General features: G+C 38.8%; 31 protein-coding genes, 2 tRNA genes and 2 pseudogenes. 13 read left to right on the forward strand and 22 right to left on the reverse strand.

All coding sequences use genetic code 11. The features are described from left to right. Positions 1-115 precede the first annotated feature (115 nt). From DB41_RS09965 to DB41_RS10045, 17 genes are all read right to left on the reverse strand, one after another. The gene (locus DB41_RS09965; protein ID WP_162180954.1) at positions 116-673 is read right to left on the reverse strand and encodes a transposase; all 558 of its coding nucleotides are present in this window, start codon (positions 671-673) and stop codon (positions 116-118) included. A 388-nt stretch (positions 674-1,061) separates the two neighbouring features. After that, positions 1,062-1,478: a hypothetical protein gene (locus DB41_RS09970; RefSeq protein WP_039386874.1), complete on the reverse strand. Its 417-nt coding sequence runs from the start codon at positions 1,476-1,478 to the stop codon at positions 1,062-1,064. A gap of 1,169 nt (positions 1,479-2,647) precedes the next feature. Continuing rightward, complete coding sequence (locus DB41_RS09975; RefSeq protein WP_039386877.1) at positions 2,648-5,125, reverse strand: hypothetical protein; 2,478 nt, start codon at positions 5,123-5,125, stop codon at positions 2,648-2,650. 293 nt (positions 5,126-5,418) lie between these two features. Next, entirely contained in the window at positions 5,419-6,693 is a 1,275-nt protein-coding gene (locus DB41_RS09980) for a hypothetical protein (RefSeq protein ID WP_039386880.1), read from the reverse strand. 45 nt (positions 6,694-6,738) lie between these two features. Beyond that, entirely contained in the window at positions 6,739-7,701 is a 963-nt protein-coding gene (locus tag DB41_RS09985) for a hypothetical protein (RefSeq protein WP_039386883.1), read from the reverse strand. Next, positions 7,698-8,384, reverse strand: a complete 687-nt coding sequence (locus DB41_RS09990; protein WP_039386886.1) for a hypothetical protein — start codon at positions 8,382-8,384, stop codon at positions 7,698-7,700. Before DB41_RS09990 ends, DB41_RS09985 begins: the two co-directional genes overlap by 4 nt. Positions 8,385-8,387: 3 nt before the next feature. Beyond that, positions 8,388-9,014 carry a tetratricopeptide repeat protein gene (locus tag DB41_RS09995; RefSeq protein WP_039386888.1) on the reverse strand — a complete coding sequence of 209 codons (627 nt, stop codon included), beginning with the start codon at positions 9,012-9,014 and terminating at the stop codon, positions 8,388-8,390. A 158-nt stretch (positions 9,015-9,172) separates the two neighbouring features. Then, complete coding sequence (locus DB41_RS10000; protein ID WP_039386890.1) at positions 9,173-9,727, reverse strand: SycD/LcrH family type III secretion system chaperone; 555 nt, start codon at positions 9,725-9,727, stop codon at positions 9,173-9,175. Positions 9,728-9,758: 31 nt separating this feature from the next. After that, positions 9,759-11,087, reverse strand: a complete 1,329-nt coding sequence (locus DB41_RS10005) for a hypothetical protein (protein ID WP_039386893.1) — start codon at positions 11,085-11,087, stop codon at positions 9,759-9,761. A 142-nt stretch (positions 11,088-11,229) separates the two neighbouring features. Beyond that, on the reverse strand, positions 11,230-12,564 hold the full coding sequence (locus DB41_RS10010) for a hypothetical protein (RefSeq protein ID WP_039386895.1): 1,335 nt from the start codon (positions 12,562-12,564) through the stop codon (positions 11,230-11,232). 178 nt (positions 12,565-12,742) lie between these two features. After that, positions 12,743-15,490, reverse strand: a complete 2,748-nt coding sequence (locus DB41_RS10015; protein WP_039386898.1) for a hypothetical protein — start codon at positions 15,488-15,490, stop codon at positions 12,743-12,745. 666 nt (positions 15,491-16,156) lie between these two features. Continuing rightward, positions 16,157-17,077 carry a hypothetical protein gene (locus DB41_RS10020; protein ID WP_039386900.1) on the reverse strand — a complete coding sequence of 307 codons (921 nt, stop codon included), beginning with the start codon at positions 17,075-17,077 and terminating at the stop codon, positions 16,157-16,159. A 123-nt stretch (positions 17,078-17,200) separates the two neighbouring features. Beyond that, positions 17,201-18,457, reverse strand: a complete 1,257-nt coding sequence (gene clpX / locus DB41_RS10025; RefSeq protein WP_039386903.1) for an ATP-dependent Clp protease ATP-binding subunit ClpX — start codon at positions 18,455-18,457, stop codon at positions 17,201-17,203. A gap of 17 nt (positions 18,458-18,474) precedes the next feature. Then, the gene (locus tag DB41_RS10030; RefSeq protein ID WP_039386906.1) at positions 18,475-19,080 is read right to left on the reverse strand and encodes an ATP-dependent Clp protease proteolytic subunit; all 606 of its coding nucleotides are present in this window, start codon (positions 19,078-19,080) and stop codon (positions 18,475-18,477) included. A 63-nt stretch (positions 19,081-19,143) separates the two neighbouring features. Further along, positions 19,144-20,478 (reverse strand): trigger factor, encoded by a 1,335-nt coding sequence (gene tig, locus DB41_RS10035; RefSeq protein ID WP_039386909.1) that lies wholly within the window; start codon positions 20,476-20,478, stop codon positions 19,144-19,146. Between the two features lie 110 nt (positions 20,479-20,588). After that, positions 20,589-20,660, reverse strand: a tRNA-Gly gene (locus DB41_RS10040). A 33-nt stretch (positions 20,661-20,693) separates the two neighbouring features. Further along, positions 20,694-20,765, reverse strand: a tRNA-Gly gene (locus DB41_RS10045). A gap of 783 nt (positions 20,766-21,548) precedes the next feature. On the opposite strand from DB41_RS10045, the gene DB41_RS10050 reads away from it, so the two are divergent. From DB41_RS10050 to DB41_RS10070, 5 genes are all read left to right on the forward strand, one after another. Then, a complete protein-coding gene (locus tag DB41_RS10050; RefSeq protein WP_039386911.1) occupies positions 21,549-25,034 on the forward strand; it encodes a DEAD/DEAH box helicase in 3,486 nt (1,161 codons plus the stop codon). 64 nt (positions 25,035-25,098) lie between these two features. Further along, complete coding sequence (locus DB41_RS10055) at positions 25,099-26,145, forward strand: rod shape-determining protein (RefSeq protein ID WP_174232801.1); 1,047 nt, start codon at positions 25,099-25,101, stop codon at positions 26,143-26,145. 297 nt (positions 26,146-26,442) lie between these two features. Continuing rightward, positions 26,443-28,230 (forward strand): phosphoenolpyruvate carboxykinase (GTP), encoded by a 1,788-nt coding sequence (locus DB41_RS10060; RefSeq protein ID WP_039386916.1) that lies wholly within the window; start codon positions 26,443-26,445, stop codon positions 28,228-28,230. After that, positions 28,227-29,573, forward strand: coding sequence for a LysM peptidoglycan-binding domain-containing protein (locus tag DB41_RS10065; protein WP_039386918.1), 1,347 nt, complete (start codon positions 28,227-28,229; stop codon positions 29,571-29,573). Before DB41_RS10060 ends, DB41_RS10065 begins: the two co-directional genes overlap by 4 nt. Positions 29,574-30,030: 457 nt before the next feature. Beyond that, the gene (locus DB41_RS10070; RefSeq protein WP_039386920.1) at positions 30,031-33,921 is read left to right on the forward strand and encodes a tetratricopeptide repeat protein; all 3,891 of its coding nucleotides are present in this window, start codon (positions 30,031-30,033) and stop codon (positions 33,919-33,921) included. A 378-nt stretch (positions 33,922-34,299) separates the two neighbouring features. Here DB41_RS10070 and DB41_RS10075 read toward each other — a convergent pair whose 3' ends face one another. Beyond that, positions 34,300-35,628 carry a sodium:alanine symporter family protein gene (locus DB41_RS10075; protein WP_238578498.1) on the reverse strand — a complete coding sequence of 443 codons (1,329 nt, stop codon included), beginning with the start codon at positions 35,626-35,628 and terminating at the stop codon, positions 34,300-34,302. A 263-nt stretch (positions 35,629-35,891) separates the two neighbouring features. On the opposite strand from DB41_RS10075, the gene mnmE reads away from it, so the two are divergent. The 3 genes from mnmE to DB41_RS10090 all read left to right on the forward strand — a co-directional run bounded on the left by mnmE (position 35,892) and on the right by DB41_RS10090 (position 40,183). Next, a complete protein-coding gene (mnmE, locus tag DB41_RS10080; RefSeq protein ID WP_039386948.1) occupies positions 35,892-37,271 on the forward strand; it encodes a tRNA uridine-5-carboxymethylaminomethyl(34) synthesis GTPase MnmE in 1,380 nt (459 codons plus the stop codon). Positions 37,272-37,275: 4 nt separating this feature from the next. Continuing rightward, entirely contained in the window at positions 37,276-37,899 is a 624-nt protein-coding gene (gene nth, locus DB41_RS10085) for an endonuclease III (RefSeq protein ID WP_039386923.1), read from the forward strand. 166 nt (positions 37,900-38,065) lie between these two features. Continuing rightward, positions 38,066-40,183 carry a hypothetical protein gene (locus DB41_RS10090; RefSeq protein ID WP_039386924.1) on the forward strand — a complete coding sequence of 706 codons (2,118 nt, stop codon included), beginning with the start codon at positions 38,066-38,068 and terminating at the stop codon, positions 40,181-40,183. Here DB41_RS10090 and DB41_RS10095 read toward each other — a convergent pair. The 3 genes and pseudogenes from DB41_RS10095 to rfbA all read right to left on the reverse strand — a co-directional run bounded on the left by DB41_RS10095 (position 40,146) and on the right by rfbA (position 42,526). Continuing rightward, entirely contained in the window at positions 40,146-40,415 is a 270-nt protein-coding gene (locus DB41_RS10095; protein ID WP_039386926.1) for a hypothetical protein, read from the reverse strand. The two genes, DB41_RS10090 and DB41_RS10095, sit on opposite strands and share 38 nt — an antisense overlap. A 148-nt stretch (positions 40,416-40,563) precedes the next feature. Then, positions 40,564-41,636, reverse strand: a pseudogene (gene rfbB, locus DB41_RS12640) (dTDP-glucose 4,6-dehydratase). After that, positions 41,633-42,526, reverse strand: a complete 894-nt coding sequence (gene rfbA, locus DB41_RS10105) for a glucose-1-phosphate thymidylyltransferase RfbA (protein WP_039386931.1) — start codon at positions 42,524-42,526, stop codon at positions 41,633-41,635. Before rfbA ends, rfbB begins: the two are co-directional and overlap by 4 nt. 297 nt (positions 42,527-42,823) lie before the next feature. Here rfbA and DB41_RS10110 point away from each other — a divergent pair, with 297 nt between their 5' ends. The 5 genes and pseudogenes from DB41_RS10110 (at position 42,824) to uvrB (ending at position 51,144) form a co-directional block, all read left to right on the forward strand. Beyond that, on the forward strand, positions 42,824-44,470 hold the full coding sequence (locus tag DB41_RS10110) for an FAD-dependent thymidylate synthase (RefSeq protein WP_039386934.1): 1,647 nt from the start codon (positions 42,824-42,826) through the stop codon (positions 44,468-44,470). A 474-nt stretch (positions 44,471-44,944) separates the two neighbouring features. Beyond that, entirely contained in the window at positions 44,945-46,162 is a 1,218-nt protein-coding gene (locus DB41_RS10115; protein WP_039386935.1) for an amino acid permease, read from the forward strand. Positions 46,163-46,177: 15 nt separating this feature from the next. Continuing rightward, positions 46,178-47,404, forward strand: coding sequence for an amino acid permease (locus tag DB41_RS10120; RefSeq protein WP_039386937.1), 1,227 nt, complete (start codon positions 46,178-46,180; stop codon positions 47,402-47,404). A 12-nt stretch (positions 47,405-47,416) separates the two neighbouring features. Next, a complete protein-coding gene (trpS, locus tag DB41_RS10125) occupies positions 47,417-48,499 on the forward strand; it encodes a tryptophan--tRNA ligase (protein ID WP_039386940.1) in 1,083 nt (360 codons plus the stop codon). Between the two features lie 652 nt (positions 48,500-49,151). Beyond that, positions 49,152-51,144 (forward strand): annotated as a pseudogene (uvrB, locus tag DB41_RS10130) (excinuclease ABC subunit UvrB). 36 nt (positions 51,145-51,180) lie between these two features. Here uvrB and DB41_RS11790 read toward each other — a convergent pair. Next, positions 51,181-51,327, reverse strand: a complete 147-nt coding sequence (locus tag DB41_RS11790) for a hypothetical protein (RefSeq protein ID WP_039386943.1) — start codon at positions 51,325-51,327, stop codon at positions 51,181-51,183. Positions 51,328-51,567 lie beyond the last annotated feature (240 nt).

A 51,567-nucleotide genomic window follows, 5' to 3' on the forward strand; every position in this document is an offset into this window, starting at 1 on the left:
AACATATAACCTTGCTCCTCCGGCTTGCACTCCATTTATTTTATCACCGCGTATGAAAATTTCCTGATTCCAGCCTTTGTAGGCTTCAAAGAATTCTTGGCATGAGAGAGACTTTTTACCCCGCATGACTTTTTGATTCTTTCTTAAGTTGAGTAATGATTTGCACTCCAGGCCAAATAGCTTCTACTCCATCTAAAAACAAGCTATTGCCGTAAAGAGCATCAGCCAGTACACAAGTGACCTTAAAAGCAGGAAATTCACAAGCAAAATTTTTAAGCAATTGCAAAGCCAGTGTATACTTTTTTGGATATTCTAATGACCTTTTAGGCTCTTTGGGACGGTCTTCTTTAGAAATTCCTAACTTTTTTAGTGTTCTTACTTCCTGTTGCCATTTTGTGAGTACAGGATCAGGAGAATAAAAGGCAAAGGAGACGGGAATGCAAAATTTTTTAGTCACTAGCTGAAGAAATACTATATTTTGGCCACAAAAATAACCACTCGTTTTCTTATCACGGATTTTATGTAAATGAGGCAACTTCTCAGCATTTTTTGATCGACTGTGATCTTTATCATCGATAATAAGAACCCCTTCTGTGATGCCATGTTTACGTAGGACCGCGCGAACACTACAGATTAGCAGCCTGTTCCAAGCAATCTTAGCACGTCTAAACATGGCCGATAAAGCCATCTTTTTATAGCTTTTAAGCCCAGCCCTTTCAAATTTTGCCCAACAGATTGAATTTGTAATTAATATTCCCATCAAGCAAAAAGTCAGCCAACACCATTGAATTTTGAATAAGCTATTGTGGGAATTTCCTTGTTTGAGAGCCACTTTAAGTTGATTTAGATATTCTTTAATAAAAGGAAGGGGGACTGGGAAAATATAGACAAAAAATTATTTTTAATGAGTTGATAAGCTACAACATTATTTTATTAAAAATTAGTCAACAAGAAAAAAGTACATGATCGAGTATAAAGGCTTACAAAGTTTAAATTTAAAGGTGGAGGATAAGCAATTTAGAGGTAAGAGTATAAATTATTGGGAGGCTTATAACTTTAAGTTAATCACTTGAATCCATTTCAGTCGCATAAGTCTTTTTAAACTCTTCTTTAATAAGCTTTAATTCTCGGTCTAGCTTTTCATGGATAGCTTCTAAGATCCACTGTTTTTTTGAATAGCTGGAATAAACTTTTTTGAAAATTTGAATACGTTTTTCAATCTCATTAGAGATGTTGTCATCCAAAAAAACTTGAATTCTTCTTTGTTTGGATAAATCACCGACATTTTCCAATTTAAGCTTTTCAGCAATAGCCTCATAAACCCATTTTCCCTTGGAGCATTTTTTATTGATCGCTTTCAGCGAAAAAAGATGCTTCTCAAGTTTATCATGCAAATTGGAACCTATCGTAAAAGTGTAACTTTTTTCTTTAATAGATAGCAATTTATTTAGTTGCTCGTCGATATCAGCATTACTCATAGTATCCTTGTTTACGAATTTAACAATATCGCTTCATTAGTATTAGGAAAAGTTTTGTTAAATGGGCCTTTACTACTTAAAAAGCAACAAGCCTTAAAGGCTGTTTTGTACTTCCTTCGCTTTAAGGGAGCAGCCAAAAAACTACTTCTATTCCTTCTTAATAGGCTTTTCATTCTTAGCTTTAAGATAATCTCTTAGGATTTATCATATTACGTTTAAGGATAAGGATATAGCAAATTTAAAGGAAGAGTATTTTTAAAAATTTCTTATACATTTTCGGTGCGAAGAGAGTTATTTAGTTTATATAAATTGAAAAATCTTATTGAGTAAGAAATATGCATTATAATATAAAACTTGCTGAACGGTTTAGGTTTTATCGCTAAGATTTTATTCAATGGAAGAGGAGCTCTTTTTTTTGTCCTCCTTTAGAAGCAATAAAGTAGTCATAAAAGAGGAGTTAAGAATCTTAATAGCTGACAAAATGTTCTCAAAAAAGATCCCTATGTCTTAAGTTTAAACTAGCTTTTTCCTTTTCTTTGCTAAATAAGAATTTAGCTAAAAAATTTGAAGGTCCCTTGCTCATTTAAGCTTTCATCTTCTCAGATAAAAAAGACTTCATAATTCTAGCGAAAGAACCTCCTCAGAGCTATTAAGAGAAAGAGAGAAGGGAAACCACTTAAGCGGGAAGAGTTGCTATTCTTTAAGAAGCATTTAAAATATTTTTAATTATCTAAGAGTTGGCTGTTTTATAGGATAGAGTATGCACCCAGTGTCCATAGAATATATGACTAAAAGCAAAGCTAAGAAAAGGAGTAAAATTTAACTGCTAGGCTTGACTAGCAATCATTCATCAAAGAGTAAAAATTTATGACATTAAGTTAGCCCTGATAATCTTTATAGGATAAGCACATCCTTAAAAGAAGTTTTTAAGAATACTTGGAAGCAATAAAAGCAAGACGAGCGGAGTAATTTTTGTTAGATAAAGCTTGTAGCCGAGGATATGGATGGCTGGGCATAAAAAGGTGTTACTAATTGAATTAAAAAGCTCCCTAAAAAACGTTTAGGCATAAAGCCTCTTTAAGCACCTTAAGCCCTTTAGGAGGGCTTAAGGTCCTTTAAAAATACTTTCTTGTAAGAGACGGACTATATTGTTTACCTAATTTTCGCTCTTAGTTTATCTGGATAGAGGTTGTTTTTTGCAAGGTATCCTGTAGGCCTTTAAGGAGGTTGTCATGCAATCCTTTGACACTAAGTAAATCTTCCCCTAAACCGCTAAGGCTGTCTAAAAGGTCATCTAAAACCTTTTGCAGCTGTTTAATCATGGCTTGTAGCTCTTCAATAATAGCATCATATTTACCTCTCACTGAAGCAATAATTGCTTGAGAGACATTCATTCCTCCTTGAATCCCACTTTTAACTGCCGTTAGTGTGGATTGAGTGATACTTACTCCTGCCAGAATACGATTAAAAGTATTGGGATTTTTTAAAGCTTTGGTCAGGAGCTTTTCAATTAGCTCTAAAGCTTTGGCACCTTTGGCGGACTTAAGAACTTTGCTTAATACATTTCCCAACACGCGGAAAGTTGTATCGGCAATTCGTTTGGCAACGCTTCCTATTACATTTACAACCTCAGATAATTCTTGTAAGGCTTTTTTTACTATCTTTCCAGTAACACTAATAGCTTTAGATAAAATCTTTACACTGTTCACTAAATCCACAGCCTTTTGTATGACGTCCATTACCTGCTTTAGAATCTTCGCAGTCGAAGCGGCGGCTCTTGCTGTGGCTTGAGTAACCGCAGGGACAGCAGCAGCTGGATTGATACAGCTTAAGATTCCAATTGTTATGGTAATAGCCATTCCCACCGCCATCGCAATATATTGAGCATGTTCTCTACTAATTCCGCACATCTGGCAAAAATCAGGAATGATATCAGACTCTGTTAGCATGGTGGTAAACATAGTAGTCACTAGCTGTGGACCTAGCATACCCACCGCCATTATAGCCATAGTGGCCATCACAAATAATTGAGTAATAGCTCTTAAGCCCGCCTTTAACCCATCTAAAAATCCATTGCCACTGGGGATAATTTTATCTATTAATTTAGAGACTATGTCTACGATAGCTTCAATGAGTTTACCCGTTAAGTTGAGTGTGGTATCTAATAAAGCAAAGACAAGGCCTAATAGACCTCCTGTCGCTACAGCCATCAATACGGTTATAACCTTTATTACCGGTTCGATGATTTTCATAAGAACGCCTAGAAAGCCTGATTTTCCTTGCTGCTTTTGCATCTCTTTTTCTTTTTCTTGCTGCTCGCGAACTTGCTGCAATTGCATGCCTAGCTTAGCAGTGGCTTGTTGTTTAGCCTGTTGGGAACGAGAGGTTTGTATTTCATAAATTGTATTTTGAGCTTCCACAATCGCTTTGCTAATCGTCATAAGTAAATCGATGGTTTTTTGCTTACCCGGACCATTGGGCATCAGTAATTGTAACTGCGCCATCGAAGTATTTAGCATCTCGCGTGCTTGCACAAGAGAGGTCGTTGCTAGGTTGGAGGAGATATCTTTAAAAGCATTTTTCATTTGCTCTGCAGATGGCTGCCAATTTACCGGTAATTGATTTTGAACTTTAGTTTCACTGATTGTTTTATTTATGATCTGCTGAGCAATAGCTTTAAGAGCGTTAGGAATACTAGGATCTTTGATGTTTTCTATAGCTTTTTTAAGAGCCGCAAGCTCAGTAGCGTTCAAGTTGTTCTGACCTGCATATTCATCGAGATTAAGTTTAAGGTTAACTTGAAAGCTCCCCTTTAGAGCTCCATTATACATTGCATTATTCAAAGGAGGTTTCCACCCTGCTGGAGTACTAAATTTTTGGCTAGTTTGTTTAAGAGCTGCATTTTGTAATTGTTTAAGTTTATTCTGGTCCACTCCTTTGAGTGCAGGGGAAGGGTTATAATGCTGATAGATAAGAGCCGCTTTATCTTCGGGAGAAAGCGAAGTATCACTATTTACCGCTTTTTCAAAAGCAGCATTATAAGTGTCTGAGAGGGAAAGGTTGTAAGAGGAGTTGTCTACAGCAGGATTTAACTTAGATACATCAACTCCTGCTTTCAACGTTTCTTGCTGGGCTTGCCCTGTGAGCGTTTGTAAAATTTGATTAAGGTCGGCGCCAGAATTTAGCTTAGTACCCTCGGTGGTAGCTGTAGAATTATAAAAAGCGAAGGTAAGCTTTGCTACATCGCTGGAGGATAGATTGTTAGCTTTTGCATAAGATGTTAATGCTGCATTAAAGTTATTGGCATATAAGGTGCGTTGCCCCTCGTCAGTTAAGGGTTTCGTATTGCTATTTTGATTATTAGCATTCGTTTGGGCTTGAGTTTGTAGATGGGAGAGGAGGGCTTGAGGTTGAAAGAGTCCGTTAGTTAATAGAGTGGGATCTTTTTGTGCGGCTTCAGAGGGAGCAGGAAGTTGAGGACTTCCAGGAGCAGTAAAAGAGCTAGGCTTGGCAGTTTGCGTGGATTTGTTAGCCGTATCAGTTGAGCGTGGATCTTCCCCTAAAGTGGGGGGAATAGTATTGACTTCGCCAGGTTCCCCCACTTGAAAATTATTGTAATTAGTATTGAAATTGGTATTAAGTGACATGTAGTCCTCCTCAAAAACTTGGTAGAATAAAAATAGGAAAATGGAAGTTTCTTATATTATTGCAAATTTTTTTTAATTATTGATGATAGATTTAATGTAAAAATTTTTTAAAAGCTTTATAATCGCTTTTTTTTGTTTCTTTGGTTGCCTCTTATGGGCTAGTGTGCCTGCGATGAGTTTGGTTGATTTTGACCCCGAGCATTTTTTTTTGCTTCCCTGATTTAAGCGATCAGCGTCACTGACGAGCAAAAAGACCCGTAAAGGGCCTCTTCGCTCCTTTATGCTTATCTGGCTTAGCCTGTAGACTGAACTCCAACAGAGCTTCCCAGCTTCCTTTCATCCTCAGAAAATTTACGTAGTTGCTGCATAAGATCGGCGATCAATTTTGAATTTTCGCTTTTAGCGTTATTCATTAAGTCCACAGTTTTAAAAGAGTTTTGGATGTAAGCATCCATCATGGCTTTTAAAGCCTCTGCTTGAGCTTTCTCTACCACCAATTCTGATTTCCATAAGTTCATCATTCCCTCGGTAGACTTGTTTAGCATGGTAGAAGTCATGTTGAAGATCATCATTTTGTTAGTCACGCTATTGGCATGAGTCATGGCATAGCTAGTATTAAATTTTTCCAGTTCATAATTTGCTGTCTCAGATTCATGATTGGCCCTATTTAAATCTCTTTTAGCAGACAAAGACTCCTCAGAGCTTCTTAAACTCCTAGCTTCTGCTTCTTTTAATCTTCCTTTTCTTGTATCTTTATCTAATTCCTCACCATAAGCTATGTCTCTTTGATCTTTAGCATCTTTCAACTTTTGCTCAGAGGCTGTAATTCCTTCTCTAGAGCCACCTTGCTTAGCACTTTCTAGGTTTTTTTTGGCCTCGGCTACATTTTTATCCGCATTTCTCATTTGTTGGACTTTCATTTCGTTGGCTGTGTGTTGGCCTGACACTTCATCGTAGTGCTGTTTAGCATTTGCTTTATGGCCTTTAAGGCGTGTAGATTCGTCTTTATAAGTTCCTTTCTGTTTTTCCATATCTTTATCAACATTGCGGTTGACTCTAAATTGCATGGCGGCTTGTCCTAATGAAACTCCTGCTTCCATAAAGCAGGCGATTGCACTGGCCATATACATCTTAGACTCTTTTTCAGCTGCTTGTAGAATTTGCTGGGCTTGGCCTTTGGCCAGCTCATTAATCATACTCATTTGAGATAAAGTAATTTCTTCTTGAGCCATGGTCATTTGACGTAAGACATTAGAAATTTCTGTAAAATTCATAAAAAAGGCCACCAAGGGATTGGGTCGTAAAAAGGGATTGCCTGTGCCTGAAGATTCTGATACCCCGGCAGCCTGGGCATTAGGAGGAGGAATATGTGCGAGTAGATTGCGTGTATGTTTAGCAGATACAGCCTCTTTTCCAGTGGAGGTGCTATCTGTATAATAGGCCTGGTTGGGCTGAGCTACTGCTTTGGCAGCTGAATTCGCTCCTGCAGCGGGAACGGCTCCAGAATCAGAAGAGGGTAGATAAACTCCGCCTCCCTGGCTTTGTCCTGTGATATTTCCAGATGTCATAATTTCCTCCTTCTCTATTTTTGAAGAGAATTGTTGTTAAATTTTTTATATTAACTGCGAGACGGTCGTATGGTTAAATTCTATAGAACCGTTCCTAAATGCCGTGTAAATAGTTTCAGCAAAATAAATAATTTCTTCGATCTCTTCATTGAGCTGGCTAGGGGTGGCATCAATGCTTTCAAGAACCCCTGTATAAGCCTGATATAAATGATCAAAATCCTCTTCTTTCAAGCTAGCCGTAGCCTGCTGGATATATAAAGCTATGTTGGATACAAGCTCGCCAGCCAAAGAGGGTAAAAAAGTTTGGAGATTTTCTAACCCCTCCACTAATTCAGCCTTTAAATGTAGAAAAAGCTCTTCTAAAAATTTCTTCTTCCCCCTAGCCACTGTTAATAAAGACAAAATTAATAGAAGAGGAAGTATTAATGCTGTCAGGGTTTGCTGTTGCTTGGTAGTGGCTCCACATGCACTTACAAAGCTTTCCACAATTTTTTGCCAAATGCCTGTTTTCAAGGTAAGGATTAGAGCTAACTCAATTCCAAAAGATTGCTTTCTTTGTTGTTCCTTTTCATCTTTTTCTTTAAGAGGTGAGGAGTAGGTAAATCTAAAGTCACTCAAAGCCCAGCTTAAAGCGATGGTGGTGAGGACAAGGCCACGAGAAATCATTAGCAATAATTGCTTATTTCCTTGATCTTCTTGGAGTAGATGGATTCTTACAATAAAATCTACTAACCTTTGAGTGGATGAGGTTAAAGCTTTTCCCATAATTCCCGCCGAGCTTTCCTCTTTTTCGATCCCTTGCAAAGCAATTTTAAAGCTTAATAAAAGTGCGGGGGCAGCTTCCTTAATCGTTTGAGCCATAGTCACCGTACTTAAAGAGCTAATCAGCGGGCCCAAAATGGTTAGAAATTCTCCATGGTTTTTTCTATTATAACTCTCTTTAACCGCCTCCAAAGCATGGGCTAGATTTTTTCTAGCTTTTTGTATTTCGCTATTGTTTTCTTTCATAGGTGGTCTTCAGCAGCCTTTTTATTATGAATGTGGGCAAGGGTGGAGTAAGCCATGCCTAATTGGTTGGCTGCTCCCATTAGCTCATCAAAAAATGGATCATTAGGCCCTAAGCTTGCTAAGCTATTTTTTATCGCTTCAAAAGTTGGAAAGCTGTCTTTAAGGATGCCTTGTAAGGCTTTTTCGGCTAACTCTAAATTCATCTGCCTGCGAATATCTAATGGCGAGCCAGCGGCTGCGATAGGATTTTGAGAATCTAGAGCATTTGCAGAATTTTTAATTCCATTGAGTACTTTTGCTGCTCCTTCTAATAGCTTTCCTAGCGCTATTAAGGAGGGGTTGCGTTCTTCTATAGGGGCCTGTAAGCTTTGTTCGTAAGCTGCTCGTACATTGCTGGGCAGCCTCTCCGTGATTTCTGCTAGCACTTGTTTCCACGTGTCATCAGCTCGCGGGGGCGTTACTTCTACGCGCATATGTTCTAAAGGATGTAAAGTGGGCTTGCTTGGGGAGGTGTCATATTTCCATAAGGCTTGCTTGTCAATCTCAGTAAATGAAATAGAATCTAAATTATTTGCAATGCCCATCGATAGGCGTAGAGCATGGATAGCGGCATTTTGATCATTGAGAAGAGAAAATTCTGGAATGCCGCCGGGGGCACCTGTCCCACTTCCTGAGATGCTCATCGTCTACCTCTCGGAGTTTTTTACATGAGTAATAGATTCATTTTCTGCTTTAACTTTTTCTATAATGGCAGGATCAATCTCTAATTGGGAAAGAAGATAGTCGTAAGTCATCAACCATTTTTCTTTATCTAGCATGTATTCTTGCTTATCTGCAGCTCTTTTTATGGCTTGCTCTATAGCCATAAGAGCACTGGCATAATCTTTAGCCTCAATCAAGCAATCACACATCTTTTCAAAAGGCAATGGATCTTCAGGATTTAGCACGCCTAATTCCATAAGCATGGCAACGGCGGCAAGCCAATTTTTTTGCTGAATATAGCAATGGGCCAAGGCGATGGTATATTTTTGATCAATAGGTACCATAACTTTTAGCCAACGATAAAGCTGGCTGGCTTCTTCAATTTCATTTTTTTGGTAAAGGGTATAAGCAAATTTATAAACGTAATCCATAAAATTTACGTCAAAGCCTAAAGCTTGGGCAGGTAACATGCCATTTTCAAAAATATCGATCAGCGCTTGTTCTTGGAGTTTTACCTCCTCTTCGCTTAATTTTCCTCGATGGGCATCCACTGTCTTTTTAATGGCTTTTCTGAATTCTTCTGGGTTAAAGTCTTGTGTTTCTTCTGCCATGGATAAGTTCTCCTTCATTAGGTTTTATGGCGTGAGATGTTTGTTTGAAGTCTTTCTTGCAGTTCTAGGGGTTCAAATGATCATGGGGCTCCTTTAAGATAAGGTAAATTGTCCTGTTGATTCATCTTGTGTAAATGCTAGATGAGTAAAAGAAACCCTTACTTTTCTGCTTTAATAGTATCTTTAATTTCCTCTTGTAAATGCTTTATAGTCAGCAAAGCACGATCTTTTAGCATTTGAAATTCAGGTTTACTACCAGCTCTTTTAATCGCCATCTCCAAGGCAATAATTGTGGAATAAGAATCTTTCATGGCTACAAAGCAATCTGACATGTGATAGTAGGGGATAGGGTTTTCAGGATCTAGCACACAGCAAATGGTGTAGGTATCTACGGCGTTTTTGTATTCTTTCATCATGTGAAAACAGGAGGCAAGCCCAAGAATATATTTGGCTTCATTAGCATTTAACATGATAAGTAGACGAAAAACTTGCACGGCATCTTTATAGCGGCCTGTTTGATAAAAATTGTAACCTTGCGCATAAAGTCCTTCCACTTGCTGATCACTAAGATTTAATAGGTCTTTTGGCATATGTCCATTTTTAAAAAACTCGTCAGCTAATTGAGTCACATTCTTTTCTTGGCTTGCATCATTCTTCAGCTGTTCCCCTAAGCTTTCTACAGCTTTTTTTATTTGTTCTTCGTCACTTTTCATGAAGTTTCCTTTTTATATTGAAAATTCTGGATTATTTGAAAATTGCAGATAAAATTGTGCTTAATTGCTGCAAGATGCTGTCGGCCACACTGCCCTGCTGACTTGCCGCATCATTACTTTGATTAACATTAGCCTGCAAGGATTTGGCTTGATCAGAAAGGGTTTGTTGGCTGGCCTGTAATTTGCTAATGTAGTTTTGGTTGACGTTATTAAGTGCGTTACGGGTGGCTTGGGCGGCATCTTTGTCCCAGCCATTGGTGCCTCCTAGAACTGTACCATCTCCTTGAGTAAAAGTGCGCATTTGCCTAAGCTTATCACTATAAGCAGCTTGCCACTGTGATAAGAAGCTTAAAGTTTGAGACTGGGAGGCAGCTACATTTTGTATAGTCCCCAGCATGCTGATAAGAGCTAGTAAAACTTCATTTAAGATATAGGTGCTATTGGAATCCCTGGTTAAGGCAGTGGGGCTAAATTGAGGATTGTAGTAAAGGTTTTGCGTATAAGAGTACCAGTCCCCTAAGTCTTGGCTTGCCTCAAAAGAGCCTGAAGGCTGGCTGCTAGTAGCGGTTTTGGCTAGCTCGCTGGTATAGAAAGCAGAAAGGCGTTGCACAAAAACTCTCTGCGCGACAGTCCAATTAGCAGAGTTTTGAGATAAAGTTCCTACCGGACCATTAAAAGATTCATAGATAGCTTGATAAGATTGTACGTATGTAACGCCGGTGCTATTTTGGCTATTTAATAAACTTAACACACTAGATTTGTTAGATGTTTGGATAACTGTCGTGGTGCTTAAGTAGTTGAGGAAAGCTTTAGTAAAATTTCCATAGTTGTTGCTGAGGGTAGCTGTATAGGTAGTACCGTTAAGAGTGAGAGTTTCAGAGGTACTGCTACTCGATAAGATCGAGAAATTAAAATTTTTGATAAAATCAGAGAAGGCTGCTTTGAATTGTCCAGGTAGATTGGAAACATCGATAATGCTACTAAGATCTGTATTTCCTATATCAGGATTGGCACCCACTGAGGCTGTATAAATATTATATAATCCATTTAAAGGGCTAGCTGAATTGGAAGGATCATAAGCTGCGGAAGGGATGGAGCTTGTGCTAGGATAGCCTAAGACCTTGGTATAAAATTGGTTGATAAAACTTGTAATGTCGGTCGTATCTACGGAATTAAAATTGGTGGGAGTTAAATTGCTATTAAGGGTCGCTGCACTCGTGGTAGAAGTGTTATATAATTTTTGAGTCGGTATCACAGCTAGTTGGCCACTCACATAAGAAAGACTTGTATCTAGCACATATGAGCCAGCAATACTGTTAAGATCTTCTAAAAAATTTTGTGAATTAGTACTTGAGGTCATAGGGCTCCTCCTAAAAATGCCGAAGTTATTTAATAAGACCTTAAAATTATGTGTAGAAAGAAAAGAGGCTGTCTTTAAGATCTACTAAAGGCTTCATGCTTATATTGTAAATTTTTTTATTTATCTTTTACTGTTAATAAGTTTACCTAGCGATATTCTGGGCCATTTTTTGGATAATTTGTGAAATCGCTTGTAGAGCTGCGGACGCAGATTTATAATATTCTTCAAAGATATAAAGATAATTTCTTACCGTCTCTTTTTGAGTATCATTTAAGTTTTCACTAGCTGTAATAGCAAAGGTAATATTTTGCTGAAACTTTCCTGCTGCATTAGCATCGCTACTATTAAAAGCACTATAATTATCTAACATCCATTTTCTAAAGCCTGCTGAAGCTAGCCCTGGTGGCGTGGTCGAGAGAACGGGTTGGCCATTTACACTGAATGAGGTATTTAAATCTGTTAAAACTTGTGTAAGCCTTGAATATAAGCTAGTAACATTGCTTCTATCGCTTGCGGAAGTAATCGCTGAAAGTGTTTTTAGCTGTTCAGTTAATTGAGTACGGATGTTCACCAATTTCTTATAGGCCGAGACAAATCCTGACGATCCAGGAGCAATAGAAGGAAGAATAACGGGGGTAATAGGCTTGTTATAGAAGGCACTTGCCGCTTGTTGATAGCCAGGGCTCCAAGCGGATGGCCCGTCTTTACCCCTGCCATCCCCATAGTTAAAATTAAAAGCACTCGATTTTGTAGTAATTTGGTTATGCAAATTTTGAAGTTCGGCTAAATTATCTAAAATTTGTTGGGTCATATTCAAAGCACTTTTTAGCTGAGCCATATTTTTGGAAATGATCTGGTTACCTGTCTGAACGTAGTCAATTTCAATAATGCTTTGTAAGCCGCGTGCTCCTCCATAGCCCTCTAACTGTGCTGCCTGGACAGCATTAGCAACTGCGGAGACTTGAATAGCTAGGTCTAACCATTGTTTTAATTGGTTAGCACTTAGCTGGGGAATATTGCTGCCAGCCGCATTGGTATTCACGCCAATTGCTGCAAGAGAGCGTAAAATGGCATCATAATCTTGTGCCATACTCATCGTCATGAGATGTTGATTATAAGAAGACTTACCTGCTGAGGGAGGGACTTTAGCGGATAAGCCATGGGCAGCCAAAAAGCCAGCGCTTACGATTGAGCTAGGATAGATAATCTGCCCTGAGCTTGTTACAATGACTCCGTACTTAGCCAGATTAGTCAATTGATTAAGCGCAGCATTGACCTCAGAAACGTTTAAGGCAGAAATAAGTGATGCCGGGTAGGCATTGGATGAGGTCGTAGAGCCTTGGAGCTGCAACACTCTTACAAACGCCATAATAGCATTATAGTAAGCAGAGGCCACTTTAGCATTAGTATATTCTAGCCGTGTAGGAATAGCACTGGGCATTCCACTTATATTTACATATGGTGTTGTAAAGGTCATAACCTACCCCTTCTTATAGTCAATGAAGGACTTCATGTTTAATATTAGGCATTCTTACTTAGATTTTTTTAAGTTTTTTAATAAGTATCTGAGATTAAGTAAGTTAAATTTTATCTTCTCAGCTGCTCTTTTCTTTATAAAGTATAAATCTTTATTTTAATAATTATTTTTAATATTTTTATACGGCCACTTCCAAAGCTGGATTGGTTCCTCCCATTTTGATGGCACCCGTATTAACAGCAGGGGCAAGCATTAAATCGTTGGCATAGACTAACTTATTGGCAGGGTCCATCAATCGCTGGGTGAAGGTATATAGATCTACAGAAGGCTTAATATAGTCTTTAAAACTTTCTACGGTTGCTTCAAAAAGAGCTTCGTTTTCTGTGTTTTTAATATTGTTTAAATGGTCTGCAATGCTTCTGACTAGTGAATAAGGTTGTGCGGCATCATGGATATCTTTAGCATTTGCATTGGCAGGTCCCACCAGCAGATCAGCAAGCTGCTGAGCTTGCTCTTGAGCTTTCTTTAAGCCTAATATGGGTAGATAAACAGCAGTCATACTGCTTAGAAGCTCTTGATGCAGATTAGCTTGGGAAAGAGGATTGTTCTCAAGGGTGGGAGATAAAGAAATGCCTGTAGCTATTCGGCGAGCTTCATCTTTAGCCAACCCTTGTAGTCCCAGTTGATATTGCAAGTTGTCTCTTAAAGTAGCTTGAGAGATTTGTTCGGTGTTTGCTAACAAAGCAGCAGCAACTTTGTTGGCAATTTCAGAAGGTGTAGAGATTCCAGCAAGCGTTAAATTGCTGGCTAAATTACTAATGAACAGATTGGTGTCTAGATCATTGGGAGTAAAAAAAGGATCGCTTGTAGCAGTAGGAGCAACACCTGCTATTGAACTGGCTATTTGTAAGGCGTCACCTGAAGAAAAACCTTGCGATTCCAAAGATTTTTTTAAGCCGTCTCTAAAATCAATTTGAGAGGTAAAAAGCGGATCATAAAAGGCGGTAGAAGCAGCAGAAAGTGCATCAGCGGCCTGCTGGCCTGTAATTCCATTCTTGGTTAAATTTTGGGCTAGATTATTAAAAAATTGATCAGAAGCTGCTACAGAAGAAGTTTGTTGAAAAGAGGTTAAAACAGCATTTTGAAGCATTTGTTGAAGAGCACCTAGGCCACTTGAGGATAAGCCTGCTTGCAATCCTAATGCATTAGCAATTTGAGTAGATAGCTGTTGAGCGGCATAGGCCTGGACAAAAGGATTGGAAGCGAAATCATTGATGCCTACTCCTTGCCCAGTTAAGCTAGCAATAGTGGATGAGCTGAGACCAGCCAAGCCTAATAATTGGGCGCCTAAGCCAGATTGTCCTAAGGAAGAGGACAGTAAACTTAAAGCTACTCCTGCCGATGAGAGGTTAATGATCGCGCTTAAAGTGTTTAAAGCCTGGCTAGCGGCAGGGTTATCATTAAGGTCTTGTAAAGCAGAGGATAAGCTATTTTGAGAAATAAGATGGGTGACATTGCTAATAAAGCCTAAGGCTAAAGCTTTGCTTATATTGACGCCATCAATAGTACGGCCAGCTGCATCATTTTTTAGTAGATCAATCATCTGCTGGCCACTCACCAGGGAAGCACTGGCCAATATATTGGCAGTGGCTACTAAGGATACATCAATCGTTCCTGGTTTTAACACAGCATTAAACCTTTGATAATAGGCATTTTGATTTCCTTGATTATGCAGCCTTGCGACGATGGAAGGCTCTAGAGAGGCTGCAATAGAAGCTAAGCCTGCAGTGTTGCTGTTGCCTGCTGCTGAATTGTTATTTGTAACCATTTGAGAAGCAAAGGAAGCAGGAAGAGCCATTAAAGATGTTTTAACGGGTAAGTAATAATCAAGAAATTCTCGCATATCTAGATTTAACTTTAAGCCCTTGTTAATTTGCCCTACGACAGCAAAGGTGAGCTGAAAAAGAGGTAGATAGATAGATTCAATTAAATCGGTAGGAGTGGCAGTGGGATAAGGAGTAATCAAAGGGATGGGTGAGGCATTAATGACGGCAGGGACATTTACGGGAACAGGAGGTGCAGAAGAGGCTACAGGTAAAAGAGGAGCGTAGGTAGGAAGTAATTCTTGAGCGGGAAGAGGCTCTAACCCATATCTTTTTCTTTTTTCGTTAATCTCGGCTAGCTTTTGATTGTTTTTGGCTGCTTGATCGTTATAAGCATTTGCAGCGTCATTGTAATTATTAATGGTCTGATTACGGGAAGTGACATAGTTATTGTAAGTATTAACAGCCTGATTATACGTCGCTTGTGCAGCATTGTAGGTAGCGGTGTTTTGGGCATATTCTTCAGCAGAAATATTACCCGCTAGAAAAGCTTGCGTTTGAGCTTGATAAAGGGTGTAGGCATTATTAAAATTAATGGCTGAGTTATGGATACTTGTGGTGCTGCTATTATCCTGAGAAACACCGCTATTGTAGTCAGAAATGGGTATGTTTACTAAATTAATCCCATCATTAGCTGCTTGGCTGAATTTTTGAGTTTCAGCTTGTAGGCTCAGAAGTTCCTGAAGGATTTGCAAGAGATTATTGGCATTATCGATAGAATTTTTGTAAAAATTGGATCGAAGCAGATTAATGAGGGCACTCTCGCTGTATGAGCTTTGCTTATTCATGCGCGTGGCAAGAGAAATTATTTGCAAATAAGAGAGTAGGGAGGGTTTGGGAATTTGAGGATTATCAGGATTGAAAATAACCAGTCCTGGGTTAGCTAAAGCTTTACTCGCTAAGGTATCCCCAGAAACTTGTGTGGAAGAGGGGGAGGAAGCCGAGGAGGAAGCATTGGAATTGGCTTTCACCCCAGCATTAGCGGCTGAGATGTTTTCGGTCGAAGGATCTTGCTGACTATTATTTTGTAGAGGGCTAACCATATTAACATCTCCTGTCTTAAGGCTTTTGCATTAGGCACGAAAAATTCTTAGTATTCTTTTCTCTTTTAGGGATATGAATGTAATTTGCGTGCCTAAGAAATTTTTTAGAAAACAATTTTAAACCTTATAATTTAATTATATTAAAAAATAAATTTACCATCAATTATTTTATTAAAAAAATATTTATAGTTTTTCCTTTTTTAGCATGAGTAATTAAGGTTTAAGAGGTTTACTTCACAGGTCTTAAAGCTGGGCATTAATAAGAAAAGAATATTACTTTATAACAATCATTAATCTTATCTACCCGATCCACTGGCTTGCTATTCAGCGTAGCTTTTTCTCACTTTTTCGAGTTCCTTTAGGTCAACCAAGGCAGCACAAATCATTCTTCAAAAAGAAGGGTGTAAAAGGTAAAGTCTTCTCAGAAATTAGGTCAATAAACCTACATTTAAGCTACAAAAGTTTTTAAGAAAAGGGGTTTTTTATTCAAAAGTCTATTTAAGCTGCCACCGATGATGCAGATGCTTAATAAAAAACATTTTAGAAGTTTGCCCGTCATTAAATTTTTTTGTGCTCTATCTTTTAAGCCTAGGAGAATGGTCGAACTGCTGCGTTAGCAAAGGTTGTTTTGCTGACAGAAGCCTATAGGGGAAAGGGAGAGGCGAGCTAATGATTATTAAAATCTTTCCAAAAAGAGTGGTGATGGGAAATTTGGCTAGTTTGAGGAAATAGCCTTCTTTCAATAAATTTACGCCAAGATTTAGAAATCTGGTCTAAGTTGATTTCTAAAAGCCCATAATGGGCGTTAGCCATGGTACTATGAATATTTAAAGCATCTATCAGCAACTTAAGCCAATACCCAGTGTGCGAAAAGTCATCTTCAAGATACAAGGCCGAATAGCGTATCACTTCAGGAGCCGTACGGTGGGTAATCATCCATCCTACGATTCTCTGCTTATAACGTAACGCTAGGCTGTTTTCATATTCTATTAAGTTTTTTTCTCTTCCTAAAGGAAAAATGTAGTCGGGAATGCTCATTTGTTCCTGACGATGCATAAGATCTTGTCTTTCTTTGTGAGTGATCTTTTTAAAAAGAAGCTCTTCGAAACCCTCTGCTAAGGTAACATTTTTGCTCTGCCACCATTGGAGATTAAAATCAGAGCGTTTAAAAAGACATTCGATGATTAAAGGCCTAGGGCCTTGCCACTTTTGCTCTAAGAACACCTTTTCCAACAGGGAAGCCATAGGGCTTTCTTGAATGTAAGAAAAGGTTGCTAAGGTGGTAGAGAGCGAAGCTAGAAGTCTGGACATTTCCTCTAGAAGAAGCCGTGCCAGACGAGGATTAGCATGGTGCTTGTCCAAATTTAACGAATGGATGTGAGCAGTATGTATCTGCAGGTGGGCTGTCGCTAAGATAATCCCTACAGGCTGCTCTTGCTCAACCAATCCAATCCCATAGACAGGCGATTGGATTTCAAAAGGATCTAGGCCATTTAAGCAACTATGCAGGGAGGAAGGTAGAAGTTGAGCATAGCTTTCGCGAAGGCTTGCCTCTTGCAAGGGAAAGGTAAGAGGAGCAACTTTCATGATAAATCCTCTGGGACAAGGCAACAAACGTGGAAGCTTTTAAGGGGTCGAAAAGATTTATCTTCTAAATCTTTAGTTGACCAAAGAGTTTTTTTAGCATTTATTATGCATTTCCCAATGCCCTTAAGCAATCTTTTCAGTGTTTCTCTTAATAAGAGGCGCTTTTAAATCAGTGATGGTTTCTTTATCGATAATGATTTCTTCGATGGTACTATCAGAGGGCACTTCATACATTAGCTCTTTCATGCTGCTTTCCAAAATCATCCGTAAGGCCCTTGCGCCTGTGCCAGCTTCCATTGCTTTATGAGCAATGGCATGGAGAGCTTCGTCGGTAAAGGTAAGCTTTACTCCTTCAAGTTCAAACATAGCCGCAAATTGCTTGGCTACAGCATTTTTAGGCTTAATTAAAATATCTTTTAGATCTTCTAGCTTAAGTTCATTACAGTTGGCGATACTGTTAAAGCGACCGATAAACTCAGGAATCATCCCAAATTGAACAAAATCTTCAGGCTCTGCTTTCGATAAGAGCATACTCTTTTGATTAGGATCAATACTTTCTTTGGATTCATTAGTAAATCCAATCGTACTTCTTCCCAAACGCTTAGCTACCATTTTCTCCAAGTTAACGAAAGCTCCTCCTACAATAAATAGAATATTTTCGGTGTTAACTTTTATATATTCTTGGTTAGGGTGCTTACGTCCTCCTTTGGGAGGCACATTAGCTATAGTGCCTTCAACTATTTTTAGAAGAGCTTGTTGAACGCCTTCACCAGAAACATCTCGAGTGATAGAGACATTAGCGGTGGTACGGTTAATCTTATCAATTTCATCCACATAGATAATTCCCTGCTCAGCTTTGGCTACATCATAATCAGCCGCTTGCAGTAGACGCAGGATGATATTTTCAACATCTTCTCCCACATAGCCAGCTTCGGTAAGAGTTGTAGCATCAGCAATAGTAAAAGGCACATCGAGGATGGTTGCTAATGTTTTAGCTATTAATGTTTTTCCAGAGCCGGTAGGGCCAAAAAGAAGCACGTTAGATTTGCTAAAATCAATTTTATTTTCCCCATCCTCTTTATTTTTATTTAGCGCTTGTAAACGCTTGTAATGATTGTAGACGGCAACAGAAATTGTTCGCTTGGCACTTTCCTGGCCAATAATGTATTCATCCAGGCGCTCTTTAATTTCTTTAGGTTTTAATAGCTTTAGCTCATGATTAGGTGTCTTTTTTTTATCTACAATTCCTGCACAGAGGCGAACACATTTATCACAAATATATACGTTAGGTCCTGAAATAAGCTTTTCCACAGCTTCTTCTGAACGACCACAGAAAGAACAGGCAACTACTTCTTTAAGAGGCGTAGGTTTTTTTGACATCTTGACCTTTAAATAAATTATTTTTTAGGTGTAACAACTTCATCAATTAAGCCATACTCTTTTGCTTCAAGAGGACTCATATAAAAATCTCTTTCCGAATCTTGAGCAATTCTTTCTACATTTTGTCCTGTAGCTTCAGCCATAATTTCATGAATGCGCTTTTTTAAATAAAGAATCTCTTTCGCTTGCAAGGCAATATCAGCAGAAGACCCGCCGACGCCTCCAATAGGTTGGTGAATCATAATCCGGCTATTAGGTAAGGCATAGCGATGGCCTTTTGTGCCTGCAGCTAGTAAAAGAGCTCCCATGGAAGATGCTTGGCCTATACAGTAAGTATTGATGCGGCAGCCCATCCATTGTAGGACATCGTAGATAGCTAAACCAGCAGTAATGTAGCCACCCATAGAGTTGATGTAAAGATTGACATCTTTTTTAGGATCTTCCATTCTTAAAAATAGAAGTTGAGCGACAACTACATTGGCCACATGATCAGTGATATCGGTTCCAATAAACACGATGCGGTCTTTAAGTAAGCGGGAAAAAATATCCATCGATCGCTCGCCCCGCCCAGTATCTTCAATCACATAAGGGGTCAGTGAGTTTTTTGATCTTTCTTCATTCATAACAATCCTTATTTCTTGTAGCTTCTTCAAACTTATAAGATGAAATATTCCGCAAGTCAAGTATTAATCTATATGCTGGGCTTGCTCGACAAGAAAGTCCTTAGTTTTTTGAGTGATTAAAAAACTATACAGTCTTTCTCGCATATCTTCTGCTTTCATCGATTCGTCAATAACAGCGGTCTCTTGGCTAAGCATTTGTTTCATAAACTCTTGTATGATTTCTTCTTGAGAAACCTCTATTTGATGATCGTCTGCTATCTCGCGTAGAAGATAGAATAGGCGATAAGCATTTTCAATGCTTTGAGTGATCTGCTGTCTGGCTTCTTCAGATTTTTTTTCACGCTCCTCGGGGCTTAGGTTTGCTTTCCGAATATTTTTAAGCGCTTGCATGATTTGCAATTCTTTATCTTCTTTTGTCAATGAATAGGGAATATCAAACGGATATTTTTCTGCTAGCTGTTTTTCAATTTGGCGTCGTTGCTCCATCTGGGCATACTCATCTGCACGCTTTTCCAAGTTTTTTTCAATACGGGCCTTTAATTCTTCTACGGTAGGAGCACCGGCTTTGGCAGCTAGTTCGTCATTGATCTCAGGAAGAAGCGCTTGTTGATGAGCGGTGATGGTAATTTTGCAGCGGGTAGGCTTGAAATTTGCATGCTCAGAATGATCATGTGTAGGATCTTCACAAGTCTCTGCATGGGTAGAGTCTTGTTCACTCATGCCCTCTACAACATCGTTGACATTTTTGCCAATAAGAAGATTGTATAACCATGCTCCTAGCTTGCCCTTTTCTACCTGAAAGCGGGAGTCTTTACAAATTTCAAAGTTTTCATCCATATTTTCGATAGTTAAGTCAACGTAATCCCCTTCAATGATAGGATGATCCACCTTATCTTCCCAAGTCGCATGAGAAAGTTGAATTTGCTGCAGAATCTCTTGGACCTGGGCAGGGCTAATAGGTTCCTTTTGAGCTTTTTTAACGGTCAGTTCATCTGGCTTGACTTTTGGTACCCGCGGGTCTGCTTCATATTCGATGACTAAGTGGGCCCCTTCTTCAAGAGAAATTTCTTTAATTTGTGGGCGTTGGATGGTATTCCTACTAAAAGGGTAAGCCTGGGTAAGTTCAAGAGCTTCTTGGAAAGCAGTGTTGACCAGAAGATCCTTCCATTCTTGGTGGACAGGAGCTTTATAATTTTGCACCACGAAATTTTCGGGAGCCTTTCCTTTACGGAAGCCAGGCAAGGTCACTTCTTTATTAACATTTTTAATAGCTTTTTTGTAGGCCGCCTGGGTTGCCAGAGGAGAGACAGTAATCTCGAGTTTTATTTTACATCCTGGTGCACGTGAAAAGATAACATGAAGGTTATCATTTTTATATTCGTTTTGTTGAGCTGACACAAAAATACCTCATAATAAAAGATGGAGAGGAAGATAGAAAAAAACTACTTATCCTAGGAATCAAAATTTTAAATTATCATAAACGGAAATTAAGAAGATATTGCTAAAGTAGCGGGTGATGAGATTTGAACTCACGACACTCACGTTGGCAACGTGATGCTCTACCCCTGAGCTACACCCGCAGTCTATTTCCTATGCCTAAAAAGTTTATCAATAGCGGGTGATGAGATTTGAACTCACGACACTCACGTTGGCAACGTGATGCTCTACCCCTGAGCTACACCCGCACGATTTTTAAGCGCAGAAGTAGAAGTATAAAAATATAAAGCTTTTCTAACAAGGAAAAAAGAGAGGACGCTAAAGGTTGTATGTCGAGGGTCTTTTTAAAGTTTAAAGTCTCCTTAAGAAAAAGATTTTGACCGAGAAGCAAAAAGTGTTATTTAATCTCTCCAGAGGCTGTGTAGTTTTAAAAAGGATTAACAGTAGATCCTTTCTATTGCATTCATACAGAATCCTTTGCTTGGCAGCCAGAAAGCAAGGAGCTTTTTTATTTTCGTAAAAATAAAAAGAAAAAATAGGGGTTATTTCATAAAGTTAAGGCAAGAGGCCAAGGAATAGAGCAATTTTTGGTAAGCTTAGCGTAGTTTATGTGGATGAGGGATGTTAAATGGGATGGATCCTTAGAAAAAATAAAGCTAAAAAATTTTTAAAGAGGGAGGCGGCAAAAGAAAAAAATGCTAGCCACGTTTATAAAAATTGGCAACTAAAGCTTTAAGGGCTAGAGAGAAAAAGACTTTAAATAGCTAAAAAACAAGAGGAATGAGGATTCAAGTTAAAAGAGATAAATATAGATTATAAGAAAGATAAGTCAAAGAATAGGGAATGCTACCTCTCTTTCGTCCCTAATTTTTCTTAAAAGTTCAGAGGTTAAAGAAAGAAAAAATATAATAATACTTGAATTTATTTACGAATTTTAGTTTGTTTTGACAACATGATCTTAACTTTATATACTGCGCCGATGTGGACAGTAGCTCTTACCCTTCATAAAAAATAAATTTTAAGAATATAACATGCTAAACTTTCGAAAGCTTAAGCAAGATTACTCGTCAGCTTTATTAAAAGATGGAAAAGCTCTCTATGAAAAAGGGACAGTTTCGTCGGCAAAGATTGTCACTTTAGACGCTCAACGTGTCCGTTTGAGTTGTAAAGTACAGGGAGCCTTTGAAAAAACTTACAATTGTGAAATAGAAATTGATAGGCGTGAATCCACAACCATGGATTCTGATTGCGATTGCCCTCATCAGTATGATTGTCAGCATTTATCTGCTGTTCTGTTTTATTTAGAAGCGCATTTAGATGAAACCATTGTAAAATACTCTAAAGAGACTGATCTAGGCAAAAATCCAGCTATCGATGAATCTGAAAAGGAGACCCTACGAGAAACCTTTAAGGAAGCGGAAACTAAGGAAACCGTGCGTCGCAACAAAAAACAGCAAAAAGAGCTGCTTATAGAATATGTAGGGGCATCGGATGTTTTAGGAAAATCTCCTTTTTTCCTTCCCGAAGAAGAGCTAATACAAGATAAAGCAGAATTGGCTATCATCTTCTCAAATATAGCCCCTACTTCCCCGCAATCTTATGTGGAAGTGCAGCTAGCTTTAAGGTTGCCTTTTCGTTCTAAGCCTTTAAATATCGCTAATGCTCGAGAGTTCTTGGATTCTTTATGTTATCAAGAGCCTTTTTACATTGGAAATAAACGTTATTATTTCACTTTGCAATCCTTTGATGAGGATAGTGCCCAAACTCTTAAAATGCTGATGAATTTTGCACGTTTCCCTGAAGTAAAAGAAGATCGCAATTTACGCCTTATCCACATTGATTTAGAAGCCTTCGGAAATCTTCTTGCTCAGGCTTATGAGGGAGCTATTGCTCGCCCTAAAGCTTTAAACACCTCTTATGAAACGGAGGCTGAACATCCCTTGTTGCCTTGTTTTTATTGTGGGACTATGGAGGAGCCCTTACGTTATTCAGGCCAGCTTGGGAAGTTGCGTTTTGAATTAGAATATATAAAAGCAGATAGCCCTAAAATCCTGGTTAATCCAACTTTGATGATTGACGAGGATCAGAGGGTAACTTTACCAGAAGTGCGCCTCTTTGAATGTGCCAAGCCTGGCTTATTGTATCAAAACAATTATTATAGATTCCAGCCACGTATTCGACGCAAACATCTCCGTAATCTACCAGCTATCCGTGATGTAACCATCCCTGAAGCTCTTTTTGGAACTTTCGTTGAAAATTCTTTACCTGAGCTTATGCGCTATGCAGATATTTATAATCGTGAGATTATCGATCGCTTTGTGACCTTACCTTTTGTGGGTAAGCTACGTGCTATTTGCGATATAAATTATTTAAATGGTGAGCTAGAAGCCGCGTTACAGTTTATTTATGATGATATTGTTGTACCTGCGGCTCCTTCGCAAATTAATCCTAATCACATCTTACCCTTTGTAACAACAGAAGGAATTTTAGCACGTAATTTGACAGAAGAGCAAAAAATCTTACGTGAACTCTTCCAAGATTTTATTTACGATCCTTCGACCGGTTTTTTTATTGCCAAAACAGATAAAAAAATTATTGAATTTATGACCGATATTATCCCTCATAATCAAGATCGTATTAAATTTAATTGCCCTGAAAATCTTTTAGATCAATTTATTTATGAAGAGACTAAATTCAAAATTCACCTTAAAGAAACCGATCGTATTGACCAGTATGAAGTGCACATTAAGGTGAATGGGTATTTAAACGGCTTTACCTTAGATATGTTGTGGGAATGTTTATCAACAAAGCGCGCTTTTGTAGAGTTAGCACGAAAAAAGAGCACGAAAAAGAAAGATTCTGCTTCTAAATCGCATAAAATTCTCGTTTTAGAGCTGGATAAATTGGCGCCAATTATCCAATTACTAGATGATATAGGGGTTAAACAGCTAGCAGACCATGTGCAGGTTTGTCCTTTGTGGAGCTTATCAAGTATCGATGTCAAGGCTTACCAAGGTTTACCTCTAGATATTACCATGAGCCCTAAGCTAAAACTCATTCAAGAGCAGATGTTAGGAATGGCTGTTCCTTGCACAAGTGTTATTCCTAAAAATATTCAAGCCTCTCTTAGATCCTATCAAAATGAAGGTGTGAGCTGGCTTAACCGTTTACGTGACATGCATTTGAACGGTATCTTAGCTGATGACATGGGTCTGGGAAAAACTTTGCAATCCATTATTGCAATTACGCAGCATAAACTTGAGCATCCTAAAGCTATTTCTCTTGTTGTTTGCCCTACTTCTTTGGTTTATAACTGGAAAGAAGAGATTGGTAAGTTTAACCCTCAGCTTAAAGTATTAGCTGTAGACGGCACTCCCACTCAACGTAAAAAGTTATTAACCTCTATTCGCGACTTCGATGTCATTATTACCTCTTATAGTCTTTTACAAAAAGATGTAGATTTCTATATTACTATTAAGTTCGGTTATTGCATTCTAGATGAGGCCCAGCATATTAAGAATCGGGGAACCCGCAATGCCAAATCGGTAAAAATGATACAAGCCGCTCATCGTCTAATCTTAACAGGTACGCCTATAGAAAATTCATTAGATGAGCTATGGAGCTTGTTTGACTTTTTAATGCCTGGCTTGCTCAGCAGTTATGAAAGGTTTGTGGAAAAATATATTCGGCATCCTTCCCAGCCTGCCGGCTCCCAACTGGAAATTTTACGCCAGAAAGTTTCTCCTTTCATTTTACGGCGCATGAAACAAGACGTTCTTTCCGAACTACCGCCTGTCTCTGAAATTGTCTACCATTGCCATCTTTCTGAAACTCAGCGTGAGCTTTATCATTCTTATGCCGCCTCGGCAAGGGAAGAACTCTCTAAGCTAGTCAAGCGGGAAGGCTTTGAAAAAATTCAGATTCATGTGCTAGCCACACTGACTCGTTTGAAGCAGATTTGCTGCCATCCAGCAATCTTTGCTAAAGACAAAGCAGAAGTGGGGGATTCTTCTAAATACGATATGTTGATGGAGTTGCTGCAAACCCTTATAGAGGGAAAGCATAAAACTGTTATCTTCAGCCAGTATACGCGCATGCTTAATATCATGCGGGAAGATTTACAAAGGCAAGGTATTCCTTTTGAATATCTGGATGGAGCTAGTAAAAATCGTTTAAATATTGTAAAAAAATTTAACGAGGATCAAAATATCCCTGTTTTTCTAGTGTCTTTAAAGGCCGGGGGTACAGGGCTAAATCTTGTCGGAGCTGATACCGTCATTCATTATGATATGTGGTGGAACCCGGCCGTAGAAAATCAGGCAACAGATCGCGTGCATAGAATTGGGCAAAAAAATGCCGTTTCAGCATATAAATTGGTGACACTCAATACAATCGAAGAAAAAATCATGGAGCTGCAGAATCGTAAAAAAGGTCTTGTGAAAAAAGTCGTAAGCTCAGATGACGAAGCTATCTCGAAATTGACTTGGGAAGAGGTGTTGGAGTTGTTGCAAACATAAAAGGTACAATAGAGGCCACATGAGTAAGAAAAATCAATTAGGAATTAAAGATAACTTTAGTAAAATGGCCCGTTCTGCTTTTGGGCAGCTTACTAAGTTTCGTGGCGTCTTCTCAAATGATATTGGCATTGATCTTGGAACAGCTAACACGTTAGTTTTTGTTAGAGGAAAAGGAATCGTTTTAGCAGAGCCTTCCGTTGTGGCTGTTGATTCTACTACTAATGAAGTTTTGGCTGTCGGCCAAAAAGCAAAAGCGATGTTAGGCAAGACTCCTCGTAAGATACATGCCGTCAGGCCGATGAAAGACGGGGTGATCGCGGATTTTGAAATCGCCGAAGGTATGCTTAAAGCTTTAATTAAACGTGTGACACCTTCACGTAGCTTATTTCGACCTAAAATTCTTATCGCTGTTCCTTCAGGCATCACAGGAGTAGAAAAGCGTGCAGTAGAGGACTCTGCTCTGCATGCTGGTGCTCAAGAGGTCATCCTTATAGAGGAGCCTATGGCTGCAGCAATTGGAGTCGATTTGCCTGTCCATGAAGCCTCTGCCAATATGATTATTGACATTGGAGGAGGGACAACAGAAATTGCTATTATCTCTTTAGGGGGAATTGTAGAATCCCGTTCTTTAAGGATTGCAGGCGATGAGTTTGACGAGTGCATTGTCAATTATATGCGCCGTACTTACAATTTGATGATCGGTCCTAGGACTGCAGAAGAAATTAAGATGACCATTGGGTCAGCTTATCCCTTGGGAGGTAACGAACTAGAAATGGAGGTTCGTGGACGAGATCAGGTGGCAGGGCTACCTGTAACCAAAAGAATTAATTCCGTAGAAATTAGAGAATGCTTAGCTGAACCTATTCAACAAATTATTGAGAGCGTTAAGCTAACGTTAGAAAAATGTCCTCCTGAATTAGCGGCCGATTTGGTGGAAAGGGGAATGGTTTTAGCGGGAGGAGGGGCTTTGATTAAAGGCATTGACAAAGCTTTGATTAAAGAGACAGGCTTACCGGTTATCATCGCTCAAAATCCTTTACTTGCCGTATGTTTGGGCACAGGAAAAGCGCTAGAATATTTGGATAAATTCAAAAGACGTAAACAATTGTAAATGATAGGTAAATAGGTAAGCATTAGCAGACAGAGTTTAAAGCTAACCCAGCTAATTTTAAGATCTCCAGTGACCCAATATTTATAAAAATTCTTAGCTGCTTTTAAAAGAATTCTAAAGATGAGATCAATGGTTATCAAGCAATAGTGCTGTGTGAGTATTCATATTTTTCATTTTCTCCTACCTTACTTATTAAGCTTGTTTAGATAAAAAATAGATCAGGACTCTACTTGGTGATACCTATTGAATTTTTTAGGCTTGGCTAGAGGAGAATAAGGGTGCTTAAAGGTTGGCAATATGAAAATTAAAAATCCGCGTCTTAACGAATGGATTGAAGAGATGCGGCAATTAACGCAACCTGATCGCCTCATTTTATGCGATGGTTCTTTAGCTGAATATGACCAGCTGTGTGAGCAAATGCTAAAAGCTGGCTCTTTTCTTCAACTTAATCCTAGTAAGCGTCCCCATAGTTTTCTTTGCCGTTCCGACCCACGCGATGTCGCGCGTGTAGAAGAAAGTACTTTTATTTGTTCAAAAAATAAGGAAGATGCTGGGCCTACCAATAATTGGCGCGATCCTCAGGATATGAAAAAAACTTTGAAAGCTCTTTTTAAAGGATGTATGCGAGGACGTTCCATGTATGTTATTCCTTATAGCATGGGTCCTTTAGAATCTGATATTTCTCATATAGGAGTAGAGCTTACAGACTCGCCCTATGTCGTCGTCAGTATGCATCATATGACTCGTATGGGCCAAAAAGTATTGGATGTGTTAGGGGAGACTGGCTCTTTTGTTCCCTGTATACATTCTGTAGGAAAGCCTTTGGCTGATGGGGAGAAAGACACCTATTGGCCTTGTAATCCTGATCATCGATATATTGTACATTTTCCTGAAGAGCGTACCATTTGGTCTTTTGGAAGTGGTTATGGAGGGAATGCTCTTTTAGGTAAAAAATGTTTTGCTTTGCGTATTGCTTCGGTGATGGCAAGGGATGAAGGGTGGCTGGCAGAACACATGCTTATCTTGGGGCTTACTAACCCTTACGGAGAGAAAAAATATATAGCCGCGGCTTTTCCTAGTGCTTGTGGTAAAACAAATTTGGCCATGTTGACCTCTACCCTTCCCGGCTGGAAGGTGGAAGCCATTGGTGACGATATTGCCTGGATGAAATTTGGCGCCGATGGACGTTTATATGCTATCAATCCGGAAGCAGGTTTTTTTGGCGTGGCACCAGGTACCTCAATGAAATCTAATTGCCAGGCTATGCGGAGCATTGAACGCAATAGCATTTTTACAAACGTGGCCTTGACAGATGAGGGCGATGTGTGGTGGGAAGGGATGACAGAGCAGATACCTAAGCATTTGAAGGATTGGTTAGGTCAGGAGTGGACTCCTACCTCTAAAGCTCCAGCTGCGCATCCAAACTCTCGTTTTACAGTTTCAGCTTCTCAATGTCCAGCTATAGACCCAGCTTGGCAAGATCCAAAAGGAGTGCCCATTTCCGCCATTGTATTTGGGGGCAGACGTTCCTCTCTACAGCCTCTATGTTTGGAATCTTTTAGCTGGCAGCATGGTGTTTTTTTTGGTGCTAGTGTCTCTTCTGAGATGACTGCCGCTGCTAGAGGAACGGTAGGTAAGCTACGGCGCGATCCCTTTGCTATGCTGCCATTTTGTGGTTATAACATGGGGGACTATTTTGCTCATTGGCTATCTATGGAAAAGCAGACTCATCCTGAAAAATTACCAAAAATTTTTTACGTCAATTGGTTTAGAAAAGGAGAGAAGGGTGAGTGGCTTTGGCCAGGATATGGCGAAAATATTCGTGTGTTGAAATGGATTTTTGAACGTTGCGCTGGGATAAACAATGCAATTGAATCACCTTTAGGCTATATTCCTGGCCCTACAGATCTTGACATAAGTAATTTACCTATTACAGAAGATGCCCTAGCTAACCTTTTTTATATAGATAAAGAACAATGGAAAAAAGAGGTGCACGAAACTAAAGCTTACTTCAGAATGTTTGGTGACCGATTGCCCAAAAGCCTGCTGCAAGAAATTCTTTCCCTTGAGTCACGATTGCAATGAATCTAGATAATCTTCATTTAAAATATATACGCAGGCTTATCCTAGTTTTAACCGCTAGTGGAGCTTTAAATATTATTCTCCTTTCTCTCTTCTTTTATTGGTTTATTAAAGATGCTCCGCCACCCCTTTATTTTGAGCAAAAGCCTGCATTAAAACAAGAGCAACAAGTTCCTTTAGCTAGTACAAAGGGAAATATTGAATTAATCCATTATTTTCGTTCATTATCTTTTGATGAATTGGTAGCTAGGCTTTCAAATCATCAGCTAATAGAAAATGGTTATACGCAACGGGATATTGCTCTAGCCTGCTTGGTTGCATTTCATCATTTCGACTTATCGCGTGCCTTATTAGGCCAGCCACCTTTGGCGCAGCAACGTTCTATTATATATGGTCAGCTTAAAAGTGGGCAACCCGCTATGATTACTGTTTATCCAGGATTATCGGACGAAAATTTTCAAGCGGTTATCCAATTTGCTAACACTGAAAGATGGCCTTTAACTAGCAAAGGACTGTTTTTGCAGCTTAAAAAATTTAAAGAGCGGGAGGATGCTAGTTTATCCGATGCGTTTTTTATGACCTCAGAATTTCTTGCTGTAGAATGGCTTTTTAATCGAGCTGAAATGCCAGTAAGTAAAATAGAGCTACAAAATATGCTTTTGGACGGTACATGGGGCATGCTATCAGGCTTTGCTGAGCAACAAAAAATTGTCCAAGATCTTTCAGCTGCTAGAAGGCAACGTTTTTTATTAGAATATGTGGATGGTCAGTCCAAACATGCGGCTTATCTACTCTTGAAAGTAGATGGGGAGTTTGCTTTGAATAAACTCGATGATTATCATGTACTAGCTTTACTAGCACTATTAGAAGATAAAACTTCTGAAAGTGAAAAGTATGCTTTAGACCTGCTGGACAGGCCGCGCAGTGATAATGTATGGAAAGCTGCAGGAGCTAAATTATACCAGTATGCAGGAGAGCTGATTCCTGAAAACAATTTACCTCATGGTGCTATGAAACGCTTTATATTAGGGGCTTCTTCCGCCGAAGTACCTCTTAAAAAGCCCATCATCAGAGAAAATCCCTCTAAGCCTCTTGTCCCTCTATCACCTCCTCCTCCAACCCCATTTAATTCTTCCCCTAAAAAACCTGCTAGTCAAACGTTAGCACCTAAAGCTCCTAAGTCACCTACTTCTTTTCCTTCCGATCGTTTATATATTGTTCAAGAAGGCGATTCTCTATGGAAAATTTCTCGGCGCTTTAAGGTCGATATTGAGGTTTTGCGTGACTACAATAAACTTAAAACAGATGCTCTGAAACCCGGCACACCTTTAAGAATTCCTTCTTAAATTGTAACTTTAGAAAATCTTTTCACACCAGTAGAAAAAAATCCTAGATTGTTTTGCCATCACTAAAACAGTTTTTCCTGACTTGGACACTCGTTAGACTTAAAACATTGATTATAAGATTTTAATCTACTTCTTATGCAGTTGCGTGCTTTGTAAAATCCCTTTTGTTAAGCAGAGACACATCTTTCAGAGGGTTGGGTATGCAGACTAAGTTTTTTTAAAGCGTATTATCAATGTTTGTTGTTTTGGCTATGAATAAGATGACAAAGCTTGGAATGCCCAAAGGGCATCGGGTGCTAACTTAGGTGGTAGTACTTAACAGACGAGCTATAAGATCATTTACGCAAGAAGGCCACTTATAAACTAGAAGTGTCAAACTCAGAAAAAAAATTGCAAATCATTTTAAAATAATATAAAAACTAGTTGAACACTCAACTGGTTAAAACTAAATAAACCTATGAACTTAGAAAGCCTATCTACTCCTCAATATATATTTCCTGTATTTAAAGAAATGGAAGAAACTTCTACTACCTCGGAGGAAAAAACCGTAGTATATACTGAAATCGCTTTAAGAATATTTACAAGGCTAGCATTGCAAGATTTATGTCGTACAGAGCTGGTATGCAAAAAGTGGAAACAAATTATTCACGAAAATAAATCTCAATTGATAGAAAGAAATAATTTATACGAAAATTTTTATCTTCAATATTTTAAAGCTGCCTTGCGCAAGGAAAAAGAGCAGAATGATGCAGGTAGAAACATTAAGCTTTCTAAGGGCTCTGATTTTTTAACCTCTACATACCCCACACTTCATCATAGTATTATAAGAAACTGTATTCAATGGTTTAACCAAACCATGCCAAGTAGTGACATGTTTTGGAGTCCATATTACTCTCAAAAATTACAACCCTACCTAGGGTGGCTATCAGATTGCGTAAATAGAATTGCTTACTTTATCTTTCGAAGCGACAAATTTTTCTCACCAAGTAAACGGGAAGTGTCCTATGTGTTAGAATTAAAACTTGCCGTCCAAAAAAAGGATTTTTTGCAAGAAAGCCTATGTATCGAAAAACTAGGCGATATTTATGTGGAAAAAAGAACTTCTAAAACGCTTCTTCAAGCTGCAGGACTTTATAATTATGCTTTAAAAAGACATTCTTTATTATCTTCTTCAGAAGATAAAGGAGAAATTCTTAAAGAGAAGCTTTTCAAAGCTCAAAATCTTCTTATTAAACTATGCGAAGGAGAACCTATAAGCCTTGAACAAATGCAGAAACAATTTGAAAGCAATCGCAGCGCATTAAAAAAATTTAGAGAAGAAGTAGAGAAGAAAATTCAAGTTCTCGGACCAAATCCTTCTTCTCAACAAGTAAAAGAGCTTTACCAAGGTATTGCTCTACATATAAAAAGTTTTTTCGGTTTTCTTGTAAAGCAAGCGATAGACATTTTAGGCCCGGCACCTTGTGAATATGCAATGATAGGTTTTGGTTCCTTAGCGAGGGAGGAAATGACACCCTACTCTGATTTAGAGTTTGGTATTCTTATAGAAAAAGATTCTTCTTCTAGCAGAAATTATTTTAGACATCTCACTGCTTTACTGCATTTAAAAGTCATTAATTTAGGAGAAACTATTCTTCCTGCTTTGAATATTCCGCGTATAAAAGAGATAGATTTTTTTGATAGTATTACCCCTAGAGGTTTTGCTTTTGATGGGGAAGGGGTAGAAGGAAAAGGCTGTAAAACGCCTCTGGGTAATGGGATAACATTTGAGCTTATTCAAACTACTGAAAAGATGTCGCAATATGTTGCTAAAGATGAAAAAGGCCAATGGTGGCATGAGAAAGAACCTCATCTTCCTATGGAACTTTTGACATTCACTCATCTGTTAGGCAATCCAGAGCTAACCAAGCAATATGAGGAAAAAGTTCAAGAAAAACTTAAGGTTTTTTATCAAGAAGGCTCTGCTCTTCGTCAATATTTAGCTAAGCAGCATTTGTTTTATCAAGATATGGTAACTTTTTACCCAGGACTAGGAGACTTAAAAACACAAGGCATGCTTTTTAAAGCTAAGAATGACTTTTATCGCTTTCCTCATCTAGCCTTGGACCGGTTAGCCCTTCTCAAAGAAATCTCAGCAATGGATACTTTTACCAGGATTGATCGGTTAAAAGAAAAAAAGGTTTTAAATAAGGATAGCGCTAAAAAGCTAAAAGAATGGATGAGTGTAGCATTGTTAATGCGCCTAAGGACCTATTGTAAGTATAAAGCCCAAAATGAAATGATGAATCCTTTAATTCAACCTTTCGGATTGGAGGATCCTACACTTATCCAAAAGCAGCTTGCACTAGATAATGCAGCTTTAGCGCAGATAAAGAAGATTTACCGCGTTTTTATCCCTTTCGGCCAGGCTATCATCCATATGTTTTCATCAGGGGAAGAAGATTCCCTTAAGCTTTCCACTCTAGATGATTCACCCGAGATGGAAGGAGCCATAGCTTTAAGGCTTTTTCAACACCAAGAGGCAGAAAAGCGGTATAAGCAAGCTAGTGAAAAGGATTCCAAGAATAGTCATGTATTAAATGCTCTAGGAATGATTTACCTTGAGCAAAAAAGGTTAGATGAAGCGGCTCGATGTATCAATCAAGCACTTGAGATAAATAAAGAGAGCTATAATAAAAATTTTATAGCCCTGGCAAGAGATTACAATAATATGGGAATGGTTTATCAAGCTCAAGGGGATGCAGGGCAGGCGGCTAGGTATACCAAGATAGCGCTTGCCATTAAATTTTCACTTCAAGAAAAAGATTATGAGACTCTAGCAACGTATTACAATAATCTAAGCTCGATCTACCTAGACCAAGGAAAGTTAAAAAAAGCAGTTATGTATGTTAAGAAGGCACTCGAAATCAACCTTAAGCTTTTTAGGGAAAATGCTCTAAGCACGGCTGTATATTACAACAACCTTGGAATGATTTACAAAGATCAAATGAAGCTGGATAAAGCAGCTAGATATGTGAATCAAGCGCTCGAAATTAACAGTAAAATGTTTGACGAAAATCATCCGAGGGTAGCACATAACCACCATAATCTGGGAGTGATTTACTACGAGCAAGGAAATTTAGAAAAAGCGTCTGCATCTACTCACGAAGCGCTCAGAATCCGCCGCAAATTTTTTGGTGAAAATCATCCGATTTTAATAGGATCTTATAGTGCTTTAGGAATGATTTACTACGATCAGGGGCGTTTAAATGAAGCGGCTAAGTATTTAAATCATGCTCTTATAATTAACCGCAATCTTGCTAGGAAGAATGATCCAGAAACGGTACAAAGTTTCAGCAACCTGGCAAATATTTACCAAGAACAAGGAAATTTAAAGCAGGCGATTGAGTGTATCGAGGCTGCATGGCAAATCGCTTATAAACTATATAAAGAAAATCATCCAATTATGGCCATAATTTATGCCAATAGAGGGAAAATTTACCAAACGCAAGGGAATTTGATACAAGCGGCTAAAGATATCGAACAAGCTCTCAAAATTGATCGCAGAATTTTTGGTGAAAAACACCCGAATGTGGCATTTCATTATATTAATCTAGGAGTAATTTATCTCGATCAAAGTAAGTTAGGGGAAGCGGCTCTTGTTCAAAATAATTTAAATAAAAAAACTCCTGTTCGCAGAAAGCTAGATGAAGTAGTTCTCGATCAAAAAAAGGTAGAGGAAGCGGCTAGGTGCATCAATCAAGCGTTATCTATTGATTCTAAGCTGTTTGGCAAAAATTATCGCCTGATGGCGAGCTTTTACAATGGTTTGGCTCAACTCATTTACAAAGCCCAAGGCAATTTAAAAGAAGCAAAAAAGCTTATTAGGCAAGCGCTTGCAATTGACAAGAAAATTTTTGGTAAAAATCACCCTAAGGTAGCAAGAGATTACAACAATCTAGGAATGAATTATGAAGCCCTAGGAAAATTTGAAAAAGCAATTAAATATGTTAATAAAGCGCTTAAAATTGATCGTGAAATTTTTGGTAAAGATCATCCGCGAATGGCATCGGGTTATAGCAATCTAGGGCTGGTCTACAAGGCTAAAGGAGAGTTTAAAAAAGCAGCAAAATATGCTGAGCGAGCTTTCGAGATCAATCGCAAGGTTTTTGGAGAAAATCATCCCAAAATGGCTGATTGTTACCGTAATCTTACATCCATTTACCAAGCTCAAGGAGATGGAGCCAAAGCAGTTTTCTGCTTTCAGAATGCTTTACGTATTGAACTTCAACCTCTTCTTGAGAATAACCCCAATATGGTCATTCGCTATTCCCCATGCAAAATTGACTCAAAATCATTCAAAAACTAGGCTTAGAGAGAGCAGTTAAATTGCCTCACTAAGATAACATGTAATCAAAATACCAATTGTTGAAATTGCTCTTGCAAGAGGGGCAAAAAATAATAAGAGAATTAAAAATGATTGATAAATATGGAACAGCCTTTGCGAAGATAGCTGGAAGCCTGGAGGAGAAGAAGCTATTTAAAAAATTTTAGCTTAGACGGAAAAGTTTTTTAGATCGGCGCAAACTAGGTGAGTAGACGGGGGATTGTTTATACCCGCGTGACTTATTTTAGCCGTCATGCAGAATTAAGAAATTTAGCCTCTTTCAATTCACCTGAACCCTTTCTTCAATTTTTTTAATATATTTTTAAACTTGATTAAGCTCTTTCTTTGCCTATAGCGTTTTTAAGTCTTTAATTTATCACCCTTAAAATAGGCCCGACTATCGATAATCACTTCATGAGCAAGGCCTGTGATGCCTATCAGATTAACAATTAGCATACAAGTAATACAGAGGTCAGCAAGGCCCCATACTAAATTTATCTGAATCAAAGTTCCTAAGGGAATCAGTAAAATATAAAGATAGGTAAAGGGGCGTGCAAAACGATGCCCTCCTAGATAAGTGATCGCTTGCGTGGCACAATAAGCCCAGGCAAGAATAGTAGTAAACCCAAACATAATGAGGGCAATGATGACCACATATTCACCGATTTGATGTCCCAGGCCTATACGAAAAGCATAAGTGACCATATTGGTGCTTTGTAAATCACCGTGCTGCCAAGCACCCGTAACCAATAAAACAAGGCCTGTCATCGTACATACAATCAAAACCATACAAGGAGCCACAAGAGACACAAGCCCATCGATTACAGGATGTTCGGTACGTGCGCTTGCTTGTAAAATGGGTACAATTCCGGTGCCTGCATCTGTAGCAAAAATAGCTCGGTTAAAGCCAGTCGTGATGGCTTTTAAGGTGCTACTTCCTATGATGCCCCCCGCTGCTGCTTGAAAGTTGAAAGCGGAGGTGAACATTAATTGCAAAGCAGGCAAGACCTTTTCACGATTTAAATAGAGGATAATCAAAGTAAAAGTAAGGTATAGAAAAGCTTTTAAGGGCACGATGATGGAGGCAAAACGTGCAATTCTTTGAATGCCGCCTAATAAGACGAGTCCAATAAAGAAAGCAAATATAAAGCCACACAATAAAGGGGAAAAGCCCATCTTTTGGATTGGAAGCGTCATGGAATTGATCTGAGCAAAATTACCTACTGCTAAGGCAGCAAATATAGTGAAAATACAAAATATTTTAGCTAAGCTGTCTAAGCCAAGCCCTTTACTTAGATAGTACATAGGGCCGCTTACATACTCTCCACCTTCATCTTTCTGACGATATTTGGCTCCTAAAATGCAGCTTGAATATTGGATTGCTGAGCCAAAAAAAGCAATGATCCACATCCATATTAAAGCACCCGGCCCACCTGTTGAGAGGGCTATAGCCATACCGGAGATATTGCCGGTGCCAAAATTTCCTGCCAATACAGTAGAAATGGCTTCAAAATAACTAATATTTCCCTGTGCGTTTTGTTGTTGTTTAAGTAGATAACTAAAGCTGTTTTTGAGCCTAGCAATTTGAAAGCCACGAAGTTTTATGGTGAAATAAAGGCCTAAGAGTATGATAAAGGGGAATACAACACACAAGGTGAAAATTTGATTGGTCCTTTCTAAACTTGGCATTATATAAAGGTCCATTAAATTCTCGATTTTATTAGTTAATAGTTTTTTAGAAAAAAATAGTAAAAAATGAAGGAATCCCTCTAAAGATTAGGGGAAAAAGGTAAAAAAGTTAGCAAAAAAATCAATTCTTGCATGCATGCGGACAAAATATCACAAAATAAGCTAGCTTTCAAGAAAATTATTTGAAAGGTAGGGGTTGCTTTCTTGATTTAAAGCTTTGCATATTGTATTATTTTTCAGTAATTTACAATTTTTTTTTATCTATGGATTTTATACATCAACCTTATGTACCTGGTGAGACAATTGCTGCTATAGCCACCCCCCCGGGAGAAGGAGGCGTGGCGATTGTCCGGATATCGGGCAATCAAGCTTTTGACGTAGCAAAAAAAGTCTTTTCCGGTCCTGTGCATAGCTATAAGTCCCATACTGCTCATTATGGTCAAATACGCGACTTGAATAATCAGCCTATCGATGATGTGTTGCTCTTGGTCATGCGTGGACGTCGCTCTTACACAGGGGAAGATACTGTGGAAGTGCAATGTCATGGGGGTAGCTTGATTACCCGCCATGTATTAGAAGTTATATTGAAAGCAGGTGCAAGAGCCGCTCGCCCAGGCGAATTTACTTTTAAAGCATTTATGAATGGTAAACTAGATCTGGCGCAAGCTGAGGCAGTACAATCTTTGATTGGTGCTAGGAATGAATATGCCCTCCAAGCCGCAGAAAGCCAGCTAAAAGGCTCCTTATCCGCGAAAGTATTAGGCTTTCAAGAACGTCTCACCTTGATCGCTGCTATTTTAGAGGCCTGGGTAGATTTTCCCGATGAAGGGCTTGAATTTACTACGCTAGAAGAGATTTGCCAGGATTTGGAGGCTATTCTTATAGATATGCAATCTCTTTTTAACACGTTTCGCGATGGAAAAATATTACAGGAAGGAATTTCACTTTGTTTGGTAGGTTGTCCCAATGTAGGCAAATCTTCTTTAATGAATGCACTCCTCGATAAAGAGCGTGCAATTGTTTCTCATTTTCCTGGAACAACACGTGATATTGTCGAAGATGAAATACGTTTAAATGGGCTTAATTTGCGCCTGCTAGATACAGCAGGGATTCGGGTGACAGATGAGCTAGTTGAGCAAGAGGGCATTCGCCGCTCCAAAGAAGCTATGGGACAAGCGGATCTTATTCTTCTTGTGTTAGATGCTACCAAAGGGATCGAGGAGCAGGATCACTTTTTGCTTAAGGAAGTCCCTGCTGCTAAGACGATTGTGATATGGAATAAGATCGATTTGCCCCATGTATCTTTACCTGCTATCGCTCATCTACCCTATGTAGTGCCCTTATCGGCAAAACAAAAAATAGGACTCGATCGATTACGGCAGGTGATCGACTCTGTCATTTGGAAAGAAGGACCTCCTTCTAAAGAGGAGGTATTGATCACTAATGTCCGCCATCGAGAAGCCCTACAACTCTCTATTCAAGCAGGCCAAAATGTCTTATCAGGTTTAAAGGGGAATATCTCCCCAGAGTTTTTATCGATGGACATGCGGCAATGCTTAGCTGAACTGGGGAAAATTATTGGAACAAACATTTCAGAAGATATATTATCCGCCATATTTTCGACATTTTGCATCGGTAAATGATTAGATGAATAGAAAAGAAAAAGCAGCCAAAATTTTTGCAATATTAAACAAGCTTTATCCTAATCCTCCTATTCCTCTTTTACATAAAGATCCTTATACTCTCCTCGTAGCTGTGCTATTGTCTGCTCAATGTACCGATAAATGCGTTAATCAAGTGACCCCTAAGCTTTTTGCTAAAGCTGATACGCCCGAGAAGATGGCCCAGTTAGACATAGAAGATATTCAAAAGATTGTCCGTCCTTGTGGACTTTCTGCACGTAAAGCTGCTGCTATCCATCGCCTCTCAGAAATTCTTGCAGAAAAATATCAAGGCAAGGTGCCTGACACCTTTGAAGAACTAGAAGCCTTGCCAGGCATTGGCCATAAATCTGCGTCTGTGGTCTTAAGTCAATCTTTTGGCAAGCCTGCTTTTCCTGTAGATACTCATATCTATCGATGCGCCCTACGCTGGGGGCTAAGTAAGGGGAAAACAGTTGCAGCAGTAGAAAAAGATCTTAAGCTCCTCTTCCCTCAAGAGACTTGGAATAAATTGCATCTACAAATCATCTATTTTGCGCGTGAATACTGTTCGGCTCGTCATCCTCATGTGGATAGATGTCCTATTTGCAGGATAATAACTCCATCGTAAGCGAGCTTATAGATATGCTTGCGAGGTAGGCAAGCTAGCAAAAAGCATTCTTTAAAATGTTATTAAGGAATAGTTTGCAAAAAAGCTTTTAAGAGTATAAATAAAGAATAACAACGCTAAAAAAGCTATAATAGGTTTTGAACGCATCCTATAAGAAGGTAAGGCTATGACTTATTCTCCCCCTAAAGTTTCGCAGGAGAGTAAAATTTTTGGACAACAAAAGATGGGAGTAGATCCGCAAAGAGATAAGCAATCGCTAGAAGCTTTTCTGGATAGTAAAGTGTCGCATGTTGTTGCTTATCATATTTTTCCTTCAAATATTCCTTTGCTTGGACAGGTGCAAGCGATAAAGAGCCTTAAGGAAAGATCTATTTTGCCTACAGAGCCTGCATCATCGGTTACCCAGCAAGTCCTTCAAGAGTGGAGGAAAGACCTAGAAATAGATCCTGAGGATCTTTATGAAATCATCGAGCAGCGGGGATTAAGAGATGCCGATAGCCAATTTAAAGTGCTGCGTCTTTATCTTGAGAAGTTTTCTGTACCTATAATCCTTAAAATAGAAAGTTTTGCTGGGCTCTCCCTAGATCAAAAGCTTGAACTTTTCAAAATAGCGCTTGTGTATGATTCTTCTACTGTAAATGAATGGCGAGCGGCATTTTCCAAATCAAATCGCCAGTTTTTCAGCCATAGCAGTAGTTTAAGTGCAGTGTTGGAAAAGTTCATCGATATAAAAGAAGAGAATCGATTAATCGATGAGATCTTTCTTTATCTAACCAAGAAAGGGGAATCTATAGATATAACGGCAACTGATCGTTTTTTAGAAAAGATCTTGCAAGCTTTCGAGCCCTTTTTGCAACAAAAAGAAATGCTTATTTGGATTGCCTTTGCTTTCGATCGTCTAGCCCTCCTTTCAATTTCTACACAGGAAGAGAGCCTCAAAAGTCTACAGCTTATAGAGTGCTTAAGTAAGCTAGAGGACTCTCTTAAATATCCTTTAGTAGCTTTATTTTTCGATTCGTATTATTTTCCTTTATTTCTGCAAGTTAACTGTAAAATAGATAACGCTTCTTTGCCATTACTCCTCTTTACGCTTCTTAATTTTAGAAAAGAATGCTGGGAGGGGGTTTGTCAGCTATCTCCTAAAAAACTAAATCATGTTCTGTCTACTATTCTTCATATCAGTCTATCCCTTCTCTTAAGCGATGATCAAAAAAGCGCTCTCTTTCGCCTTGTATTTCTTTCAAGCCATAAACAGGAAATCTTTTTACAAGCAGTAGCTTTAAAAGGATTATTAGCTTTTCGCAACCCTAAGGTATTTGAAGGGTTAACACTTAAAGCGTCAAAAGATTTGCTGCCCAACCAATTTTTAAAGGCTCTCCAGCATTTATCTTTGCTCTCTACTTCTGAGCTTTCTTTTGATTTTTCTAAATATTTTACCACTTTTGCTTCATTTCGCCGCCCTCACGCTTTGATTGATTATGCTATTAAATTACAAAGATTAGAAGAGGAAGCAGGAAGGAGAGTTGTTTTAAAAAAGTTAAAGGAGTTTTTCCACGATGTTATGCAAGACCGATTTCACGATAAAAGATATGACTCTTCCTTAAGTCCTCATTTAAGCCATGTTTTTAATTCTTTTCCTGCCTTGGAAAAGCGCTGGAGAAGAAATGAGGTTCGATATTTTATTGACGAAAGCTTTTTAGGAGAGTCGCTAGCCTCTGCAGTTGTAGGGTGCATAGTGGAGGAGAGTGATGCTGTAGAAGATTTGCTTTTATGTACCACAGAAGTTTTAGGAAGTTGCCTTTCTATTGAGGGAAATTGTGAAGATAATAAAGCATTATTAGCCTATATCCTTGATGGGAAAAACAAGCTGTTGTGCATTAAAAGCCAGGGCAAAATGATTGGGAGAGCCATTGTACGCTTGCTTTGGAATGAAAATCTTGCAACGCCCGTTCTTTTTTTGGAAACTTTTTACAGTTCCTTACCTTATACGGAAACAAAACAAGGTATAGTTTCGCCTTATGACCAACTTGAAAAAGCTATTGTTAAAGCTGCCCTTGCTAAAGCATCTTCTCTTAGCTTGCCTCTTTTAAAAGCTTATTCATCTAATAATCCTGAGCATCTGCTTTATGAGCATGCCATTGTTTCCTTAGGGGGGAGAGCCCCTTATGAATGCTGTGATGCGATAGGGGCTACAGGAAGTGATGAACAATGTTTGAATAGCGTCTTTAGCATTCCAAAATCCCAGCTTATTCCCCGGGACGCCATAAAACCCTGGATTTCATGAGGCTGTAATGCCCAGACTCTGTTTCTTCTTTAGTTCTCTTTGCATATCTTATATCAGCTTTATCATAAGACTCGCTTGCATGGAATTGCTGATCCAAGGGATCACACTTTTCAGAAGGTGCACGATTAGCAGCCAAGGATTCAATAGGATGAGGATAATCTTGAGGAATGCCTTCAAAAGGAACCTCGGCAATACGTCCACAGACAAGAGGGATATTTAGCTTCTTTGCCATTTGAAGGGAGGCTTAGCATAAAGCCAATTCTAGAAATTTCTGAGCATTTTTATCAGGAATATCTAAATGAATTCCTTCTTGCAAAAGGACCTAGGCATTCCTTGGCCTAAGGAGATAAAGATGCTTAAAAAAGTTTAATTTTAGCCTCTTATTTGCATGTGGAACGGTTTGCGTAGTTAGTGTCTATCCATTTTAGATAAGCGCCCGATTGAACATTTTCAATCCATAGAGGATGATTGATGTACCATAGGATAGTTTCCTTAATGCCTTGGGAGAAGTTGTGATCAGGATGCCAGCCGATTTCTTTCTTAATTTTGGAGCAATCAATGGCATAACGGAAGTCATGCCCGGGGCGATCTTGCACGTATTCAATGAGCTTAATATAAGGCTCTTGATTAACCTGCTTGATCTCGGCAAAAATTTTGATGATTTCATGGATGAGATCAATGTTGCGCCACTCTTCTTCACCTCCGATATTGTAAGTTTCTCCTGAATTTCCTTTTTCCAGTAACATCCACAGCGCTTTGGCATGATCTTCCACATACAACCAGTCACGTACGTTAGTACCTTGCCCATAAATAGGTATAAGTTTTTTCTTAGACAATTAATGATGGTCAGAGGAATAAGTTTTTCAGGAAAATGATAAGGGCCGTAATTATTGCTGCAATTAGAGATGCAAGTAGATAGGTGGTAAGTTTTTCCATAAGCACGTACGAGATGATCGGAAGAAGCTTTTGAAGCAGAATAAGGAGAATTAGGTGCATAGGGGGTTGATTCTGTAAAAAAGCCTTCATTTCCCAAGCATCCATAGACCTCGTCGGTAGAAACATGATGGAAATGGATGTGAGGGAGCCTACGGATAACTTCTAAAAGGTGAAAGGTACCTAATACATTGGTCTCAATAAACTCTTTAGGCCCATGAATACTACGATCGACATGACTTTCGGCTGCAAAATGAATGATAGTATCAATCGCATATTCTCGGCACAGATGTTCAATAAAGACTTCATTCTTTATGTCACCTTGATGAAAAAGATAGCGCGGATCGTTTTCTACTTCTTTTAAGTTTTGAGGATTACCCGCATAGGTTAATAAATCAAAATTAAGACATAATCCTTTAAAGTGAGGGACATTTTTAAGAAGATAACGAATAAAGGCAGAGCCAATAAAACCTGAACCTCCTGTCACAAGAATATTACTAACCTTTCTTTTTATTTTCATACCAGACCCTTTAAAATATTATTTTCCTTTTCAGCAATGTCTAGTAGGTATTGGCCATATCCGCTTTTACCTAGTTTTTCTCCCAGAGCATAAAGTTGTTCTAGGGAAATAAATTTTTGATGGTAGGCAATTTCCTCAAGTGCAGCAATACAGTAGCCCTGTCGCTCTTCAATCACTTGTACAAATTGACTTGCTTGCATCAAGCTTTCATAGGTTCCTGCATCTAGCCAAGCGAAGCCTCTGCCCATGACATTTAAGGAAACTTGACCTTTTTCCATATAGACACGATTAATATCTGTAATTTCTAATTCGCCTCTTGCAGAGGGTTTTAAAGTTTGAGCAATTTTTACCACTTGATTGTCATAGAAATAGAGGCCGGTGACAGCAATATTAGATTTTGGCTGGGTAGGCTTTTCTTCTAAAGAGATGACTAGGCCTTTTTCATTTATTTCCGCCACTCCATACCGTTCGGGAGATTTGACTTCATATCCAAAGAGAGTAGCGCCAAGTGTTTTTGACAAAGCTTTTTCTAGCAAAGGCCCTAGATGGTTGCCGTAGAAGATATTATCCCCCAAGATTAAGCAGACAGCATCGTTGCCAATGAAGTCTTGGCCAATAATAAATGCTTCAGCAAGACCGTTCGGCTTAGCTTGTACAGCATAACTTAGAGATAAGCCGTATTGTGAGCCATCACCCAAGAGCCTTTTAAATAAAAATTGTTCTTCAGCCGTCGTGATGATAAGAATATCTTGGATATGAGCTAACATGAGAATAGAGAGAGGATAATAGATCATGGGTTTGTTATAGACAGGAAGTAACTGTTTAGAAACCCCTAGGGTTAGAGGATGCAAACGTGTGCCGCTGCCACCTGCTAAAATAATACCTTTCATTGTTTTATGCCTTGCAAGGTAAGAATTGGTGAAAATATCTTAAGATTTTAAAGGATGTTATGAATGTTGCAGGAATTTGTCAATTTTTTTGAACACCAGCTTTTTTTAAGAGCTAAACATCTAGAGGAGCAGCAAAAAAAGCTTCAGCTTATCAGTTGATAAAGGATTTTGCACTTAAACTGTTTAAGGTTAAACGATTGCTAATTAATTATAGTGGTTTCTCCAGGTTAATCTTGCAAGAGAATTCGGTTTGCACAATAATTTTGCCATCCAGCAAAATCTATTCATGGGTAAAGTATGTTATTAGATGACTATGAAGAATTCACAGAAAGCCAGCGTAAAATTTTGGAACGTTACGTGACCAACACGAGTGGTCATATTTTTGTCCTTCGTAATCTTCCGGAAGTCATCAAGGGAGCCTTGTTTTCACGCTACTCTCGTTCTACTTTAGGCCTTCGTTCGCTGTTACTTAAAGAATTTATCTCCAATGAAGAAGAATCGGGGTTTTTGACGATTGCCGGAGCAGATAAGGAACATTCAGAGCAGGATAACGACCAGTCTTTAGCCATCAAAAAAGCACAAAATTTCTATGATCGCATTTTGGATGGATATGGAGATGACTCGATAGGAGAGTTAGGAGGAGCTCACATAGCCATTGAAAATGTTTCTATGTTATCAGCTAAATTTATTGAAGACTGTCGCATAGGGGGTTCTCCTCTGGAGAAATCTACACGCTACATTTATTTTGATCAAAAAGTTAAGGGAGAGTATCTCTTTTATCGTGAGCCCATCTTGATGACTTCTGCTTATCGAGATATCTATGTAAGCACTTGCAATATGCTTTTTGAAACTTACTCTAAGCTTATCCCGCCTTTAACTCAATTGTTTGAGGAAAAGTTTCCTTATCAACCCACTGCTTCAAAGACGGCCTATACAGCGGCTTTAAGAGCTAAGGTATTAGATTGCTTGAGAGGCTTGTTACCTGCAGGAACCTTGACTAATATGGGGATTTTTGGCAATGGACGTTTTTATGAGCAGATGATCCATAAGCTCCATTGTAATAATCTAGCTGAAATGCAAGGTATTGGGAAAAGGATGGGTGATGAATTATCTAAAGTAATTCCTTCTTTTGTGCGTAGAGCTGAACCTACCCACAAGACCCATGAAAACTTTTGTAGATTTTTTGAAGCTATGCAAACAGATCTTCAGGTGGTTGCCAATCTCAATGTAGGATATCCTGAGAAAAGTAGTGAGCCAGGCGTTCGTCTAATAGGTGATGATCAGGATGCCGTAATTAAAGTAGCGGCTGCCTTGTTATTTTCGCATAGCAATAAGAGTTTAGTGGATCTGTGGAATCATTGCCTGGGATTACCAGAAGAAGAGCTAATTCGCATTCTAGACGCTGGCTGCAATGCACGCGAAAATCGACGCCATAAATCTCCTCGTGCTCTTGAACATGCTAATTTTACTTTCGAATTTATTACCGATTTTGGTGCTTATCGTGACCTCCACCGTCATCGCCTACTTACGCAAGAACGCCAGTTGCTAGGCTGTGATTATGGCTACTATATCCCTCCTGAAATTTCAGGGACTTCTTTCGAAGAAGATTATACGATGGCCATGCATAAAGCTAAAGACGCTTACCAGGCAATCGCCACGGAATTTCCTGAAGAAGCCCAGTATGTAGTTCCTATGGCTTATAATGTAAGATGGTATTTTCAGATTAACTTGCGCGCCCTACAATGGATGTGTGAGCTACGTTCTGCTGCTGCAGGTCATCCTACCTATCGTTTTATTGCTCAAAGTATGGCTCGTCAAGTTTGTGAGAAATTTCCTGCTTTTGAGCGTTTCTTTAAGTTCGTCGATTATGAAGGATATGACATGGGACGGATGGGCCAGGAACAGCGAAGGGTGGAAAAGCATCATTTCAAACAAAGGGCTTAGAAAAGGGTTTTAAAGGATTGAAAACCAGCTAATTAAGTGAGAACAATTTCCGCTTTAGAGCTTGTTTTTTAAGTTAAGCGTCTCTCTTGCCTACTTTTGTTAATAAGCATGTGCATAAAATATAGGTACTGACAAGGGGACTATCTTTACGTTAAAGTTTATAATTTTGAAGAGTTTATTAATGTCTCCTAGAGCCTCCTAGCTATTAAAAATTCCTTTGTATAAACTCTAAGCTTTTTAATTTTAAAGGAGTTCTATATCTTTCTAGGCTTGATCTTCATTTTTATCTTCTCAATAATAAAACTAGAGTGGTAGCATGCTAAAAATTTACTACGCTAAACCTTATGACTATTCTATTTTATTTTTCTAGATTTTTACCCTTCTTTTGGTGACAATAAACCACCTGCATAATTTTTTCTAACTATTTGCCTTTTTATTAATCACCAAGCTTTTAATTCGTTTTTTGGAAAATACATGGATAATCAAACGTTTGCTTCTCAAGGGAGTATTTTAGGGGCTATTTTATTAGTGGCCGGTTGTTGTATTGGCGCTGGGATGTTAGGCCTGCCTGTCTTATCTGCCCAAGCAGGTTTTAAGCCTTCAGTGATCATGTTTATTATCTGTTGGATCTTTATGTTGTCTACAGGGTTATTGTTGTTAGAGGCTAACCTTTGGTTTAAAGAAGATATCAATGTGGTATCTTTAGCCGATCGAACACTAGGAAAGATGGGTAAAGCGGTGGGCTGGATAGTTTTTCTCTTTCTTTTTTACTCTCTGATGGTAGCTTATGTCGCAGGCAGTGGCGCGCTATTTGCCGATTTTTTTGATCTGTTTTTCGCCATTCATCTTCCCAGGTGGGTAGGGGGACTTATCATGAGTGCGCTATTCGGTCTTATGATTTATAGTGGAACAAGCACAGTAGACAAATTTAATCGTTTGCTTATGTTTGGACTCCTTCTTACCTATCTTTTAATCGTCTGTATAGGCAGTTCCCATATAGATCAAAAGCTTTTGAAACATTACGATTGGCCAGCAGCTTTTTTTGTTATTCCTGCTATGATTGTCTCTTTTGGATTTCATAATCTGGTCCCCAGTTTAACCCAGTATTTAGGAAGAGATAGCCGACGCTTGTGCATAGCATTGGCAATGGGTAGCTTTATTCCTTTGATTATTTATTTAGCATGGCAGAGGCTTATTCTAGGTATTGTGCCTTTAGAAGGCGAAGATAGCTTAAGAGTAGCCTGCAGCGAAGGGCAAATGGCGACCCAAGCTTTAAAAATAGTCGTAGGTGCTTCATGGGTTGTGGATATTGCTCAATTTTTTGCTTTTTTTGCTATTGTCACTTCGTTTCTAGGAGTTTCCTTAAGTTTTGTCGATTTTTTAGCAGATGGTTTTAAAATTCCGAAAAGAAGTGGCGGGAAAATCGCTTTATGTAGTCTAGCTCTGTTGCCACCTTATCTTTTCTCGCTTATTCATCCTGGCGTATTTTTAACAGCTCTCAATTATGCAGGCGGATTTGGAGCTGTCATTATCTTTGGCATCTTACCAGCGTTGATGGTGTGGTCAGGGCGTTATCATAAAAACTTTAAAGGACCTCAATTTATAGCTGGAGGAAAACCTATCCTTTTGCTGATCATTTTGTGTTCGGTAAGCATTATTATTTTACAATTATATCAGACGATAACCTCTTAACGATGGAAAAGTGAGATGCTTAAAAGCCAGTATAAGCTTATAGGAGGAATACTTCTCGTAGCCGGAACAACTATAGGAGCAGGGATGCTAGCTCTTCCTGTGATCACAGGCTTTGCAGGTTTTTTTCCCTCAATTTTTCTCCTAGCGCTTTTTTGGATGTACATGACCTATACAGCGCTTTTGCTACTCGAGGTTAACCTTGCAATGGGGAGTCAGGTAAATATCATTTCCATGGCCAAGCAAACTTTAGGTCGTCCAGGAGAATGGATTGGATGGGTGACTTACCTGTTTTTGCTCTATTCTCTAACTACAGCTTATCTTGCAGGAAGCGGCCCTATCATTATGGATTGCATAAAACTTTTAACAGGTTACTCTTTACCTGTATGGTTAGGAGCGGTCTGTTTATTAATCATTTTTAGCTGCTTTTTACATCGAGGCACCCGCTCGGTAGATTATCTTAATCGTTTATTGATGGCAGGGCTAGCCCTTGCGTATGTGATGATGGTTCTATTTCTCGCTCCTTATGTAGATATCAGTTTATTAAAACATGTGGATCCTAAGTACTTATTAACTTCGGTAGCTATCGTGGCTACCTCTTTCGGTTTTCACATTATTATTCCTAGCCTTATCCACTATTTGGAAAGAAATACTACGCATGTAAAAGTAGCTATTTGGGTAGGAGGATTGATTCCTTTTATTGTTTATCTCCTGTGGGAACTGTTAACATTGGGTATTATTCCTTTAAAAGGAGCCTATGGGTTAAAAGATGGCTATGAAAATGGTTTTAATGGTGCCTATCTGCTATCGATAGTTTTAGGAAATCCCCATCTTGCCTTATTGGCACGTTGCTTTTCTTTCTTTGCCATAGTCACTAGCTTCTTAGGAGTCTCTTTAAGCCTCTTTGATTGCCTTAAAGATTCCTTAAGGATAGAAAAAACAAAAAAAGGGCAAGCAGTTTTATTTGCTTGTACATTTATTCCCCCGTTAGTTTTTGCTTTATCCGGCCCGCGTATCTTTTTGGTCGCTTTAGAATATGCCGGTGCTTTTGGGGTGGTGATTTTATTAGGATTATTTCCGCCTCTGATGGCATGGTCTAAGCGCTATAGGCTGTTATGGCCCTCTTCTTATCAAGTGGGTGGGGGAAAAGAAGGGTTAATAGGGGCCATAATTTTTTCTTTGCTAGTCATTTTAGTAGAGCTGGCTAATCAACTAGGATTAATAAAAATCGAAATGAATTTTTAAAGGATAATAGGTATGTCTCAAAGCGCTAAGAAAAGAATCCTTACTGGCGATCGTCCGACAGGTCTTTTACATTTAGGCCATTATGTAGGTTCACTAAAAAATCGAGTAGCTTATCAAGAGCACTATGAATGTTATCTGATTATCGCAGATCTCCATATGTTAACGACTAAGCCAACCAAAGAAGATATTCTAAAGATGCGCGAGCATCTTAAAGAGATGGTCTTAGATTACTTAGCTTGTGGTATCGACCCTGCTAAAACTACTATTTATCTGCAATCAGCTACCCCAGCTGTTTATGAGATGAATCTTATTTTTGAAATGATGGTCTCTTTAAATCGTCTGATAGGCTTACCTAGCTTAAAGGAAATGGCCCGGAATGCCCATATGGATCCCGAGAGTGTGCCCTTTGGGTTGGTAGGATATCCTGTTCTACAAACTGCCGATATTCTCATGCCTCGTGCCCATGTAGTGCCCGTGGGGAAAGATAATGAAGCTCATGTTGAGCTGGCAAGAGACATAGCTCGTAGATTCAATCAATTGTATGGTGAAGTTTTTCCTATGCCTGAAGCTTCTATTAGTGATGTACCCACCTTAGTAGGCATTGATAATAAAGGAAAGATGAGCAAGTCTGCAGGCAACTGTATCTTTTTGTCAGATGATAAAAAGGCCGTAGAGAAAAAGGTAAAAAGCATGTATACCGATCCCCATAGAATTCATGCTCATCAACCCGGGACAGTAGAAGGAAATCCTGTCTTTACTTTTCATGAAATTTTCAATCCAGATAAAAGCGAAGTTGAAGATTTAAAAAAACGTTATCGTGAAGGCAAGGTAGGGGACGTAGAAGTAAAAGAAAAATTAGCTGTAGCTTTAAACCTTTTCTTAGAGCCTCTACGGGAGCGACGCCAACATTTTGCTGAAGAGAAGGGATTGATAGAAGAGATTATTTATGAAGGGACTCAGAAAATGATCGAGGTTTCTAATGCTACTGTAAAAGAAATGCGTAGTGCGATGGGATTAATGGGCAATTGGAATAAAATTTCTCGCATAGCTCGTGAGCGTCGTGAGAAAGTTGCCTCTCAATCATTATATTCTTAAAATCTTCTGTTTTTGTAAGCTTTATAACTTAAGATCGGTAATTTAAAGAAGAAATTTAGGTCTTTCTCAGCTGCCTCTCTTACTGAAGGGCCTGGTTTTTTTTAAGAGTATGATTGCCTAAAAGGGTGCCTTAAAAGCTTGTTATCAGTTCTTTCCTTTGCCAAACTAGGTAATGAAGACGCAAACCTTTTCAGTTAAAGCCTAAAATGCTTTTCTATTTCAGTGGGCATGCTTTTCAGCCTATTTCGCTTTAACTTAAGATTTAATCTGATTAGATAGCCATCATCTTGCTGAAGGAAGGCTATTGAGCTGCTGATTGTCCAAGTTCACAGCTTGGATAGGCTATGCTCTAGCTCTGTAGATAGACAGGGCTGATTTCTACTAAATATAAGTTCGTAATATAATATCTTTACCGTTTAATATCTTTAATGGCTTATGGCCGATAAAGTGACTTTCTTTTGAAGTGACTTTTTTTAAGCTAAAGTGCTTTCTTCGAATAGGAATGTAAGAGGGTTATTATCTCTTATCCTCCATTTGAAACTTAAAATAAGGTTTTAAGAGCAAATTTAGCAAGAAATGAAAATATGCTTTCTGGCATTCAGAAAAAATGTTATACTTAGCTTTTCCTTAAACTTACTATCTACAATTATTTATGTTTAAGCTAGTGACTGATTATGAGCCTTGTGGAGATCAACCTCAAGCTATAGAAAAGCTGAGTGAAGGCGTTTTGCAGGAACGCAAAACGCAAGTTTTGTTAGGCATCACAGGATCGGGTAAAACATTTACGATTGCTAATGTGATTGCTAGGACCCAGCGACCTGCTTTAATTATTGCTCATAATAAAACTTTAGCAGCGCAGCTTTATCAAGAGTTTAAGACCTTTTTTCCCCATAATGCTGTAGAATACTTTGTCTCCTACTATGATTACTATCAGCCGGAAGCTTATATAGCTCGTACAGATACTTATATTGAAAAAGATATGGCTATCAATGATCGCATAGATAAATTGCGATTAAGTGCTACACGCTCTCTTTTAGAAAGGCGCGATGTTATCATTGTGGCCTCCGTTTCTTGCATTTATGGCTTAGGTTCGCCTGAGTATTATCGCGAAATGAATCTTACCTTAGAAACAGGTCAAACGCGTCGTCGTGATGAGATTCTTCTACATCTGGTAGAAATGCAATACAAACGCAATGATATGGACTTTTCACGGGCTACTTTTCGTGTTAGAGGAGATGTATTGGATATTTTTCCTGCCTATGAAGAGGAGCGGGCAGTACGTATAGAGTTTTTTGGGGATGAGATCGAACAGATTAGCGAGATAGATCCTTTATTAGGTAAAGTGCGGCATCGTCTAGAGAAAATTACTATTTATCCTAGTTCTCACCACGTCACTCCCGAAGAAGTTCGTTTGCATGCTCTTGAAACGATTAAGGCCGAATTAGAAGAACGTGCCAGCTATTATGAAAAAGAAAAAAAATATATTGAGCATCAAAGGATTGTAGAGCGTACACGCTATGATCTAGAAATGATTAAAGAGATTGGCTTTTGTAAGGGTATTGAAAATTATTCACGCCATTTTAGTAAGCGTAATCCTGGCGATCCGCCTCCATGTCTCATCGATTATTTTCCCCACGATTATCTAATGATCATTGATGAATCTCATCAAACTGTGCCGCAGCTACGTGCCATGTGTAATGGAGATCGTGCGCGTAAAGAAACGTTGGTCAACTTTGGCTTTCGTCTTCCTTCTGCTTTTGACAACAGACCTTTGCAATTTGAAGAAACTTATAAGCGTATTCATCAGGTGATCTATGTTTCAGCAACCCCTAGTCCCTGGGAAGTTGCGGAGGCTAGCGGCGAAGTGATTGAGCAAGTGATTCGCCCCACCGGCTTACTTGACCCGGAGATTGAAGTGCGGCCGGCAGAGGGGCAAGTAGATGATTGCTTAGCAGAGATACATCAGCATACGAGCAAGGGCGGCCGTGTGCTTGTTACCACTTTGACTAAACGTCTATCTGAGGAACTAAGTAAATATCTTAACGAGCTGGGCGTACATACTAAATACTTGCACTCTGATATTGATACGATTGAGCGAATGCAGATCATCCGCGATTTACGAGCTGGAGTATTTGATGTGTTAGTCGGGATTAACTTATTGCGGGAAGGTTTAGATATTCCAGAGGTTTCCTTAGTGTGCATATTGGACGCCGATAAAGAAGGCTTCCTACGTAGTGAAACGGCGTTAATTCAAACTTGTGGCAGAGCCGCTCGTAATAGTGAAGGACGCGTCATTATGTATGCTGACAAAAAGACCAAAGCGATTCAAGAGGCGTTAAGAATTACCCAAGAACGTCGCGCTATCCAACAAAAATATAATGCAGAACATGGGATTACTCCACGGACTGTCCATCGGGAAATTTCGCCTTTGGTAGAAGAGGTAGAGGAAGAGTCTAAAAAAGGAAAAAACTTTAAAAGTTGCCGAATCCCAGCATGAATATCTCACCTTGGAAGAGGTGCGGGCTAAAATAAAAATGTTAGAAGTAGCTATGAAACGAGCAGCTAAAACGATGCAGTTTGAAGAAGCTGCAGAGCTACGTGACCAAATGCGTAGATATCAGCAGATGGAAATAGATCTTGCCTAAACTGTCCTAGATAGCACTTGAACTGACAGACATGAGTTACCTGGCAGATACTATTTCTGTCAGTTGTAACTTATCTAACATCTTTTCTTGCGCAAGATGTTTTGCATCTAAGAATGCTTGTAAAGGGGTCTTACCAAAACAATGCTTTCCTGTATATGTTCTTTCGTTATTATACTCATTCATCCATTTATCCACAGATTGTGCAACAATTTTTCTGTAAAACCTGAGATCTTTTTCTTTTAACCTATTTTTTTAAGGTGTTTTGCCCCTTTTTAGATTGTTTGCGTCAATTTTAATGAGCCCCCCTTCATTGGGGTGAGGGGGCAGGATTAAAATTGACACTCACAATTTTAAGAGGCAAAAATATTGTTTATCTTTTTTGTTCTCACTATCTTATCTTCAAGTATACTTTATCACTCATCC

The sequence above is a fragment of the Neochlamydia sp. TUME1 genome, from assembly GCF_000813645.1.
Lineage (GTDB): Bacteria > Chlamydiota > Chlamydiia > Chlamydiales > Parachlamydiaceae > Neochlamydia.

Coding starts and splice junctions, on each gene's coding strand:
- DB41_RS09980 (WP_039386880.1), bottom strand. CDS start 6,693: ATGACATCTGGAAATATCACAGGACAAAGCCAGGGAGGCGGAGTTTAT.
- DB41_RS10005 (WP_039386893.1), bottom strand. CDS start 11,087: ATGACCTCAAGTACTAATTCACAAAATTTTTTAGAAGATCTTAACAGT.
- DB41_RS10070 (WP_039386920.1), top strand. CDS start 30,031: ATGAACTTAGAAAGCCTATCTACTCCTCAATATATATTTCCTGTATTT.
- DB41_RS09965 (WP_162180954.1), bottom strand. CDS start 673: ATGTTTAGACGTGCTAAGATTGCTTGGAACAGGCTGCTAATCTGTAGT.
- DB41_RS10020 (WP_039386900.1), bottom strand. CDS start 17,077: ATGAAAGTTGCTCCTCTTACCTTTCCCTTGCAAGAGGCAAGCCTTCGC.
- DB41_RS09990 (WP_039386886.1), bottom strand. CDS start 8,384: ATGAGCATCTCAGGAAGTGGGACAGGTGCCCCCGGCGGCATTCCAGAA.
- DB41_RS10060 (WP_039386916.1), top strand. CDS start 26,443: ATGAAAATTAAAAATCCGCGTCTTAACGAATGGATTGAAGAGATGCGG.
- DB41_RS10015 (WP_039386898.1), bottom strand. CDS start 15,490: ATGGTTAGCCCTCTACAAAATAATAGTCAGCAAGATCCTTCGACCGAA.
- DB41_RS10000 (WP_039386890.1), bottom strand. CDS start 9,727: ATGAAAAGTGACGAAGAACAAATAAAAAAAGCTGTAGAAAGCTTAGGG.
- rfbA (WP_039386931.1), bottom strand. CDS start 42,526: ATGAAAGGTATTATTTTAGCAGGTGGCAGCGGCACACGTTTGCATCCT.
- DB41_RS10095 (WP_039386926.1), bottom strand. CDS start 40,415: ATGGCAAAGAAGCTAAATATCCCTCTTGTCTGTGGACGTATTGCCGAG.
- clpX (WP_039386903.1), bottom strand. CDS start 18,457: ATGTCAAAAAAACCTACGCCTCTTAAAGAAGTAGTTGCCTGTTCTTTC.
- DB41_RS10055 (WP_174232801.1), top strand. CDS start 25,099: ATGGCCCGTTCTGCTTTTGGGCAGCTTACTAAGTTTCGTGGCGTCTTC.
- DB41_RS10115 (WP_039386935.1), top strand. CDS start 44,945: ATGGATAATCAAACGTTTGCTTCTCAAGGGAGTATTTTAGGGGCTATT.
- DB41_RS10075 (WP_238578498.1), bottom strand. CDS start 35,628: ATGCCAAGTTTAGAAAGGACCAATCAAATTTTCACCTTGTGTGTTGTA.
- DB41_RS10090 (WP_039386924.1), top strand. CDS start 38,066: ATGACTTATTCTCCCCCTAAAGTTTCGCAGGAGAGTAAAATTTTTGGA.
- DB41_RS10050 (WP_039386911.1), top strand. CDS start 21,549: ATGCTAAACTTTCGAAAGCTTAAGCAAGATTACTCGTCAGCTTTATTA.
- DB41_RS10010 (WP_039386895.1), bottom strand. CDS start 12,564: ATGACCTTTACAACACCATATGTAAATATAAGTGGAATGCCCAGTGCT.
- DB41_RS09995 (WP_039386888.1), bottom strand. CDS start 9,014: ATGGCAGAAGAAACACAAGACTTTAACCCAGAAGAATTCAGAAAAGCC.
- DB41_RS10120 (WP_039386937.1), top strand. CDS start 46,178: ATGCTTAAAAGCCAGTATAAGCTTATAGGAGGAATACTTCTCGTAGCC.
- trpS (WP_039386940.1), top strand. CDS start 47,417: ATGTCTCAAAGCGCTAAGAAAAGAATCCTTACTGGCGATCGTCCGACA.
- DB41_RS09970 (WP_039386874.1), bottom strand. CDS start 1,478: ATGAGTAATGCTGATATCGACGAGCAACTAAATAAATTGCTATCTATT.
- DB41_RS09975 (WP_039386877.1), bottom strand. CDS start 5,125: ATGTCACTTAATACCAATTTCAATACTAATTACAATAATTTTCAAGTG.
- nth (WP_039386923.1), top strand. CDS start 37,276: ATGAATAGAAAAGAAAAAGCAGCCAAAATTTTTGCAATATTAAACAAG.
- mnmE (WP_039386948.1), top strand. CDS start 35,892: ATGGATTTTATACATCAACCTTATGTACCTGGTGAGACAATTGCTGCT.
- DB41_RS10110 (WP_039386934.1), top strand. CDS start 42,824: ATGTTATTAGATGACTATGAAGAATTCACAGAAAGCCAGCGTAAAATT.
- DB41_RS10030 (WP_039386906.1), bottom strand. CDS start 19,080: ATGAATGAAGAAAGATCAAAAAACTCACTGACCCCTTATGTGATTGAA.
- DB41_RS10065 (WP_039386918.1), top strand. CDS start 28,227: ATGAATCTAGATAATCTTCATTTAAAATATATACGCAGGCTTATCCTA.
- DB41_RS11790 (WP_039386943.1), bottom strand. CDS start 51,327: ATGAATGAGTATAATAACGAAAGAACATATACAGGAAAGCATTGTTTT.
- DB41_RS09985 (WP_039386883.1), bottom strand. CDS start 7,701: ATGAAAGAAAACAATAGCGAAATACAAAAAGCTAGAAAAAATCTAGCC.